The organism is Streptomyces sp. NPDC002809, from assembly GCF_040295435.1.
Classification (GTDB): Bacteria; Actinomycetota; Actinomycetes; order Streptomycetales; family Streptomycetaceae; genus Streptomyces.
The window spans coordinates 1-56,972 of record NZ_JBEOVJ010000052.1 but is presented as its reverse complement, the minus strand read 5'-3'; the positions used below and the strand labels follow the sequence as shown (position 1 = coordinate 56,972).

Here is a 56,972-nt window from a genome sequence, read left to right as displayed (position 1 = left end):
GCGGCTCCGCCGCCCGTTTCCGCCACCGTCGCCGCCGGCCGCCGCCCCTGCCCGCACGGGCCCGCGTCGCCTCGTCCTGCTCACTCGTGCGGCGAGTCACCATCCGGGCCCGCGCGGACGGTTCCTTCGGAGCACCGCCTGCACCGCCCTCCTCTAGGTCCCGCAGGAACCCGTCCCACTGCTCGTCGGGTATCGAGGACGTCCCGTCTCCGGGTCTCTCGTCAGGGGGCTCAGAAGGCGGGGCAGTGCTCACGGGCTCGCTCTCTCGGAAAGGCGGGACGGCACGGGGGCCGCGGTGGACGGGACGAAGGGACACACGAAGGCCGTGCAGGCCGGTCAGCTCGCTCGGCGGCCGTTCACCGCGTTCGACAGCTCACCGTCGTCACCGGCAGTCCGTCGCAACGTCGCGACGGTCCGGCGCAGGGCCGCACAAGATCCTTCGGTGCATTGTTCGCACCGCGCACACACGACGCACACAACCGCGTCGAAGCCGTGATCCAATCGGTGCGCGGTCGAGGCCACAGGCGGGTTCGCCCTTGGGGTCTCCGTGTGCACAGGAGGCTCGCGCCGCCGCCACGGCCCGCTCGGGTCCCGCGAAAACCGGTCGAGCGTTTCGAGTCCGGCCCCCTACAGTGACCGGCCGGGACGGCGACTCACCGGGGGCACAGAACATGCGTACGCACTATCCGCGGACCCCGCACCTGCCCTGGTCACCCGGGGCCACCTCGGACGACGTACGGATCGGCGACCTCTCCGCACTGACCGGCTCGCAGGTCGTCGTCACGGAGAAGCTGGACGGCGAGAACACCACGCTGTACGCGGACGGACTGCACGCCCGCTCCCTCGACTCGGCGCACCACCCCTCCCGTGGCTGGGTCAAGGCGCTCCAGGGCCGCGTCGGCCCCCGCATCCCGTCGGGGTGGCGGATCTGCGGCGAGAACGTGTTCGCCCGCCACTCGATCCCGTACGAGGACCTGGCGAGCCACTTCTACGGCTTCTCCGTCTGGGACGGGGAGGTCTGCCTGGGCTGGGACCGGACCGTGGACTTCCTGCGGGACCTGGGGATTCCGACGCCGGCTGTGCTGTGGCGCGGCGTGTTCGACGCCCGGGCCGAGAAGGCGCTGCGCGCGCTGAGACCGGACACGGAACGCCAGGAGGGGTACGTCGTCCGCCCCGCGGAGGGCTTTCCGGCCGCGGCGTTCGGGCGGCGGGTGGCGAAGTGGGTGCGGCCTGGCCATGTCACGACAAACACCCACTGGATGCACGCGGAGGTGGTGGAGAACCGGCTGGGCCCGGCCGCCGCGCTGTGGGCCGTGCGTTCGGGCGCCCCGGTGGACCCGGCGGCCCTGGCCGTCGCCGCGGGCACCGGCCCTGGCGACGCGGCCGCCGCTCTCGCGACGGGCGACGCCCTGGACGCCCTGGGCCGCACCGGCGACGACCGGCTGGTCGGGGTGCTCGCCGCCCTGCTGCACCGCACCCGCCGGGCCGCACTCGCACCGGCGCTCGCCGGACCGCTGGGGATGCCGCTCGCCCGGCGGACCGCGGACCTCGTCGGCCTGTACCCCGCGCTGCACCGCCCCTACCCGGACGAGGATCGCCACGGCGGCCTGGCCCGGATGTCGCTCGCCGCAGACCTGCCAGTCCTGCACGCGCTGGCCGGCGCACTGGCCGACGGGCCCGGGGCCCGCGAGCAGGTGGAGTGGTCGGCGCTGCACGCGGCGGACGTAGCAGAACCGGCCGGACTGTCCGAGGCCTTCGCCGGTCTGGAGCCGGAGGCCGCCGCCCGCTGTCTGGGACAGGCCCGCGAGGCGTACGCGCTGGGCCGCATCACCACCGCGGAGGAAGCGGCCGCCGCGACCTGGCGGTGGCGGTCCGGTGACTTCCCGCGCCTGGTCCACCTGGTCGGCCCCTCCTGCAGCGGGAAAAGCACCTTCGGCCGCGGTCTGCCGGGCATCGCCACGTACGTCTCGCTCGACGACCTGCGCGAGGCCCGCGGGTCGCGTGCCGACCAGAGCGGCAACGCGGACGTCCTGCGCGAGGGGCTGCGGCGCCTGGACGCCGCCCTCGTCCCCGGCGCCACCGTGGTCTGGGACGCCACCTCGATCGACCCGCACCGGCGCTCCCTGGTCCACGCGCTCGCCCACCGCAAGGACGCCCTGGTCACCCATGCCGTGGCGTGGATCGGCGAGGACGAGCTGACCGCGCGCAACGCCCGGCGCAGCCACCCGGTGCCCCGGGAGGTCCTGGCCTCCCAGCTGCGCCGCTTCGTGCCCCCGTATCCCGGCCGGGCCCACCGCACCTGGTACATCGGGACGAGCGGAACCGTGGAGGACCGGACCTGATGCGTACGAGCGAGGAGATCTACCACCGGGTCCGCTGGGACGCCCGGTTCGACCCGGCGCGGTTCGTCCTGGGCGTCGCCCAGCGCGGCCGGGACCCCAAGCGGGTGCCGCTGGAGCGGTTCACGCCCGGCGGTGACGTTCCCTGGCACCGGGTGCTGTTCTTCGAGGCGGACGGCGAGGTGGTGTGGGACCGGTCCACGGACACCGACCGGATCGACGCAACGGACGCGGGCCGGATCCGGACCCCACGCCGGCTGCCGTCCCCTTACTTCACGTCCCGCGCCCCGCACGCCTTCTCCCCGGCGACGGGCCGCTGGGAACCGGCTTCCCCGGGGTCATCGGGCCCGTCGGCCCCGCTGACGGTCCTCACCTGGAACACCCTCTGGGACCGGTACGACAGCGACCGCATCGACACCGCCCGGCGCCGCCCGCTGCTGCTCGACGCCCTGCGCGCGGCGGACGCGGACGTCATCGCGCTCCAGGAGGTGGAGCCTGCGCTGCTGGAGCTGCTGCTGGACTGCGACTGGGTACGGGACGGGTATGCCATCGTGATCGACCCGGCAGGCCGTGACGTGGCGGACAACGGCCTGCTGCTGCTCAGCCGGCTGCCGGTGAGTGAGGCGGGCCTGCACGCCCTCGGCCCGCACAAGGCGGTGGCCGCGGCCGTCGTGGAGACGGCCGAGGGCCCCGTCACGGTGGCCGTGACCCACCTCAGCAGCGACCACTCCCCCGAGGGCGCCACTCGTCGCGACACCGAACTGACCGACCTGGCAATGGGGTTGGCGGGAATCGAGGGCGAGCTGCTGCTCGTGGGCGACTTCAACGACGGCGGCGACCGCCCGCAGACCCGGCTGGGTATGACGGACGCCTGGACCGAGATCCACGGCCCCGCCGACCGCACCCCGACCTTCGACCCGTCCGTGAACCCCCTGGCAGCGGTCTCCTCACTGTCCGGCCGCGTCTCCCGGCTGGACAGGGTCCTGCTGCGTACGGACCGGCTGCACGCCCGGTCGGCGGCCCTGACCGGTGAGGTCCCCGGCCCGGAGGGGCTGTACGTCTCCGACCACTACGGGGTACGGGTGGAGCTGGGCCCGCCCCATGCTGCCGCTGAAGGGGTTACGGAGCGGGTCGCCGCCGCCCTTCCCGGCGCCCGGGTCCACGTCGTCGGCTCCCGGCGGATGGGCTGCGCGCTGCCCGGCTCGGACCTGGACCTGATCGCCGCACTGCCCGGCGCCCCCGATCCGGCGGAGGTGCGCTCGCGGCTGACGGCTGCCTTCCCGGAGGCCCGCGACCTTCGCGAGGTGTCCGGCGCCCGGGTTCCCGGCCTGCGCTGGCACCTCGACGGCCTCCGGGTCGACCTGGTCACCGTGGCGACCGGCACCCTCTCCCCCGCCGGGGCGGTCGCCCGCCGCACCGAACTGGGCGAGGCGGCGGCGGTCGCGCTCAGCGCGGTGAGCGACGCCGAAGCGGTGCTCGCGACGGCGGATCCGCACCGGGACGCCTTCGCCGTTCTCGCCCGGGACGTCAAGGCGTGGGCGGCGGCGAGGGGCCTCGACGCCGCGCCGTGCGGCGGACTGCCGGGCCTCGCCTGGGCCGTCCTCGCGGCCCGTACCGCACACGAGGCGGGCGACCTGCCGCCGCTCGCGCTGCTCCGGCACTTCTTCGCCACGTGGGCGGTGTGGGACTGGGACGAAGCGGTGGGCGGGACTGCGGCAACCGGTGACCCGGTCACGGTGCTGACGCCGACGGCCCCGGTGCGTTCCTGCACCGCGCAGGTGTCCGTCGCCGGCCGCGACCTCGTCGCTGCCGAGCTGTACCGCGCCTGGGAGATCGTGGAGGCCGCCGGGAGCGGGGACGACCCACGCCCCCTGCTGTGCGCACCGCCACCACTGAGCGAGCAGCACACCGCCTGGGCCCTCGCCTCCGTCCGCCCAGGCCCTGACCAGGACCGCCTGCGCGGCAGACTCCTCGCCCTGACGACCGCCCTCGCCGACGCGGGCGCCCCCGACTGCCGCGTCTGGCCGCACCCCCTCACGGTCGGCGGCCGCACGGGGTACGCGATCGGGCTCGGCGCGACGCCGCCGGGGGCGCACCGGCTGGCGGAGATCGGGGCGGAGGTGCTGCGGGGCGTCTCGGACGCGTCGTTGGCCCCGGTACGTATATAAGGAGTCAGTGCCCGGCGGCGTACGGGACGAAGCCCGCCCATGCGGTCTCACCGAAGGCGAGCTGCGGCCCTGGCAGGTTCTTAGAGTCGCGGACGTGCACCATGCCGGTGGCAGTCGCGCCCTCTACGCAATCACCTTCGTTGCCGTCGCTGCTGTAGCTGCTCTTGAACCACTCCAACCCTGAAGCGTCGCGGAAGGGGCCTGCTCATCGTCGAGGCGCTCGCCGACCGCTGGGGCGTCATCCCGGGCCCGGTCCCGCGCAAGACGGTGTGGGCGGAACTCGACCTCGTACGGTGACCGACTCCACCGGGTCGTGGGCACCCACGACCTACGCAGCCACGACCCGGTTGCCCACGACGCGGCCACCCACGACGTCCAAAGGCTTTGAAGAACCTGGGGAAACAACCCGACCGAACCCCACCCCACCCCCGTCCTGACCTGCGTCACTCGCACGGGTGACAAAGAACAACTGGGCTGGATTCGGGACGGGTTGGCTGGCATATGCTCGCCGCGACAACCCCAGAACATGAGACGGCCCCGGCCGGGACTGTAATCCCGGCCGAGGCCTGACCACGAGGAAGTAGACCCCTTCCCGATGGATACCCCGCAGGTTATCGCGCCCCCGTGCGCCCAGCCCGGCTCCCCCGGCGCTCCCGGCTCCCGGCCCGGCACCCCCGGCTCCCGGACCGACGTCACGCCGACATCCGGCGTCCTCCACGTCAACGTCCGCCACGTCTCCGGCTTCGTGGTCATCGGCAACCACCTCGCCCAGCACCACGAGCTCTCCCTCGTCGCGATCGGGCTCGCCGTCCACATCCAGTCGCTGCCCGCCGGGGCGAAAGTCGGCATCAAGGTCCTCACCGCCCGCTTCCCGGAGAGCGAGGCCCGCATCACCGCTGCCCTGCACGAACTGGAAGCGACGGGCTACCTGCACCGCAGCCGCGTACGCCTCCCCAGCGGCCGCGTCGTCACCCGCACGCTCTCGTACAACCAGCCAGGCGCCACCGCACCCCCGGTCGCCGTCGCGCCACGACGGCCGCCCCGACGGCAGGCACCCGCCGTGCCTGAGCCCGCACCCGTTCCGCCCCCTCCCCCGGTCGCGGAACACGCCGCATCCCCGCTGCCCGCACCCGTCCACGTACCGCCGGCCACCGCCCCAAGGACCCCGCCCCCGCCTCTTCCCCAACCCCACAGGCCCACCGCGGAACTGCTCCGGACCGCAGCCGCCGTGCTCGCCGACCTACGCCGCCACGCACCCCAGCTCACCCTCAAGGAAGGAGACATCCCCGACCTCATCCCCGGCGTAGCCGCCTGGCTGGAACGTGACACCCACCCCGACACCGTCCGCCACGCCCTCACCACCGGCCTCCCCCTCCCCGTCAAACACCCGGCGAAGTTCGTCCGCCACCGCATCACCACCCTCATCCCGCCCCCACTCCCCGGCGCTGCGGACCTGACACCCCCACCCGCCCGAGCCCTCGCCATCCCGCTCCAGAACTGCGACACCTGCGACCGCGCCTTCCGCGCCACCGACCCCGGCCACTGCCGCGACTGCCGAACCGACGCACACCCGGGCCCGCACACAGCCGACTGACGGCCACCCTCACCCCGAACGGACCCGCACGCGTGGTCAGCTCACCCCACGAGGCGATGCACCGCATCTTCCAGGAGTACCCGGGCCTCTTCTCCGCGTCTCCGAAGTGCTCGGCGTCGACATTCCGCCACCGACATCCGCCACCGTCCTGCCCACCGACCTCACCGAGAACAGCCCAGTCGAGCGCCGTGTCGACACCCTCCTGCGCATCGACACAGAACACGACGGCCCCTTCCTCCTCGCTGTCGAGGCCCAAGGCAAGAAGGACCCACGCAAGACCGCCAGTTGGCCCTACTACGTCAGTTACCTCCACAACCGGTACGGCGCCCTGCCGGTTCTCCTCCTGATCGTCTGCCAGGACCACGCCACCGCCCAATGGGCCGCCGCCCCCATCACCATCGGCCTCCGCCAATGGCCCACACTCACCCTCGACCCACTCGTCGCCGGACCCCACAACATGCCCGTCGTCACCAACGTCGCCGAAGCACGTAAGACCTCGCGCTCGCCACTCTCGCCGCCATCACACACGCCGACGATCCGGACGTCGGCGCCATCCTGAAAACGCTCTCCGCGGCACTGCGCGACACAAACCATCACCGACCCCATCGTCGAGCTCACCGCACAGGGCCTGGGCAACCGCCCGGCCGCACAACAACGGAGGAACCTGGTGGCAGTGGATACCTCTTTCCACACATCCTTCATGTCCGAGGAGACCCGAGACGAAGGCCGGGCCGAAGGGCAGGCAAGAGGCCAGGCAGGAAGCCTTCTGCTGATCCTCGAAGCACGCGGCATCGCCCTCTCCGACGAGTTTCGGCAGATGATCACCGCCTGCGCCGACTCCCACCTGCTGAACCAGTGGCTCCAACGCGCCGCCACGGCCTCCACCGCCGAGGAAGTCTTCGCCGACGCCCACTGATCAGCCACGTCTCGCGGGGAGCCCGGCTCCCCCGCTACCGTCCAAGGTCTCCGCGGGCCTCCGGATGGGCCGTGCGCCAAGCCGTCATCGAACGGTCCCACTCGTCCCCGGACAACGCGGTGAGCGAGGCCGGGAACAGGCCGTCCTCCTCCTTCGCGATGTGGTGGTACAGCTCGTCGACCGCCTCCCGCAACCGTGCGACGTCCTCCGTGCGGCTCAGATCCACCCGGTCGAGGAACGCGCCGAGTTCGCGGTGTTCCCGCACCAGTGCGTCGATGTATCCGGCGTACTCCGCATCGCCGCTCATCACCGCGAAGAGCCCCTGCTCCTCCCCCTGCCAATGGGCCCGCAACTCCCGCCCCATCCGGGCCACCAGTTCCGCCGCAAGGCCCCGGTCACCGGAGTCCAGGGCACGCAGGGCACCACCCGCCACGTCGGTGACGGACTCGTGCTCCGCGATGAACTCCTTGATCAGCGGGATCTCACGGCAGCCGCAGTAGTGACACATGCGCCCACTTTGCCAGAAATGCGGCTTGCGGTCGGCGTCGCGAGGAGACGTCGGCTGCGGCGCCGGCAGAGGTCGGCACCGGTGGACTCCAGGTATCGCGTCCTCATCGCGCCGCCGGATCGGCAAAGCTGACGGCAGAGGAGAAGTCCGGCAGGAAGACACAGGACGCCTTCAGCGTGGTGAGGACCCGCAGCACGTGGCACCTGGTCGTGTGCACCGACAGGCCGGTTCCGTCCGGCAAGCCGGCATCGTCGGCGGAGTAGCCCCACCCGCGGTGTCGCACCTCGGGTGGAGTAGCCCCACTCGCTGTGTCGCACATCCCGGGGAGCCCTGCCCCGGAAGGTGCGACACAGCGAGGGCCTCCCCTGCGTGCGATCAGCCGGCGCCGCGCCGGGCAAACCGGCCCCGGAGGACATCGGAGCCGTCCGCTCCCAGGTCGGCCGCGGGCCCGGCGTCCGCTCTCTGCGCACTCTGACAGACTCGCGCCATGCGTGTACGTACCACTCGGGGCTGGGCCCTGCGCCCCGCCACCCCCGGGGACCTCGAAGCCATGGTCGAGCTACGGGCCGTCGTGATGCGCCCGGATCTGGTCCGCCTCGGCCGGTTCGACGAACACCGGGTACGTCGCCGGCTGCGCGACTCCTACCTGCCCGAGCACACCTCGGTGATCACCGTCGAGGGCCGCTTCGCGGGCAGCGTCACCCTCCGGCCCCACGAGGACGGCCACTGCCTGGAGAACTTCCTCCTCGACGCAGAGTTCCAGGGACGCGGCATCGGCTCGGCCGTCCTGAGCACCCTGCTGGCCCGTGCGGATACCGAAGGGGTGCCGGTCCGCCTCGACGTGCTCCAGGGCAGCGCGGCCCGGCGGCTGTACGAGCGGCACGGGTTCGTCCTTGAGCGCGAGGACCCGGTCGACGTGTTCATGGTCCGCCTGCCGCCCGTACCACCGTCGCCGTAGGAAGAGGCCGGCCCCCTCGCCGTAAAGGAAAAGAAGAAGGGCCCCGTCCCACCGCTTGCGCGGCGGGACGGGGCCCTTCTCGGTGCTCTTGTGCGGAGCTACCAGGTCAGACGCTCAAGTAATTACTTGAGGATCTTGGTGACCTGGCCGGCGCCCACGGTCCGGCCACCCTCACGGATGGCGAACTTCAGGCCCTCTTCCATGGCGACCGGCTGGATCAGCGCGACGTTCATGAGGGTGTTGTCACCCGGCATGACCATCTCGGTGCCCTCGGGAAGGGTCACGACGCCCGTTACGTCCGTGGTACGGAAGTAGAACTGCGGGCGGTAGTTGTTGAAGAAGGGGGTGTGACGGCCACCCTCGTCCTTCGACAGGATGTAGGACTGCGCCTCGAACTCGGTGTGCGGCGTGACCGAACCCGGCTTGATGATGACCTGGCCGCGCTCGACGTCCTCGCGCTTGATGCCACGAAGAAGCAGACCGACGTTCTCACCGGCCTGGCCCTCGTCGAGCAGCTTGCGGAACATCTCGATGCCGGTAACCGTGGTGGTGGTCTTCTCGGTCTTGATACCGACGATGTCGACGGTCTCGTTGACCTTGAGGACACCACGCTCGATACGACCGGTGACGACCGTGCCACGACCGGTGATCGTGAAGACGTCCTCGATCGGCATCAGGAACGGCTTCTCGACGTCACGCTCGGGCTGCGGGATGGACTCGTCGACGGCCTTCATCAGGTCGAGAACGGTCTGGCCCCACTCGGCGTCGCCCTCAAGAGCCTTGAGCGCCGAGACCTTGACGACCGGAAGGTCGTCGCCCGGGAACTCGTACTCGGAGAGGAGCTCACGAACCTCGAGCTCGACGAGCTCCAGGATCTCCTCGTCGTCCACCATGTCGGCCTTGTTCAGGGCGACGACGATGTACGGAACGCCGACCTGGCGGGCCAGGAGCACGTGCTCCTTGGTCTGCGGCATCGGGCCGTCGGTCGCGGCGACGACGAGGATGGCGCCGTCCATCTGCGCCGCACCCGTGATCATGTTCTTGATGTAGTCGGCGTGCCCGGGGCAGTCGACGTGCGCGTAGTGACGCGACTCCGTCTGGTACTCGACGTGCGCGATCGAGATGGTGATACCGCGCTGGCGCTCCTCAGGAGCCTTGTCGATCTGGTCGAAGGCCGAGGCCTCGTTCAGGTCCGGGTACGCGTCGTGCAGCACCTTGGTAATGGCGGCCGTAAGGGTCGTCTTACCGTGGTCAATGTGACCGATGGTGCCGATGTTGACGTGCGGCTTAGTCCGCTCGAACTTTGCCTTCGCCACTGGGTCCTCCTGCGGAGTGGTTCTGTACGCCTTGCTTCATCGGCGCCAGGTGATCTTTGCTGGGATGCCGGGGCCGGGGGCATTCGACGCATTGCATACGCGCCGCGTCAAATGCCCCACCAGGCTCCGGTGATAAGCCTAAAGCGTCAACTCGGGGAGTTACTCGCCCTTGGCCTTCGCGATGATCTCCTCGGCGACGTTCCGCGGAACCTCGGCGTAGGAGTCGAACTGCATCGAGTAGCTTGCGCGACCCGAGGTCTTGCTGCGGAGGTCTCCGACATAGCCGAACATCTCCGAGAGGGGCACGAGGCCCTTCACGACGCGAGCGCCGCTGCGCTCCTCCATGGCCTGGATCTGGCCACGGCGGGAGTTGAGGTCGCCGATGACATCGCCCATGTAGTCCTCGGGCGTGGTGACCTCGACGGCCATCATCGGCTCAAGGAGCACGGGGGACGCCTTGCGGGCACCCTCCTTGAACGCCTGCGAACCGGCGATCTTGAAGGCGAGCTCCGAGGAGTCGACCTCGTGGTAACCACCGTCGAGAAGGGTGACGCGGACGCCGACCATCTCGTAGCCGGCCAGGATGCCGAACTGCATGGCTTCCTGGGCACCCGCGTCCACCGAGGGAATGTACTCACGGGGGATGCGGCCACCGGTGACCTTGTTGACGAACTCGTAGGACGCGTCGCCACCCTCGATGGGCTCGATGGCGATCTGCACCTTCGCGAACTGGCCGGTACCACCAGTCTGCTTCTTGTGCGTGTAGTCGATGCGCTCGACGGTCTTGCGGATCGTCTCGCGGTACGCGACCTGCGGCTTGCCGACGTTCGCCTCGACGCGGAACTCGCGCTTCATGCGGTCGACGAGCACCTCGAGGTGAAGCTCGCCCATACCACCGATGATGGTCTGGCCGGTCTCCTCGTCGGAGTGCACCTGGAAGGACGGGTCCTCCTCGGAGAGGCGCTGGATGGCAACACCCAGCTTCTCCTGGTCACCCTTGGACTTGGGCTCGATGGCGACCTGGATGACCGGTGCCGGGAAGTCCATGGACTCCAGGATCACCGGCTGCTTGTCGTCACACAGCGTCTCACCGGTGGTGGTCTGCTTCAGGCCCATGACGGCGACGATGTCACCGGCGCCCACCGAGGGGATCTCCTCACGCTTGTTCGCGTGCATACGGTAGATCTTCCCGATGCGCTCCTTCTTGCCCTTGACCGAGTTCAGCACCGCGGTGCCGGCCTCGAGGCGACCGGAGTAGATCCGGACGAAGGTGAGCTTGCCGAGGTGCGGGTCGCTCGCGATCTTGAACGCCAGGCCGGAGAACGGCTCGTCGTCCGAAGGCTTGCGCGAGATGACCTTCTCCGGGTCCTTGACGTCGTGGCCCTCAATGGCCTCGACGTCCAGGGGCGAAGGCAGGTAGCGCACGACCGCGTCGAGCAGGGGCTGGACGCCCTTGTTCTTGAACGCGGTGCCACAGAACACCGGGGTGACCGTGACGGAGTCGGCGGTGCCCTTCGACGCGAGGGTGATCCGGCGGATCGCCTCGTGCAGCTGCTCCTGGGTGGGCTCCTCGCCCTCCAGGTACAGCTCCATCATGGCGTCGTCGTTCTCCGAGACGGCCTCAAGGAGCTTGCCGCGCCATTCCTCGGCGGCCTCCTTCAGGTTGTCCGGGATCTCGATGACGTTGTACATCTCGCCCTTGGCGGCCTCTTCGGGGTACACGAAGGCCTTCATCGACACGAGGTCGACGACACCCGTGAAGTCGGCCTCGGCGCCGATGGGGAGCTGCATGACGATCGGGACGGCCCCGAGGCGCTCGACGATCATGTCGACGCAACGGAAGAAGTCGGCACCGGTGCGGTCGAGCTTGTTGACGAAGCAGATACGCGGCACGCCGTAGCGGTCCGCCTGACGCCACACGGTCTCGGACTGCGGCTCGACGCCGGCCACACCGTCGAACACGGTGACGGCACCGTCGAGGACGCGGAGCGAACGCTCCACCTCGACGGTGAAGTCGACGTGACCCGGGGTGTCGATGATGTTGATGGTGTGGTCAACATCATTGAGCGGCCAGTGACAGGTCGTCGCGGCGGACGTGATCGTGATGCCGCGCTCCTGCTCCTGCTCCATCCAGTCCATCGTGGCAGCGCCGTCGTGGACTTCACCGATCTTGTACGAGACGCCGGTGTAGAACAGGATCCGCTCTGTGGTGGTCGTCTTGCCCGCGTCGATGTGGGCCATGATCCCAATGTTGCGGACCTTGGCCAGGTCAAGCGAAGTGGTGGCCATAAGGCTCAATCTTCTCTCGGTCTCGATGGGGTAAGCGACTACCAGCGGTAGTGCGCGAAGGCCTTGTTGGACTCGGCCATCTTGTGGGTGTCCTCGCGCTTCTTGACGGCAGCGCCAAGACCGTTGGAGGCGTCGAGCAGCTCGTTCATGAGCCGCTCGGTCATCGTCTTCTCGCGACGGGCGCGGGAGTAACCGACGACCCAGCGCAGCGCGAGGGTGGCGGCGCGACCGGGCTTGACCTCGATCGGCACCTGGTAGGTGGCGCCACCGACACGGCGGGACTTGACCTCGAGCGAGGGCTTGACGTTCTCAAGCGCGCGCTTCAGCGTGATGACCGGGTCAGCGCCGGTCTTCTCGCGGAGGCCTTCCATGGCGCCGTACACGATCCGCTCGGCGGTGGAACGCTTGCCGTTGAGCAGGATCTTGTTGATCAGCGAGGTGACAAGAGGAGAACCATAGACCGGGTCAATGATGACCGGGCGCTTCGGGGCGGGGCCCTTACGAGGCATTCTTACTTCTCCTTCTTGGCGCCGTAGCGGCTGCGGGCCTGCTTGCGGTTCTTGACACCCTGGGTGTCAAGGGAGCCGCGGATGATCTTGTAACGAACACCCGGCAGGTCCTTCACACGGCCACCACGCACGAGCACGATGGAGTGCTCCTGCAGGTTGTGTCCCTCACCCGGGATGTAGGCCGTGACCTCGATGCCGGAGGTCAGACGCACACGTGCGACCTTCCGGAGCGCGGAGTTCGGCTTCTTCGGGGTGGTCGTGAACACACGCGTGCAGACGCCACGGCGCTGGGGCGAACCCTCGAGCGCGGGCGTCTTGTTCTTCTCGACCTTGTCCTGCCGGCCCTTCCGGACCAGCTGCTGAATCGTAGGCACTACTTCTCCGGTTTCTGTGTGCCGTCGGTGAAACTAACCTGGAACATCCCCGACCCACGCGGTCGGGTGTGTCGAATGCTGCGGGCCACTCCCCTGGAGCAGTGGAAGCACAGATCGCGGTGGCCAAAAACAGGCTCGCCGTGCGGTTGAGGACACGCACACGAGCCCAGGCACACCCCAGGCACAAGGTCTGAGCGTACCTACCTCATGGACTCCGGTCAAAACAAATGCTGTCCGCCAGGACACGCCGGGACGGATGCCCGGCTTGTCCTGACCCATGCGGGATGCCGCAGGGCCCCTCACGGGCCTCTCAGCGCCCTTCAGGGGCCGCGACCACCGTACGCCCCACTCCGACGGAGTGACGCATCGCACGCCGGAGGGCGGCCACCCCGTGCACACGGGATGACCGCCCTCCGGTCGAATCAAGCGACTCGCTTACTGGTTGTACGGACCGTAGTCGTAGTCCTCCAGCGGAACGGCCTGGCCGGAGCCCGTACCGAACGGCGAGTAGTCGATGTCGTCGTAGCCGACGGCCGAGTACATCGCGGCCTTGGCCTCTTCGGTCGGCTCGACCCGGATGTTGCGGTAGCGGGACAGACCCGTACCGGCCGGGATGAGCTTACCGATGATGACGTTCTCCTTGAGGCCGATCAGGGAGTCGGACTTGGCGTTGATCGCCGCGTCCGTCAGAACCCTGGTCGTCTCCTGGAAGGAAGCCGCGGACAGCCACGACTCCGTCGCCAGCGAGGCCTTGGTGATACCCATCAGCTGCGGACGACCGGAGGCGGGGTGACCGCTCTCCTGGACCACACGACGGTTCTCGGTCTCGAACTTCGAACGCTCGACGAGCTCGCCCGGCAGCAGTTCCGCGTCGCCGGACTCGATGATCGTCACGCGGCGGAGCATCTGCCGGATGATGATCTCGATGTGCTTGTCGTGGATCGACACGCCCTGCGAGTTGTAGACCTTCTGGACTTCGCCGACCAGGTGGACCTGGACCGCGCGCTGACCGAGGATCCGCAGCACGTCGTGCGGGTTGGTGGCACCCACGGTGAGCTTCTGGCCCACCTCGACGTGGTCGCCCTCGCCCACCAGCAGACGGGCGCGCTTGGAGATCGGGAAGGGGATCTCCTCGCTGCCGTCGTCCGGCGTGACCACGAGCTTCTTGGTCTTCTCGGTCTCCTCGATCCGGACCCGGCCTGCGGACTCCGAGATCGGGGCGACACCCTTCGGCGTACGGGCTTCGAAGAGCTCGACGACTCGGGGCAGACCCTGGGTGATGTCGTCACCGGCCACACCACCGGTGTGGAAGGTACGCATCGTCAGCTGGGTACCGGGCTCACCGATGGACTGGGCGGCGATGATGCCGACCGCCTCACCGATGTCGACCAGCTTGCCGGTGGCGAGCGAGCGTCCGTAGCAGAAGGCACAGGTGCCGACCGCGGACTCACAGGTCAGGACCGAGCGGGTCTTGACCTCCTCGACGCCGGCGCCCACCAGGGCGTCGATCAGGACGTCACCGAGGTCGACGTTGGCAGGCGCGATGACCTTGCCGTCGACGACGACGTCCTCGGCGAGCATGCGGGCGTACACCGAGGTCTCGACGTCGTCCGTCTTGCGGAGCACGCCGTCGGCACCCTTGACCGCGATCTTCAGCTTGAGGCCGCGGTCGGTGCCGCAGTCCTCCTCGCGAATGATCACGTCCTGCGAGACGTCCACCAGACGACGGGTCAGGTAACCCGAGTCGGCGGTACGCAGGGCGGTGTCCGCCAGCCCCTTACGGGCACCGTGCGTGGAGATGAAGTACTCCAGAACGGTGAGGCCCTCACGGAAGGACGCCTTGATGGGACGGGGAATCGTCTCGTTCTTGGCGTTGGACACCAGACCACGCATACCGGCGATCTGACGCATCTGCATCATGTTTCCTCGGGCACCCGAGTCAACCATCATGAAGATGGGGTTCGTCTTGGGGAAGTTCGCGTTCATCGCCTCGGCAACCTCGTTGGTCGCCTTGGTCCAGATCGCGATGAGCTCCTGCGTGCGCTCGTCCTTGGTGATCAGACCGCGCTCGTACTGCTTCTGGACCTTCTCGTCCTGGTCCTCGTAGCCCTTGACGATGGCCTTCTTGGCCTCGGGCACGACGATGTCGGAGACGGCCACGGTGACGCCGGAACGGGTCGCCCAGTGGAAGCCCGCCGCCTTCAGGTTGTCGAGCGTCGCCGCCACGATGACCTTCGGGTAGCGCTCGGCGAGGTCGTTGACGATCTCGGAGAGCTGCTTCTTGCCGACCGAGTAGTCGACGAACGGGTAGTCCTCGGGCAGCAGCTCGTTGAAGAGCGCGCGGCCCAGGCTCGTCCGCAGCCGGAAGGTGTCACCCGGCTGGTACTCGGGCTCGCCCTCCTCGGCGACCGGCGGCACCCAGCCACGCGGCGGGATGGTGCCCACCGGGAAGCGGATGTCGACGGACGACTGGAGCGCCAGCTCGCCGGCGTCGAACGCCATGATCGCCTCGGCCGTGGAGCCGAACGCGCGGCCCTCGCCCTTGGTGTCACGGAGCTCGCCGTCGGTGGTCAGGAAGAACAGACCCAGCACCATGTCCTGCGTAGGCATGGTGACGGGACGACCGTCGGCCGGCTTCAGGATGTTGTTCGAGGACAGCATCAGGATGCGGGCCTCGGCCTGCGCCTCCGCGGAGAGCGGCAGGTGCACGGCCATCTGGTCACCGTCGAAGTCCGCGTTGAACGCGGTGCAGACGAGCGGGTGGATCTGGATGGCCTTGCCCTCGACCAGCTGGGGCTCGAAGGCCTGGATGCCGAGGCGGTGCAGGGTCGGTGCACGGTTCAGCAGCACCGGGTGCTCGGCGATGACCTCTTCGAGGACGTCGTACACCACGGTGCGGCCGCGCTCGACCATGCGCTTGGCCGACTTGATGTTCTGCGCGTGGTTCAGGTCCACCAGGCGCTTCATCACGAACGGCTTGAAGAGCTCCAGCGCCATGGCCTTCGGCAGACCGCACTGGTGCAGCTTGAGCTGCGGGCCGACGACGATCACGGAACGCGCGGAGTAGTCCACACGCTTACCGAGAAGGTTCTGACGGAATCGACCCTGCTTGCCCTTCAGCATGTCGCTGAGGGACTTGAGCGGGCGGTTACCGGGACCGGTGACCGGGCGACCGCGGCGGCCGTTGTCGAACAGCGCGTCGACGGCCTCCTGCAGCATCCGCTTCTCGTTGTTCACGATGATCTCGGGGGCACCGAGGTCAAGGAGACGCTTGAGGCGGTTGTTGCGGTTGATCACACGGCGGTACAGGTCGTTCAGGTCGGAGGTCGCGAAGCGGCCACCGTCCAGCTGCACCATCGGACGCAGGTCCGGCGGGATGACCGGCACGCAGTCGAGCACCATGCCCTTGGGCTTGTTGCTGGTCTGCAGGAACGCGGAGACGACCTTGAGGCGCTTGAGCGCACGGGTCTTCTTCTGGCCCTTGCCGGTACGGATGATCTCGCGGAGGCGCTCGGCCTCCTCGTCGAGGTCGAACGACTCCAGGCGCTTCTGCAGGGCGGCAGCGCCCATGCAGCCGTCGAAGTACGTGCCGAAGCGGTCACGCAGCTCGCGGTAGAGCAGCTCGTCGCCCTCGAGGTCCTGGACCTTGAGGTTCTTGAAGCGGCTCCACACCTCGTCGAGGCGGTCGATCTCGCGCTGCGCACGGTCGCGCAGCTGCTTCATCTCACGCTCGGCACCTTCGCGCACCTTGCGGCGCACGTCGGCCTTGGCGCCCTCGGCCTCCAGCTCGCCGAGGTCGGTCTCGAGCTTCTTGGCACGGTTCTCGAGGTCCGAGTCGCGACGGTTCTCGACCTGCTGACGCTCGACGGAGACGTGAGCCTCCAGCGACGGGAGGTCGCGGGTGCGGCGCTCCTCGTCGACGAACGTGATCATGTACGCGGCGAAGTAGATGACCTTCTCGAGGTCCTTCGGCGCGAGGTCCAGCAGGTAGCCCAGGCGCGACGGGACGCCCTTGAAGTACCAGATGTGGGTGACGGGAGCGGCAAGCTCGATGTGGCCCATGCGCTCACGGCGCACCTTGGCGCGAGTGACCTCGACGCCACAGCGCTCACAGATGATGCCCTTGAAGCGGACACGCTTGTACTTGCCGCAGTAGCACTCCCAGTCCCGGGTCGGACCGAAGATCTTCTCGCAGAAGAGTCCGTCCTTTTCGGGCTTGAGCGTGCGGTAGTTGATGGTCTCCGGCTTCTTCACTTCGCCGTGGGACCAGGTCCGGATGTCGTCCGCGGTGGCAAGGCCGATCCGCAGCTCGTCGAAGAAGTTGACGTCGAGCACTTGTCGTCAATCCCTCTTTCGGGGGTTCGAGCCCCCTCGCTTCACGCGAGAAATCGGGGCACTTCAGCAATGGTCTGAACGGGTCCGGGGAGAGCCGGCCGGATCACTGGGATCCGGCCGGCCAACCCGTCAGACCTCTTCGACGCTGCTCGGCTCGCGCCGGGACAGGTCGATTCCGAGCTCCTCCGCCGCGCGGAAGACGTCCTCGTCCGTGTCGCGCATCTCGATGGACATGCCGTCCGAGGACAGCACCTCCACGTTGAGGCAGAGCGACTGCATTTCCTTGATGAGCACCTTGAAGGACTCGGGAATGCCGGGCTCGGGGATGTTCTCGCCCTTGACGATGGCCTCGTAGACCTTCACGCGGCCGGTCACGTCGTCGGACTTGATCGTCAGCAGCTCCTGGAGGGCGTAAGCGGCACCATAAGCTTCAAGGGCCCACACCTCCATTTCACCGAAGCGCTGTCCACCGAACTGAGCCTTACCACCCAGCGGCTGCTGGGTGATCATGGAGTACGGACCCGTCGAACGAGCGTGCAGCTTGTCGTCGACGAGGTGGTGGAGCTTGAGGATGTACATGTAGCCGACCGAGACCGGCTCCGGGAACGGCTCGCCGGAGCGGCCGTCGAACAGGTTGGCCTTGCCCGAGGGCTGGACCAGCCGGTCGCCGTCGCGGTTCGGGATCGTGGCCTGGAAGAGGCCGGTGATCTCGTCCTCGCGCGCACCGTCGAAGACGGGCGTGGCGACGTTGGTGCCGGGGGCGACCTGGTCGGCGCCGATGAGCTGCAGGCGCTTGGCCCACTCGTCACCGAGGCCGGAGACGTCCCAGCCGCGGCTGGCGAGCCAGCCGAGGTGGATCTCCAGGACCTGTCCCGGGTTCATTCGGGACGGGACACCCAGCGGGTTGAGGATGATGTCGACCGGGGTGCCGTCCTCCAGGAACGGCATGTCCTCGATCGGGAGGATCTTCGAGATGACGCCCTTGTTGCCGTGACGGCCGGCGAGCTTGTCACCATCGGTGATCTTGCGCTTCTGCGCGACGTAGACGCGGACCAGCTGGTTCACGCCCGGCGGCAGCTCGTCGCCCTCTTCGCGGTCGAAGACGCGGACGCCGATGATCTTGCCGATCTCGCCGTGCGGCACCTTCAGCGAGGTGTCGCGCACCTCGCGCGCCTTCTCACCGAAGATCGCGCGGAGCAGGCGCTCCTCGGGGGTCAGCTCGGTCTCGCCCTTGGGCGTGACCTTGCCGACGAGGATGTCACCGGCCGTGACCTCGGCACCGATCCGGATGATGCCGCGCTCGTCGAGGTCCGCGAGGACCTCTTCGGAGACGTTCGGGATGTCCCGGGTGATCTCCTCCGGACCGAGCTTGGTGTCACGGGCGTCGACCTCGTGCTCCTCGATGTGAATCGAGGAGAGGACGTCGTCCTGTACGAGGCGCTGCGACAGGATGATCGCGTCCTCGTAGTTGTGGCCTTCCCACGGCATGAACGCCACGAGCAGGTTCTTACCGAGGGCCATCTCACCGTTCTCGGTGGCCGGACCGTCGGCGAGTACCTGCTCGGCGACAACCCGGTCGCCTTCGGAGACGACGACCTTCTGGTTGACCGAGGTGCCCTGGTTGGAGCGCATGAACTTCGCGATGCGGTACGTGGTGTACGTGCCGTCATCGTTCGTCACGGTGATGTAGTCCGCGGAGACCTCCTGGACCACACCGTCCTTCTCGGCCTTCAGTACGTCACCGGCGTCGGTGGCGCAGCGGTACTCCATGCCGGTGCCGACGAGCGGCGCCTCCGACTTGATGAGCGGCACCGCCTGACGCATCATGTTCGCGCCCATGAGGGCACGGTTGGCGTCGTCGTGCTCCAGGAACGGGATCATCGCGGTGGCGACGGACACCATCTGGCGCGGCGAGACGTCCATGTAGTCGACTTCGGTGCCGGGCACGTAGTCGACCTCTCCGCCACGACGGCGGACCAGGACGCGGGGCTCGGTGAAGCGCAGCTCGTCGGAGAGCGTCGCGTTCGCCTGGGCGATGACGTAACGGTCTTCCTCGTCGGCCGTGACGTAGTCGACCTCGTCGGTGACCTGGCCGTCGACGACCTTGCGGTACGGCGTCTCGATGAAGCCGAACGCGTTGACGCGGCCGTACGAGGCGAGCGAACCGATCAGACCGATGTTCGGGCCTTCAGGGGTCTCGATCGGGCACATGCGTCCGTAGTGGGACGGGTGCACGTCACGGACCTCGAAGCCGGCCCGCTCACGGGACAGACCACCCGGGCCAAGAGCCGACAGGCGGCGCTTGTGGGTGAGACCCGACAGCGGGTTGTTCTGGTCCATGAACTGCGACAGCTGGCTGGTGCCGAAGAACTCCTTGATGGAGGCGACGACCGGCCGGATGTTGATCAGGGTCTGCGGCGTGATCGCCTCGACGTCCTGAGTCGTCATGCGCTCACGCACGACGCGCTCCATACGAGCCAGACCCGTGCGGACCTGGTTCTGGATGAGCTCGCCGACGTTACGCAGACGACGGTTGCCGAAGTGGTCGATGTCGTCGGTCTCGACGACGATCTCCCGGCCGGACTCGCCGGTCGTCTCGGTCTCACCGGCGTGCAGCTTCACCAGGTACTTGATGGTGGCGATGATGTCGTCGCTGGTGAGGACACCGGCGTCGAGCGGCTCATCCGCACCGAGCTTCTTGTTCACCTTGTAGCGGCCGACCTTCGCGAGGTCGTAGCGCTTCGGGTTGAAGTAGAGGTTCTCGAGCAGCGTCTGAGCGGCCTCGCGCGTCGGCGGCTCGCCCGGACGCAGCTTGCGGTAGATGTCGAGCAGCGCGTCGTCCTGGCCCTGGGTGTGGTCCTTCTCCAGGGTGGCGCGCATGGACTCGTACTCGCCGAACTCCTCGAGGATCTGCTCGGTGGTCCAACCGAGAGCCTTGAGGAGAACGGTCACGGACTGCTTGCGCTTGCGGTCGATGCGGACACCGACCATGTCGCGCTTGTCGATCTCCATCTCCAGCCAGGCACCCCGGGACGGGATGATCTTGGCGGAGAAGATGTCCTTGTCGGACGTCTTGTCGATCGACGAGTCGAAGTAGACACCCGGCGAGCGGACCAGCTGCGACACAACGACACGCTCGGTGCCGTTGATGACGAAGGTGCCCTTGTTGGTCATGAGCGGGAAATCGCCCATGAAGACCGTCTGGGACTTGATCTCGCCGGTCTCGTTGTTGGTGAACTCGGCCGTGACGAAGAGCGGGGCGGCGAACGTGAAGTCGCGCTCCTTGCACTCGTCGATCGAGTTCTTGGGGGGCTCGAAGCGGTGGTCGCGGAACGTAAGCGACATCGACCCGGAGAAGTCCTCGATCGGTGAGATCTCCTCGAAGATCTCCTCCAGGCCGGACTTGGTGGGGACGTCTTGTCCACTGTCCAGAGCAGCCTCGACGCGAGCCTTCCAGGCGGCATTACCGAGGAGCCAGTCAAAGCTCTCGGTCTGCAGCGCGAGGAGGTTCGGAACCTCGAGGGGCTCCTTGATCTTTGCAAAAGAGATGCGCAGCGGGGCGGTGCTGGCACCGTTGTTCGTATTCGCGGTCGAGGCGTTGCGCGAGGCGGCCAAGAGGGGGTCCTTCCGAGGGCTCGGACTCACTACGCGCGTACCGGTCCCAAACTGGACAGGTGGACAGATATCCCAGGTGAGGGAGGTTCGGTCCACGGTGCACAAGATGGGTATGCCCCTGGTGACGGGCAGGAGGCAGCTAACAGGCAGCGCAAAGGGTCAGTGTAGCCAAGCGGCACACTGATGTCCAGTCGGGGTTCTCAGAGACCCACGTTGCTCTCAACTGCTGTTCTCAACACCTATGTCTAGCCCTGCGCGGGGTGCGCTCTTCTTTACTGCCCTCTTCGCCATCGATCCATGCCTCGGATTCGGATCGATGTGACGACGCGCCTTGAGAATTGCGCGCCTCGTGCGGTTCGTCAAGGCCTCCCAGCCGGGACGGGGTCCGAGACCCGCGTCCGCCGTACCTTCGCGCCGCCCGTGCCCCCCACGAGAGGCGCACGGCGAAGATCACCATACTCGTCAACGCGGGAAGAGCAAGGCACCGACCGCGGGTACGCCGAAAGGCGATCACCCGTACGGGTGATCGCCTTTCGCGATGTGACGTCCGTGCCTTGCGGCACGGGGGTCCAGACGAGTCAGAAGACTCGCAGGGTCACTTGACCTCGACGGACGCGCCGGCGGCCTTGAGGGACTCGGCAGCCTTCTCGGCGGCCTCCTTGGCGACCTTCTCGACGACGGGCTTCGGGGCGCCGTCGACGAGGTCCTTGGCCTCCTTCAGGCCGAGGGAGGTCAGCTCACGCACGACCTTGATGACCTGGATCTTCTTGTCACCGGCGGCGGTGAGGATGACGTCGAACTCATCCTGCTCGGCCTCGGCCTCGGCAGCGGGGCCACCGGCGGCGGGGCCGGCAACGGCGACGGCCGCGGCGGCGGTGACGTCGAACTTCTCCTCGAACGCCTTGACGAACTCGGAGAGCTCGATGAGGGTGAGCTCCTCGAACTGGGCGAGCAGGTCTTCCTGGCTGAGCTTCGCCATGATGGGCGATCCTTCCACTAATTCGGCTGGTGCCGGGTGTATATGAAGGCGGGCGTACGTTCGGCCCGCTGCGACCGTCGCCCTAGCGGGCGGCGATCAATGCGCGAGCCGAATTACTCGGCACCGCCCTGCTCGGCCTTCTTGGCACGAAGCGCCTCCGCGGTGCGGACGAACTTCGACGGCAGAGCCTGGAAGAGCTGTGCAGCCTGAGTCTGCTTGCCCTTCATGGCGCCGGCCAGCTTGGCGAGCAGAACCTCGCGGGACTCGAGGTCCGCGAGCTTCTTGATCTCATCGGCGGACAGCGCCTTACCGTCAAGGACACCGCCCTTGATGATGAGGTTGGGGTTGTCCTTGGCGAAGTCACGAAGACCCTTCGCCGACTCCACCGGGTCACCGGTGACGAAGGCAACCGCCGTCGGACCTGCGAACAGGTCGTCCAGCGTGTCGATCCCGGCCTCGTTGGCCGCAATCTTGGTCAGCGTGTTCTTCACCACGGCGTACTGGGCGTTCTCACCGAGCGAACGGCGCAGCTGCTTGAGCTGTGCCACGGTGAGACCCCGGTACTCGGTCAGCACGGCGGCGTTCGAGCTGCGGAACTGGTCCGCGAGCTCGGCTACCGCTGCAGCCTTGTCGGGCCTTGCCATGAGCGTCGGCCTCCTTCCGGGTGATGAGGACCGCTCAAAAGGCCCCGGAAAGACGAAACGCCCCGGCGCAGGCGCCAGGGCGAAGCTCGACCGTACGAAGTCCGGGAGCTTTTCCACAGTCACCTGCGCAGGTCGTCCGTACTCAACGGATCCTTCGGTTGCCGTCCCCCTTGCGGGTTCGGAGCAACGACCAGCGGTCTTTGGCTTCTGCAGAAGAGTACGCGACCGAGGTCGCGCCGAGCAAATCCGTCCCGGTTCGGGTGGTCCGAGAGGTTTGGAGGGCCCTTCTAGGAGGCACCCCCGGCGGTCGCGCCCTGCTGCTGCTGGAGCAGCTCCTTGAACCCGATGGTCTCTCCGGCCGGCGGCTGCTCGACCGTGACCTCGGTCCCGTAGTCGCTGTAGAACACCGTCGAGTTGAGTTCGCCGGTCTTCATCTGCCCGCGCTCGGTCTTCTTCACCAGGAGGTCGTTCCCGTCGACCCAGATGTCGACCTTCTCCGTGGTGATCCCGGCGTCGTTGAGCTGCTTCTTGAGAGCGGTCAGCTGAGCGGCGTCCAGCTTCGAGGTCTTGGCGGTCAGCTCGGCGACATCGACCGTGCCGGAGTAGTGCGTGGTGGCGACACCGCGGACCTGCTCCTTGCCGACCTCCTTCACGTCGCCGGAGGCCAGCAGCGACTTCACTCCCTGGTCGGGAGTGGTGTTCTGCATCTGGTCCTTCATCGCCGCCCCGGAGGCGCCCCCGAGCTCGGCGAGGTCGTCGTAGGAGTAGCTGATCCAGCGCTTGCCACCGGTCTGCTGGGCCAGGGCAGCGCCCATGTCCGCCGCGTAGCCGTCCTTGAAGTAGCGGGCCTGCATCGTGCCGGTGCCGCCGGCCTTCTTCATGGTGTCGGCCATGGCGCCGCCGGTGTAGGTGATCTCCATGTTGCCGGTGACGCCGTCGCTCCAGTCGAGCGCACCGGACTGCTTCATGGACATGGCAGTGCCCATGACCGTGGTGCCCTCGACCTTCGCCGAGTGCGCCGCACCGGTCTTCTTCTGCACGTCGAGCAGGGCGGCGATCGCGTCGACCTTCACGACGCCGCCGCCCTTGCCCGCCTCCTTGCCCTCGGTCGTGCCGCCGTCGTCCGATCCGCCGCAGGCCGCGACCGACGTCAGCGCCGCTGCCACAGCCACGGCCAGGCCCACACGCCGTACGGTACTGGTCCTCATGTCCGCTTCCACCCCTCGTTCGGCTCTCAGTGCCCCGCACGCTAGCGCACGGCACCGACAAGCCACTGCTACGTACATACGAGGACGGGCCCCGCACCTCGAAAGGTTGCGGGGCCCGTCAATGTCACACGTGACACGGCGGTCGTACGAGCGCGGAGGCTCAGACGGAGGCCGGGTCCTCCTCGACGAGGAGGTTACGGGTGCGGTTGGAGTCCAGCGGGATGCCGGGGCCCATCGTGGTGGCCAGGGTGGCCTTCTTGATGTAGCGGCCCTTGGCGGCGGACGGCTTCAGACGGAGGATCTCGTCCAGCGCCGCTGCGTAGTTCTCCACCAGCTTGGTCTCGTCGAACGAGGTCTTGCCGATGATGAAGTGCAGGTTCGAGTGCTTGTCGACGCGGAACTCGATCTTGCCGCCCTTGATGTCGTTGACAGCCTTCACGACATCGGGGGTGACGGTGCCGGTCTTCGGGTTCGGCATCAGACCACGCGGACCGAGCACGCGGCCGAGGCGGCCGACCTTGCCCATGAGGTCCGGGGTCGCGACGACGGCGTCGAAGTCCAGACGGCCCTTCGCCACCTCGTCGATGAGCTCGTCGGCGCCGACGATGTCGGCGCCCGCGGCTTCCGCGGCCGCAGCACGGTCACCGGTCGCGAAGACCAGGACCCGGGCGGTCTTGCCGGTGCCGTGCGGGAGGTTCACGGTGCCACGGACCATCTGGTCGGCCTTGCGAGGGTCAACACCCAGGGCAAACGCGACCTCGACGGTGCTGTCGAACTTCGTGGAGGCGGTGTCCTTGGCGATACGGACGGCCTCGAGCGGGGCGTAGTTGCGCGCCCGGTCGATCTTGGCGTCCGCAGCGCGGAGGTTCTTGCTGCGCTTCACTTCTACTCCTGTGGTTTCAGAGTGTGGAGTCGTGGTGCGGACCAGCGCTTGGTCCTACCACTGAGGGGGTGGGGCTGAATCAGCCTTCGACCGTGATGCCCATGGAACGGGCGGTGCCGGCGATGATCTTCGACGCGGCGTCGAGGTCATTGGCGTTCAGGTCGGGGAGCTTCGTCGTGGCGATCTCGCGGACCTGGGCGGCCGTCAGCTTGGCAACCTTGGTCTTGTGCGGCTCGCCGGAGCCCTTGTCCACACCCGCGGCCTTGAGGATCAGCTTGGCGGCCGGCGGAGTCTTGGTGATGAAGGTGAAGGAGCGGTCGTCGTAGACCGTGATCTCCACCGGCACGACCATGCCACGCTGCGACTCGGTCGCGGCGTTGTAGGCCTTGCAGAACTCCATGATGTTGACGCCGTGCTGGCCCAGTGCGGGGCCGACCGGCGGTGCCGGGTTGGCCGCACCGGCGTTGATCTGGAGCTTGATAAGCCCCGTGACCTTCTTCTTCTTGGGAGGCATGTGCTCTCTCCGGGTCCTAGTGAGAGTTTTCGCCGTCATCCGGTCATCCGGATGCAGGCATACCGCACAACGATAACGGGTATAGCTGCGCGACCAAAAACCGAGCAGGTCAGACAGGCTTTGACAGCCGGTCTGACCTGCTCGGTAGGCATGTGTCCAGAAGCTGGCGGGAAGCGCTAGTTCTTCTGGATCTGGTCGAAGCTGAGCTCGACCGGGGTCTCGCGGCCGAAGATCTCGACGAGACCCTTGACCTTCTTCGAGTCGGCGTTGATCTCGTTGATCGTCGCCTGCAGGGTCGCGAACGGACCGTCGGTGACCGTGACCGAGTCGCCCACCTCGAAGTCCAGCACCTGGACCTCGACCTTGCGGGACGGAGCCGGCTTGCCCTCGGCCTCGGCTGCCTCGCGGGCCGCCTTCTCCTCGGCCTCGGGAGCGAGCATCTTGACGATCTCGTCCAGGGTCAGCGGGTACGGGTCGTAGGCGTTGCCCACGAAGCCGGTGACGCCGGGAGTGTTGCGGACGACGCCCCAGGACTCGTTCGTCAGGTCCATGCGCACCAGGACGTATCCCGGGAGCTTGTTCTGCCGGACGTTCTTGCGCTCGCCGTTCTTGATCTGGACGATTTCCTCCTCAGGCACCTCGGCCTGATAGACGAACTCCTCCACGTTCAGCGAGACGGCGCGCTGCTCCAGGTTGGCCTTCACACGCTTCTCGTAACCGGCGTACGTGTGAATGACGTACCACTCGCCCGGGAGGGTGCGGAGCTCCTCGCGCAGGGCGGTGACGGCGTCGACGGGCTCGGCCGGCTCGGCCTCTTCCTCGTCGGACTCGTCCGTGGCTTCGTCGGCGTCCTCGTCCGCGGCTTCCTCGTCGGAGGCCTCGTCCTCGTCGCTCTCGTCCTCGTCGTCAGCGGACTCGGCCTCGGCGGCCTCGTCGGCGGACTCGGTGTGCACTGCGGCCTGCTCGGCGGGCTCGCCCGCGGCGGCGTCGGCAGCTTCAGCCTGGTCCGGCTCCACAGCGTCCGCCGCCTCGACGATGTCGAGCTCGTCCTCGGCGGACTCGAAGGCGCCCGCCGTCGGCTCGACGGCGTCGTTCAGGTTCGGGTCAGACACGGTGGCTGCTTCTTCCTGGATACAAATGGGTGGAACATGCGAAAGGGGCGCCCATGAGGCGCCCTCCGCGGGATCAGCCGAAGACGTACTTGATGACCCGCTGGAAACCGAAGTCAATCACGGTAACAAGACCAATCATGACGACTACGAACACAATCACCACGGAGGTGTATGTCGTCAGCTGGTTGCGAGTCGGCCAGACAACCTTGCGGAGCTCGGCGACGATCTGGCGGTAGAAGAGCGCGAGACGGCCCAGAGGGCCCTTCTTGCCGCGCTTGCCGCCCTTCCGGGTCTTCTTCTTCGACTCGGGGACTTCATCCTCGGCATCAGGCATGTCGATGGAGCCCACGGCGTCCGTCACGCTTCTCACCTGATTCCGGGTCATGGCCGTGCCGCGCCCGGTGAAGCCGCACGGCAGTGCATTGAAGTACGTACATGCGCACACATCCCGGCGAAGGAGTGTGTAGCAGGGCCGGAGGGACTTGAACCCCCAACCGCTGGTTTTGGAGACCAGTGCTCTACCAATTGAGCTACGACCCTTTGTGGTTTCCACCAACCTACCGCATGTCCCCGGGTGCCCCAGGTACAGGAACGGTGCGGCTGGTGAAGGCCAACGACAGGTGAGTGTACGTGCTCAGCGGCCCGGCGTCGAACAGATAGCTCCCGACCGTTCCTGTCCGATGCTGTCCTGTTGTCTGTCCGCATGCTGTCCGACTGCTGTCCGGTCCCTGAAACCCCTGTGCCGACGGGGAATACGGTCTGGGAGCATGGGGGGCATGAGCGCTGCTACTTCTCCCTCCGAGCGCCGGGTCTCCGCCCGCATCGGTGCCATCTCCGAGTCCGCCACCCTCGCCGTCGACGCCAAGGCCAAGGCCCTCAAGGCCGCCGGCCGTCCGGTGATCGGCTTCGGTGCGGGCGAGCCCGACTTCCCGACCCCCGGCTACATCGTCGAGGCCGCGGTCGAGGCCTGCCGCAACCCGAAGTACCACCGCTACACCCCGGCAGGCGGGCTCCCCGAGCTCAAGGCCGCCATTGCAGAGAAGACGCTGCGCGACTCCGGCTACCAGGTCGACGTCTCCCAGATCCTGGTGACCAACGGCGGCAAGCAGGCCATCTACGAGGCCTTCGCCGCGATCCTCGACCCGGGCGACGAGGTCATCGTCCCGGCGCCCTACTGGACCACCTACCCCGAGTCGATCCGCCTCGCCGGCGGTGTCCCGGTGGAGGTCGTCGCCGACGAGACCACCGGTTACCGGGTCTCCGTCGAGCAGCTGGAGGCGGCGCGCACGGAGCGTACGAAGGTCGTCCTGTTCGTCTCCCCCTCGAACCCCACCGGTGCGGTCTACAGCGAGGCGGACGCGGAGGCGATCGGCAAGTGGGCCGTCGAGCACGGCCTGTGGGTGCTGACCGACGAGATCTACGAGCACCTGGTCTACGGCGACGCGAAGTTCACCTCGCTGCCGGCGATCGTGCCCGAGCTGCGCGACAAGTGCATCGTGGTCAACGGCGTCGCCAAGACGTACGCGATGACCGGCTGGCGCGTGGGGTGGATCGTGGGCCCCAAGGACGTGGTGAAGGCCGCGACCAACCTGCAGTCGCACGCCACCTCCAACGTCTCCAACGTCGCCCAGGTCGCCGCGCTGGCAGCCGTCTCCGGGAACCTGGACGCGGTCGCCGAGATGCGTACCGCCTTCGACCGGCGCCGGCAGACCATCGTGCGGATGCTCAACGAGATCGACGGCGTGCTGTGCCCGGTGCCCGAGGGCGCGTTCTACGCGTACCCCTCGGTGAAGGCGCTGCTCGGCAAGGAGATCCGCGGCAAGCGCCCGGCCACGTCGGTCGAGCTGGCGGCGCTGATCCTGGACGAGGCCGAGGTCGCGGTCGTTCCGGGCGAGGCCTTCGGTACGCCGGGTTACCTGCGGCTCTCGTACGCGCTGGGTGACGACGACCTCGTCGAGGGTGTCTCACGGCTCCAGAAGCTGCTGGGCGAGGCCAAGGACTAGTACCTCCCGGTTTCAGTGGCGACCCCCGGCTACGGCCGGGGGTCGCCTTCTTGTTCGCTTGTTCGTTCGAGCGACAACTCGATGGGGAAACCGGCTACCGCGACACCCCGTCCGTGCGGCAGGATCTTGGAATGGAGCGTGATGTACGGCTGTTGCCCAAGGCCCACCTGCACTTGCATTTCACCGGGTCGATGCGGCCCACGACACTGCTCGAACTCGCCGAGAAATACGGCGTACGGCTGCCCGAGGCCCTGACCGGCGGCGAGCCCCCCAGCCTGCGGGCGACGGACGAACGCGGCTGGTTCCGTTTCCAGCGGCTCTACGACATCGCCCGGTCCTGTCTGCGGTCGCCCGAGGACATTCAGCGGCTGGTGCGCGAGGCCGCCCAGGAGGATGTGGCGGACGGCTCCGGGTGGCTGGAGATCCAGGTCGACCCCACCTCGTACGCACCCCTGCTCGGCGGGCTCATTCCGGCGATCGAGATCATCCTGGACGCGGTGGACAGCGCGTCGCGCGAGACCGGGCTGCCGATCCGGGTGGTGATCGCGGCCAACCGGATGAAGCATCCGCTGGACGCCAGGACGCTGGCACGGCTCGCCGTGCGGTACGCGGACCGGGGCGTCGTCGGGTTCGGCCTCTCCAACGACGAGCGGCGCGGCATGGCCCGTGACTTCGACCGGGCCTTCGCCATCGCCAGGGAGGGCGGCCTGCTGGCGGCCCCGCACGGCGGTGAGCTGTCGGGCCCGTCCAGCGTCCGCGACTGCCTGGACGACCTCGACGCATCCCGGGTCGGGCACGGCGTGCGGGCCGCCGAGGACCCGCGACTGCTGCGCAGGCTGGCGGAGCGCGGTGTGACCTGCGAGGTGTGCCCGGCGTCGAACGTGGCGCTCGGCGTCTACGAGAAACCGTCCGACGTACCCCTGCGCACTCTGTTCGACGCGGGCGTGCCGATGGCGCTCGGCGCGGACGACCCGCTGCTCTTCGGCTCCCGGCTGGCCGCGCAGTACGACCTCGTGCGGCGCCATCACGCGTTCACCGACGAGGAGCTGGCGGAGCTGGCACGTCAGTCGGTACGGGGGTCGGCGGCGCCCGACGCGGTGCGGGCGGAACTCCTGGCAGGCGTCGACGACTGGCTGGCCAAGCCGGTGGGCTGATCCCCCCGGTGCGGCCCGAGAGCCGCCCGCCAGGAATTACGGAACAGCCCTCACCCCGTGAGCCCGTTCAGCAGTATCCGGGCGATCGAGGCGGCGAAGTCGTCGAGCGACTGGGGAGGCCCGCCGGTCTCCGTGGCGTCGTAGGCGAAGGCCCGCTGGGCGCAGGCCCCCAGCAGCAGAGAGGCGGCGGCGTACGTGTCGGCGTCGGCGCGTACCCGGCCTGCGGACTGTTCGGCGCGCAGATACGCGTCGACTCCGCGGATGGGCACGTGGGGGCCGGTTCCCAGTTCGCGCATCGCCGCGTTGTGGCGCTCCTTGAGCCGCGGCTCGGCATACAGGGACGCGGCGATCGGAAAGCTCTGCTCGTAGAAGAGGGCGGCCTCGCGGGCGATCTCGGTGAGGTTCTGCTCGACCGTCCGCTCCCCCTCCCCCGGGTCGGCGATCAACTGCTTCAGGATTCCGCCGACCCTGGGCAGCCGTTCCTTCAGCACCACCACGAAGAGCTCCTCCTTGCTCGGGAAGTGCTTGTAGAGCGCGGCCTCCGAGCAGCCGGCGGCCCTGGCGATCTCCTTGGTGGTGGCCCGGGCCAGTCCGATGGTGAGCATCAGCTGATGGGCGGCGTCGATGATGCGGGCGCGGGCCGGCTTCTGCTCCATGTGCACTCCGGTGAAGCTTGACGGGTGGGTGAGTATCCGCTCACTCTAGAGGTGAGTGAATACTCACCCACCCTGAGGAGGGTCCGCGATGAAGCTCACGGTGTTCGGCGCGACAGGCGGTATCGGACAGGAGATCGTCCGCCAGGCGGTGACGGCGGGGCACGAGGTGACGGCGGTGGTCCGCGATCCTGCGCGGCTGCCGGTGCCGCTCTCCGATGTCACGGTCCACACGGCGGCCCGCGTGGAGGACCCGGAGGCGCTGCGCGAGGCGGTCGCGGGGCGCGACGCGGTGCTCTCCGCCCTGGGCGCACGTGGCCGCAAGGCCGACGGGATCGCCGAACGGCTGACCCGCAGCGTCCTGACGGCCATGGAGGCGGAGGGGACACGGCGACTACTGGTGGTGAGCGCGGCCCCGGTCGCCCCGGAGCCCGCGGACGACCCGCTGCTCGACCGCCTGATGCTCGCGGCGATCGGCAAGATCCTCAAGGAGGTCTACGCGGACCTCACCGCCATGGAGGCCGCGCTGGCGTCCTCCGCCACGGACTGGACGTCGGTGCGTCCGCCGAAGCTCACGAACGGGCCTTTGACGGGCGTCTACCGGACGGTCGTCGGCAGCAATCCGCGCAGCGGCAGGTCCATCTCCCGGGCCGACGTGGCGCACGCGATGCTGGCGCTGACCGAAGACCCCGCGACGGTGAAGCAGGGGGTGGGCGTGGCGTACTGAGGAGCGGGCTCCGTCAAAGAGTCACGCCGACCGTCACCGGTTCGTTGACGAGGGTGACGCCGAAGGTCTCGTGGACCCCGGCGACGACCTCGCGCGCCAGGGCCAGCAGGTCCTCGGTGCTCGCCGTGCCCCGGTTGGTGAGGGCGAGGGTGTGCTTGGTGGAGATCCGGGCCGGGCCGGAGCCGTACCCCTTGGTGAAGCCGGCACGGTCGATGAGCCAGGCGGCCGAGGTCTTGGTGCGTCCCTCGCCCGCGGGGAAGGCGGGGGGCTTCACGTCCGGTCCCAGGCGCTGCGCCACGCGGGCGAGGAAGGCCTCGAACTGTGCCGGGTCCAGGATCGGGTTGGTGAAGAAGGATCCGGCCGACCACGTGTCGTGGTCCTCGGGGTCGAGCACCATGCCCTTGCCGGCGCGGAGCCTGAGCACGGTTTCGCGGGCGGCCGCGGCGGGAACGCGCTCCCCTTCCTCGACGCCCATGGCGCGAGCCGTTTCGGGGTACTTGAGGGGCGCGGACAGGCCACCCGCCTCTTCCAGCCCGAAGCGGACACGCAGCACCACGAACCGGTCGGGTTCGGCCTTGAAACGACTGTGCCGGTAGGCGAAGGCGCACTCGGAGTTCGGAATGGTGACGGTTTCCCGGGTGTGCCGGTCGTAGGCGACGACCTCCGTGATGGTGGACGACACCTCCTGCCCGTACGCCCCGACGTTCTGGATCGGCGTCGCCCCGGCCGAGCCGGGGATGCCGGCCAGACATTCGAGGCCGGCCAGTCCGGCCTCCACGCTGCGGGTGACGGAGTCCGTCCAGATCTCGCCCGCGGCCAGTTCGAGCGTCGCCCCGTCCAGCACGAAACCCTTGGTCGCGATGCGCAGGGCGGTGCCTTCGAAGCCCTTGTCGCCGATGACCAGATTGCTGCCGCCGCCGATGACCAGGAGCGGGGTGCCGCTGTCGTCGGCCTCGCGCACGGCCTCGACCACTTCGGCGTCGGTCGTCGCGGTGAGGAGGCGGGTGGCGGGGCCTCCGAGCCGGAAGGTGGTCAGGGGGGCGAGGGGCGCGTCGTGGAGTTCCTGCACGGGGACAAGAGTACGGTCCGCTCCCCCGCCGTCGGGGCGGGGCCGCGGACCGTACCGGCGTGACAACGCCTCAGGCGGGGACAGGGACCCGGTCCTCGGGCTGGTCGGGCGCCTGCACCGGGATACGGCGGTGGCGCGGGATCAGCAGGGCGGCCAGCGCGGCGAGCGCCACCACTCCGGCGCCGATCCAGACCGCGGGGACGGTCCCGTCGGTGAACGACTCCGCCGAGTCGTAGCCCCCCTGCGAGGAGAAGACCGTGGCGAGCACGGCGACCCCGAGGGCGCCGCCGACCTCGCGCAGCGCGTTGTTGGCGCCGGAGGCGATGCCCTGTTCGCCGGGGCGGACGCTGGACATCACCAGGCTGGCCGCGGGTGCGAAGTACAGGGCCATCCCGACGCCGCTGACGATCAGTGCGGGCAGTTGCGATGCGTAGGAGGCGTCGGGGGCGAGGGCCATGGCGAACAGGGCGAGTCCGACGGCCTGGAGGGCGAGCCCGGTCACGACCACCGGACGGCCGCCGAGGCGGTCGGCGAGTATCCCGGCGACGGGCGCCACCAGCATCGGCATCCCGGTCCAGGGCAGCATCCGCAGACCGGCCTCGGTGGGCGAGTAGCCCAGGACTCCCTGGAAGTACTGGCTGAGCAGGAAGATCGAACCGAACATGCCGAGGAACATCAGCAGGCTCGCCATGTTGATCCCGAAGAACGCCCGGTCCTTGAAGAGACGCATGGGCAGCATCGGGTTCTTCGCGCGGAAGCCGTGGTGGATGAACCCGCCGAGGAGCGCGGTACCGGCGATCAGGGCGGTCAGGACGGTGGGGCTGGTCCAGCCGTCGGCGTTGGCGTTCACCAGGCCGTAGACGATCCCGAAGAGCCCGCCGCTGACCAGGAGGGTGCCGGGGACGTCGAGCCGGGAGTCCGGGGCGTGGGACTCGGCCAGGCGCAGCCGGGCGAGCGGCAGCAGGAGCAGGCCGATCGGAACGTTCAGCCAGAAGATCCACTGCCAGGAGAGGTGTTCGGTGAGGCTGCCGCCGATCAGCGGGCCGCTGGCCACCGCGAGTCCGGTGACGGCCCCGAAAATGCCCAGCGCGGCGCCGCGGCGGGCAGCCGGCACGGCGGCCGTGAGCAGGGTGAGGGTCAGCGGCATCATGATCGCGGCGCCCACGCCCTGGACCGCGCGGAAGGCGATGAGCTCGTTGATTCCGGGCGAGAGGGCGGCTGCGGCGGAGGCGCCGGTGAAGACGGCGAGTCCGATGGTGAAGAGCCGCCGGCGGCCGAACCGGTCACCGAGGGAGGCACCGAACATCAGCAGCACGGCGAAGGTGAGGGTGTACGCGTTCACCGTCCACACGAGCTCCTCCGGTTCGCCGCCGAGGCTCTCGCGGATGGACGGCAGGGCGGTGGTGACGACGAGGTTGTCGAGGGCCGCCATGAAGCCGGCCACGCTGGTGATGACAAGGGCCCAGACCGCTCCCGAGCGGCCTTTCGTGTGCTGGTCCACTGCTCCCCCTGAGGGTTAGTTATTGATGACTAACTTTCATGGACAGAAAACCGGGCCGAACCCGGGGTGGCACTGTTCAGGCAAACGGCCCGTTCGGACAGACAGCCGGTTCGGATGGGCGGCCCGTCCGGACGGACAGAGTGTTCACGCAGGCGGCCTGGCCGAGTCGTAGAACCTGGACCAGATCCGGTGATCAGCCGGATAGCCGAGCGAGGTCAGGGTGTTGACGAGCATTCCGTAGGCGAGAAACGTGGTCGCCTGGTCGGGATCGGCTCCGAGCGCGAGGGCGATGTCGTCGAACATCTGCAACCAGCCGGCCCGCAGCGACTCGCCGAACTCGTGATCCCCGGCCGCCTCCGCCGCCGCGACGGCCGCGTACATCTGCATCTGCATCAGCAGCCGGTCGGGGTCGTGGACGATCAGACGCTGATAGGCCGCGGCCATGGCGTGCAGCGCCTCGGCACCATCGAGCCCCTCGGACGCCTCCGCGAAGACCTGGCGGGTGTCCATCAGGCACCGCTCGGCGGCGGCCAGGAACATGGCCTGCTTATTGGAGAAGAGACGGAAGAGATACGGCTGCGAGACGCCCACCCGCCTGGCGATCGACTCGGTGGACGTGGCGTTGTACCCGCCGCGGGCGAACTCGGTGATCGCCGCACGGATGACGCTCTCGCGCCGCTCGTCTGCACTCATCCTTGCCATGCGAGCTAAGTTAGTAGTCAATCACTAACTTAGTCAACCGGGGGGCGCCCGCCCCACAGGTAAGGGGCACGGCCCCATGGACCATGCCCCTTACGTCATCCAGCTCTTCGCGGCGTCAGCCGAGCTGCACCACGGCGCGGGACATGCCCAGCACCTTCTTGCCGTCGCTCATCGCCGTCAGGTCCACCCTGACCCGCTTGTCGTCCAGCAGCGCGGCCACCTTGCCGCTGACCTCGATCAGCGCACCCTTGTCGTCGTTGGGCACGACGACCGGCTTCGTGAAACGCACCCCGTACTCGACGACCGAACCCGGATCGCCCGCCCAGTCCGTGACCACGCGGATCGCCTCGGCCATGGTGAACATGCCGTGGGCGATCACGTCGTCCAGCCCGACCTCGCGGGCGAACTTCTCGTTCCAGTGGATCGGATTGAAGTCTCCCGAGGCGCCCGCGTACTGCACCAGTGCCGCCCGGGTGACCGGGAAGGACTGCGGCGGCAGCTCCGTACCGACCTCGACCGAGTCGTAACTCACCTTCGCCGTCATCACGCCTCCTCGGCGGCGCGCGCCACCAGCTTCGTCCACGCCGTCACGACGTGCTCACCGGACTCGTCGTGGACCTCGCCACGAATGTCCAGGATGTCGTTGCCCGCCATGGACTTGACCGCCTCGATGGTCGAGGTGACCGTCAGCCGGTCCCCCGCCCGCACCGGACGCACGTAGACGAACTTCTGGTCACCGTGCACCACCCGGCTGTAGTCCAGGCCCAGCTGAGGGTCCTGCACGACCTGACCGGCGGCCTTGAAGGTGATCGAGAACACGAACGTCGGCGGTGCGATCACATCGCTGTGACCGAGCGCCCTGGCCGCCTCGGGGTCGACGTACGCGGGATTGGCGTCGCCCACCGCCTCGGCGAACTCGCGGATCTTCTCCCGGCCGACCTCGTACGGCGGGGTGGGCGGATACGTCCGTCCCACGAAGGACTGGTCGAGCGCCATGAGCTCGCAACCTCCTGATGAAAGACGAAGGGGCCGGAAAACCGCCCCGTACAACGACACGAGGCCGCCCCCAATGGGGACGGCCTCGTGTACGAGCCTGATTCAGCGCGTTTCGCGGTGCGCAGTGTGCGAGTTGCAGCGCGGGCAATGCTTCTTCATCTCAAGACGGTCCGGGTTGTTACGCCGGTTCTTCTTGGTGATGTAGTTCCGCTCCTTGCACTCCACGCAGGCCAGCGTGATCTTCGGGCGGACGTCGGTGGCAGCCACGTGAGTGCTCCTTGGACGGACGGTGGACGGATGAACGCAAAAAAAAGAGTAGCCGATCGGAGGACCGACCCCACAATCGGCTACTGTTAGTAGCGGTGACCGGACTTGAACCGGTGACACAGCGATTATGAGCCGCTTGCTCTACCGACTGAGCTACACCGCTTTGATGACTGAGTCCCCCCGCCGAAGCGGGGTTTCCCCTTCACCAGAGCCCCAATGCGGAATCGAACCGCAGACCTTCTCCTTACCATGGAGACGCTCTACCGACTGAGCTATTGGGGCGAGCGATGAAGACATTACACGGTTGGTCGCCGATCGCCCAAATCCGTTTCGAAGCCCCATCCCGAGCCCTCGATCAGCACCCCTCCGAGCCCTTGATCAGCACCGCTCCAGGACCCTGATCGACACCCCTCCGAGTGCCTTGATCAGCCACTCGTCCACCACTGGCCCCGTCCGCAAGCGGAGCCCCCGTGCATCACAGGACCGCGCCGGTACGACTATTTCGCTCCTCCTCGAACCTGACCGGGCACCCCCCTAAGGGCTGTCCCGTAATCCCTGGCGGGCGCGCGACGACAGCTACGGCACCTCGCCGCGTTGTCGGAACGTCCGAATACATCCGGGATGCGGACGCTCCTCCGCCTTGCGATGCACCGCATCCGACGCCGCGCGCTGATCCACCACGGATTACGGGACAGCCCTTAGGCTCGACTCACTCTGTGTGATCTTGTCCCCCTTCCAGGAGCCGCGATGCCCGACAGTCAGCCGCGGCCGCCGGACGACCACGCGGCCGATGCCACCCGCAGCCGGGAGAGCTCCGCGCTGACACTCTGCGGCGCCCGTCTCACCGACGGCCGCATCGTGGACGTACGGCTCGACGGCAGCCGCATCGAGGCCGTCGGCACCGCCGGCAGCCTCGTCGCGCCCGGCGCGCGGGTGGACCTGCGCGGCCATCTGCTGCTCCCCGCCCCCGCCGAACCGCACGCCCACAGCGACACCGCGCTCACCGCCGACGGCGCCGGACCCGACGCTCCCGGACCACCCTCACAGCACCCCGACGACGTCCAGCGACGGGCCACCGAGGCCGCGTTGCTGCAGCTCGGCCACGGCGCGACCGCCCTGCGCTCGCACGTACGGATCGGCGACATACGGGGCCTCGGCGCCCTCGAAGCCGTTCTGCAGGCCCGCCGCTCGCTGCGCGGGCTCGCCGATCTGACCGCCGTCGCCGTCCCCCGGCTGCTCACCGGCGTCGCGGGCGCCGGCAATCTGGCGATGCTCCGCGACGCGCTCAAAATGGGGGCCGGAACAGTCGGCGGCTGCCCCGACCTGGATCCGGACCCGACGGGGTACGCGGAGGCCGTCCTGGAGGTCGCCGCCGAGCACGGCTGCCCCGTCGACCTGCACACGGACAGTGACGATCCCGCCAGGCTGGCCCGGTTCGCGGCGATGGCCGGCGGAATGCGGCAAGGGGTCTCCCTGGGGCCCTGCGCCGGCCTCTCCCGGCTTCCCGCGGAGGCCGCCGCCCGCGCCGCCGACCAGCTCGCCGCAGCCGGTGTGACGGTGATCTGCCTCCCCCAGGGCGGCTGCTCCGGGGCAGAGCGCCGGGGCACGGCTCCGGTACGGCTGCTGCGCGCGGCCGGGGTGCGGGTCGCAGCGGGCAGCGGAGCGCTGCGCGACCTCACCAACCCGGTGGGACGCGGCGACCCGCTGGAGGCCGCCTTCCTGCTGGCCTCGCAGAGCGGGCTCCGGGCCGAGCAGGCCTACGAGGCGGTCTCCGCGGAGGCCAGACGCGCCATGGGGCTGCCCGAGGTGAGGGTCGAGGCGGGCTTCCCCGCGGAGCTGCTCGCCGTGCGCGGGGAGCAGCTGGCCGGGGTGCTCTCGCTGGCGTACAGCCGGATCGTGGTGCACCGCGGCAGGGTGGTCGCCCGGACCAGTGCGGTGCGCGAGTACTGCGACCCGGATGCGGACGGCTCGTTCGGGCTGCCGCGCCAGGGCAGGCCGGATTCCGGGACCTGCGGCGGGCCTTGAGCGCGGCGGCGCTCACCGGCGTACCGTCGACTCCATGCGCATTGTCATCGCAGGTGGACATGGTCAGATCGCGCTGCGGCTGGAGCGGCTGCTCGCTGCGCGCGGGGATGAGGCGGTAGGCGTCATCCGCAACCCGCAGCAGAGTGAGGACCTACGGGCGGCGGGCGCCGAACCCGTGGTCCTGGACCTCGAATCGGCCACCGTGGAGCAGACCGCCGAGGTGCTGCGCGGCGCCGACGCGGTGGTCTTCGCGGCCGGTGCGGGCCCCGACAGCGGCACGAGCCGCAAGGACACCGTGGACCGCGGGGCCGCGGTGCTCTTCGCGGACGCGGCGCAGCAGGCGGGGGTGCGGCGCTACGTCGTGGTCTCGTCCATGGGCGCCGACCCGGACCACCCGGGCGACGAGGTGTTCGACGTCTATCTGCGGGCCAAGGGGGCGGCGGACGCGTATGTGCGCTCCAGCCCGGCCCTCGACTGGACGATCCTGCGCCCCGGGATGCTGACCAACGACGCGGGCACCGGGCAGGTCCTCCTCGCCGCGTCGACCGGGCGCGGCCCGGTACCGCGCGACGACGTGGCGGCGGCGCTCGTGGAGCTGCTTGACACCCCGGCCACGGCGGGGCTGACGCTGGAACTGATCTCGGGCAACGTGCCGGTGTCGGTCGCGGTGAAGGACATCGCGGGAAACTGACACCGGGCGGACAGTGCGCCGGTGACGGCCCGGGTGGGGAACTGACACCGGGCAGTGTGCCGGTGAAGGCCCGGGTGAGGAACTGACACCGGGCAGTGTGCCGGTGACGGCCGGCGCGGGGACGGTTTCCGTTCCGCGTCACCGTCCCGGCCGACCCGGTCAGTCGCCCGCCGCGGGACGGACCGTGATGCCGTGCCGCTCCAGCAGAGCGGCGGTGACCCCGTCGCCCTCGCGCAGCTCGCCGGCGAACGTACCGTCATAGACCGTCCCACGCCCGCACGAAGGGCTGCGGGCCATCAGCAGCGCCTCGGTGCAGCCCGCCCCGCGCGCCGCCTCCAGCGCCCGCCTGGCGCCGTCCACGAACGCCTCGGTGACATCGTGTCCGGTGTCGTCCACGACGCGCGCCCGGCCGTCCAGCACGTCGTGGCCGTCGCCGCCGATGATCTCGGCGGGGCGGCGGGGCGTGGGCAGTCCGGCGGCGACCTCGGGACAGAAGGCCACCGGCCGTCGCCCGCCGAGGGCCGCGGTCATCTCCGCGGAGGCCTTGCCCCGTCCGTCGAACCGGCAGGGCACACCCCGCAGACACGCGCTGACCAGTACGGATTCCATGTTCACGTCCTTGTCGCGGCACAACAGAGAAGGCCCCCGTCCAAAGGACGGGGGCCTTGCTATGTGGCGGCGCCAGGGTTCGAACCTGGGTAGGCTGAGCCGGCAGATTTACAGTCTGCTCCCTTTGGCCACTCGGGCACACCGCCAAGGGATGTTGCCGTGAGACCCGCCTTGCGGCGGCGCTCGGTGGCAACGACGTAAACGATACCTGATGCCCGGGGGTGCTACGCCACTGGATTGACCAGCGGCCTCGACGGGCACGGGTGGCTAGGCTTGGTCGGCGGCGTGGTGCCTGCGGGCTCTGCGACCGCCCCTGTAAGCACTTCCTTTCCAGCACCCCGATACAAGGAGCCACACGTCATGGCCGACTCCAGTTTCGACATCGTCTCGAAGGTCGAGCGGCAGGAGGTCGACAACGCCCTCAACCAGGCCGCCAAGGAGATCTCTCAGCGTTACGACTTCAAGGGCACCGGAGCGTCGATCTCCTGGTCCGGCGAGAAGATCCTGATGGAGGCGAGCGGCGAGGAGCGGGTCAAGGCGATCCTCGACATCTTCCAGTCCAAGCTGATCAAGCGCGGCATCTCGCTGAAGTCGCTGGACGCGGGCGAGCCGCAGCTGTCCGGCAAGGAGTACAAGCTGTTCTGCACGATCGAGGAAGGCATCTCCCAGGAGAACGCCAAGAAGGTCGCGAAGATCATTCGCGACGAGGGTCCCAAGGGCGTCAAGGCTCAGGTCCAGGGCGACGAGCTGCGGGTCAGCTCGAAGAGCCGGGACGACCTGCAGGCCGTGCAGGCGCTGGTGAAGGGCCAGGACTTCGACTTCGACGTCCAGTTCGCGAACTACCGGTAGGAAGCGGCAGTCCGGGCACGGGGCGGAATGCGTCGCTCCGTGCCCGGACTGCATGTCCGAATACCGCCGGTCGCGGCGGTTCGGGCGGCGCAGACTGGTCCGTGGCAGCCGGTGGTCCGGCGGGCCGACGGACGAGGAGAGGGACGAGTCATGACCATGTACGCGACGGTCGACAGCCCGCTGGGCGAGCTGCTGCTGGTCGGCGAGGAGGCCGCGGGGCCCGTCGGTTCCGCAGCGGGGACCGCTCTCGTCTCGCTCTCCCTGCCGGGCCAGAAGGGCGCGGCGGTGGTTCAGGACGGCTGGGTCCATGAGCCCGCGGCGTTCGGCGGGATCGCCACGCAGCTGCGGGAGTACTTCGAGGGGCGGCGGACCCGCTTCGACCTCCTGTACGCCGACGGCCGCGGCACGGACTTCCAGCGCCGCGTGTGGGCCGCCCTGGACGGTGTTCCGTACGGGGAGACGGTCTCGTACGGACAGATCGCCGAACGGGTGGGCTCCTCGGGGGCGGGGGTCCGGGCCGTGGGTACGGCGATCGGGCGCAATCCGCTGCTCGTCGTGCGGCCGTGCCACCGGGTGATCGGCGCGGACGGGGCGCTGCGGGGTTACGCCGGCGGCCTGGAGCGCAAGGAGCAGCTTCTGGGGCTCGAGGGTGCCCTGGCAGCACGCTGATGACCGGGCTCTTCCCCCGGCCGCGGGCCGTGATCGCACCGGGCGCCGTGCATGTGCCGGAGTGGCTATCCCCCGAGCAGCAGCGGGAGTTGGTGGCGGCGTGCCGTGAGTGGGCGCGTGGGCCCGTTCCGCTGCGGCACACGGCGTTGCCGGGCGGCGGGGTGATGTCCGTGCGGACCGTGTGCCTGGGGTGGCACTGGCAGCCGTACCGGTACACCCGCACGGCGGACGACGTGAACGGTGCGCCGGTCGCCGCGTTTCCCGAGTGGCTCGCGGAGTTGGGGCGGGCTGCGGTGGCGGAGGCGTACGGGCCGGAGTCCCCGGTCCGGACGTACGCGCCCGACGCGGCGCTGATCAACTTCTACGACGACGCGGCCCGGATGGGCATGCACCAGGACAAGGAGGAGCGGTCCGGTGCCCCCGTCGTGTCGCTCAGCATCGGCGACACCTGCGTCTTCCGCTTCGGCAACACGGAGAGCCGGGGGCAGCCCTGGACGGACGTGGAATTGGCCTCCGGGGACCTGTTCGTCTTCGGCGGGCCGTCGCGCACGGCGTTCCACGGAGTGCCGAGAATCCGTCCCGGAACAGCGGGTCCCGGGACGGGGATGCGCGGCGGCCGGCTCAATCTGACGCTGCGCGAGACGGGGCTCGGCACCCCGGAGGACCAGGGGCGTCAGCGGCGTTCGCGGGAGTTCCCGAACAGCAGCCGGTAGGCGATCAGCAGGACGAGAGAGCCGCCGATGGCCGAGACCCAGGTCGCCGGGTCGAGGATGTCCTCGTTGTCGATCGAGCGGTCCAGGAAACGCGTCGCTATCCAGCCACCGAGGAACGCGCCGACGATCCCGATGAGGGTCGTCCCCACGAGACCGCCGGGGTCGCGGCCCGGCAGCAGCACCTTGGCGATGACGCCGGCGACAAGCCCAAGAATGATCCAGAGAATAATGGTGGTCATGCGTGCGAACCTACCCGTCACTCGGTCTTGGAATCCAAGACGTTCGAGTCGGCCGGGCGGTTGCGGTGCACCGGGTGTGAACTGGCCGTACTCCGTGCACCGCCCGTTTCGCTACCAGCCGGCGAACTCGTCGTCGGTGGAGACGATCTCCTTGCCGAACGGCATCAGCGAGACCGGGATCAGCTTGAAGTTGGCGATGCCCAGCGGGATGCCGATGATCGTGATGCACAGGGCGATGCCGGTGGTGATGTGACCGAGCGCCAGCCACCAGCCGGCGAGGACCAGCCAGAGCACGTTGCCGACGCAGGAGGGCGCGCCCGCGTCCCGGCGGTCGACGACGCGGTGGCCGAAGGGCCACAGGGCGTAGAGACCGATGCGGAAGGCCGCCAGGCCGAACGGGATGCCGATGATCGTGATGCACAGCAGGAGTCCCGCGAGCAGGTAGCCGAGGAACATCCAGAAGCCGCACAGGACCAGCCAAATGACGTTCAGAATTGTCTTCACGGTCGATGACCTGCCATCTGCTCGAGTCGGGCGATGCGCTCGGCCATGGGCGGGTGGGTCGAGAACATCTTGGACATGCCCTGTCCGGGGCGGAACGGATTCGCGATCATCATGTGACTCGCGGTCTCGATCCGGGGCTCGGGGGGCAGCGGGAGCCGTTTGGTGCCGGCGTCCAGCTTCCGCAGAGCGCTGGCCAGGGCCAGCGGGTCGCCGGTCAGCTGGGCACCCGAGGCGTCCGCCTCGTACTCACGGGAGCGGCTCACGGCCAATTGGATCACGGATGCGGCGAGCGGGCCCAGGATCATGATCAGGAGCATTCCGAGGATGCCGGGGCCCTCGTCGTCGTTGGAGCGGCCGATCGGGATAAGCCAGGCGAAGTTGACCAGGAACATGACGACGGAGGCGAGTGCTCCGGCAACGGACGAGATCAGGATGTCGCGGTTGTAGACATGGCTGAGCTCATGGCCGAGGACGCCTCGCAGTTCCCGCTCGTCCAGGATCTGCAGGATGCCTTCGGTGCAGCAGACCGCGGCGTTGCGCGGGTTGCGGCCGGTCGCGAAGGCGTTGGGTGCCTGGGTCGGGGAGATGTAGAGCCGTGGCATGGGCTGGCGGGCCGCGGTGGAGAGCTCACGGACCATGCGGTAGAGCTGGGGCGCCTCGAACTCGCTCACCGGGCGGGCGCGCATGGCCCGCAGTGCCAGCTTGTCGCTGTTCCAGTAGGCGTAGGCGTTGGTGCCGAGGGCTACGAGGAGCGCGACGATCAGGCCCGTACGTCCGAAGAAGCTGCCGATGACGATGATGAGTGCGGAGAGACCACCGAGGAGTACGGCGGTTCTCAGCCCGTTGTGCCGGCGGTGCACGGTACGCCCTCCAAGTGGTGCAGCAGGGGAACCCTTGCTTGGTGGTGCTCCACTCCCCAGTGGAGCCTCCCGTACTGGTCAACGCCAGGCGGGGAAAGCTAGTTCCCTTGTGCTCACCGCCGCGGGGCCCGGCCCGCTCCGGGCGTTCGTACCGGAGCGGACCGTAGGCCGTACGGGTGGAGGCGTGCCCCCGGGTCAGCGCTGGACGGGCAGTTTCGCGAGCGCCAGGGCCTCGGGGTCGGGCTCGACCTCGCTGGTGCAGTGGGCGCAGCGGGAGGCGACGGCGGGGATCGCCGTGTAGCAGCGGGGGCAGTCGCGCAGGGCGGCCTTGATGTCGACCTGTTCCTGGTCCTTCTTCGCGGTGAAGCGGTCCTGGACCTTGGCCATGGGCATGACGACGCAGAAGTAGAGGACCGCGGCCGTGATGAGGAAGGCGATGGCGGCGCTGACGAAGAGACCGTAGGGGAAGGTCACACCGTCGAACTTGAAGTGGGCCTTGCTGAAGTCGCCCGTTCCGCGGGTGATGATGCCGATCAGCGGCACGATGAACGCGTTGCTGAACCCGGTGACGACCGCGGTGAACGCCGCTCCGACGGCGAGGCCGATCGCCATGGAGATCACGTTTCCGCGAAGGATGAAGTCCTTGAACCCGTTCAGCACCGCTTCTGGCTCCTCTGTTGTGATGTGAAGGTCGTATGCGCCGCGCGCGGGCATGACCTTGCCCTGTGCGGACCTCCGGGGGCAAACCGATCTTGGAGTCGTCGGAAACAGGACCTCAGAACAGGTTGACGCCGGCGAACCTGAGCACGGTCTGCGGGGCGCCCGACAGGGCGATGCCGGCGACGGCGGTGAGAACGATCGCGACGGTGAGCGGTGCCGGGGTGCGGTGGCGGGTGACGGGCTGCTCCGTACCGTCTTCGGCGGGGCTGCGGAACAGGGCCGCGGTCCACCGGAGGTAGTAGTAGAGCGCGATCACGACGTTCACGGCCATGACGACGGCGAGCCAGCCGAGTCCGGCGTCGACGGCTGCGGAGAAGACCGTGACCTTGGCGAAGAGTCCGATGATGCCCGGCGGGAGTCCGGCCAGGCAGAGCAGGAAGAAGCCCATCGCGAGGGCGGCGAGCGGGCGCGTGGCGTACAGACCGCGGTAGTCGGTGAGGCGGTTGCCGGGGTGGGTACGGGCGACGAGGGCGGCCACCGCGAACGCGCCGAGGTTCACGACGGCGTACATCAGGGCGTACGCGACGGTGGAGCCGATCTGGCGGTCCCCGGCGTACGCGGCCGCGGCGATCGGCACCAGGAGGTAGCCGGCCTGGGCGACGGACGACCAGGCGAGCAGGCGTACGGCACTGCGGGCGCGGGTGGCGCTCTGGCGCAGCGCCGCGACGTTGCCGACGGTCATGGTCAGTGCGGCGAGGACGGCGAGGGCGGGGCCCCAGACGTCCGAGTACGAGGGGAAGGCGACCACGGTGACGAGGATGAGGCCGGAGAAGCCGACCGCCTTGCCGACGACCGAGAGGTAGGCGGCGATCGGCAGAGGGGCACCGACGTAGGTGTCGGGGACCCAGAAGTGGAACGGTGCGGCGGCGGTCTTGAAGGCGAAGCCGACGAGGGTGAGGGCGACGCCCGCCTCGGCGAGGGTGGAGAGCTGTCCTGGCACGTCGTCGAGGCGGGTGGCGATCTCCGTGAGGTGGAGGGTGCCGGTCGCCGCGTACACGAAGCTGACGCCGAGGAGCATCACGGCGGTCGCGACGACGGAGGAGAGGAAGAACTTCAGTGCCGCCTCGGACGAGCGCCGGTCGCCGCGCTTGATGCCCACGAGGGCGAAGGCGGGCAGCGAGGCGACTTCGAGGGCGACGACGAGCGTGGCGAGGTCGCGGGCGGCGGGCAGGAGAGCGGCGCCCGCGGCGGAGGACAGCAGCAGGAACCAGAACTCGCCGGCCGGCAGCTTGCGGGTGTCGCCGATGGAGAGCAGGGCGGTGAGCAGGGCGCCGCCGAGTACGAGGGCCTGGATGACCAGGGTGAAGTGGTCGGCGGTGTAGCTGCAGGCGCGGGTGCCGGTGGTGAGGCAGAAGGTGGAGCGGTCGCCTTCGTGCAGCGGAATGACGAGCGCGAGCGCGGCGACGAGTCCGGCGACGGCGCCGTAGCCGAGGAGCGGTTTGCGTGCCGCGGGGACGAAGAGGTCGGCGACCAGTACGACGAGGGCGACGACCGCGACGGTGACCGGGGGCGCGATCGCGAGCCAGTCGACGGACTGGACGAGGCTGGTGACGCTGCTCCCGGCCGCCGACTGGACGAAGCCGGTGCTCCCGGCCGCCGACTGGACGAGGCCGGTGGTGCTCTCGGCCGCTGTGGTCACGACTTGCCTCCTGCGAGGAGCTTCTGCACGGCCGGGTCGGTGAGGCCGAGGAGGACGGCGGGCCACAGTCCTGCGAGGACGGTGAGGGCCGCGAGGGGGGTCCAGGCGGCGAATTCGTAGCTCTGGACGTCGGCGATCGGGTGCGGTTCCTCGCGCTTGGCGCCCATGCAGACGCGGCGTACGACGACGAGCAGATACGCGGCGGTGAGCAGGGTGCCGAACGCGGCGATGGACATGAAGGTCAGGAAGGCCGGGCGGCTCAGTCCCTCGGCGGGGTCGAATGCGCCGAACAGGGTGAGCATCTCGCCCCAGAATCCGGCGAGCCCGGGCAGGCCGAGGGACGCGATCGCGGCGAACGCCAGGAGGCCGCCGAGGCGGGGCGCGCGGCCGTAGAGGGCGGCCCCTGTGGCACCGGCGAGGGTGTCGAGGTCTGCGGTGCCGTACCGGTCCTTGACCGCGCCGACCAGGAAGAACAGCAGGCCGGTGATGAGTCCGTGGGCGATGTTGGCGAAGAGCGCGCCGTTGACGCCGGTGGGGGTCATGCTCGCGATGCCGAGCAGGACGAAGCCCATGTGGCCGACGGAGGAGTACGCGATCAGCCGCTTCAGGTCGCCCTTGGCGCCGGGCCTGGCGAGGGCCAGGCAGGCGAGCGATCCGTAGATGATGCCGACGACCGCGAACGCCGCGAGGTAGGGCGCGAAGGTGCGCATGCCGTCGGGAGCGATCGGGAGCAGGATCCGGACGAATCCGTACGTGCCCATCTTCAGCATGACGCCCGCGAGGAGGACTGACCCGACGGTCGGGGCGGCGGTGTGGGCGTCGGGGAGCCAGCTGTGCAGCGGCCACATCGGCGTCTTGACCGCGAGCCCGATGCCGATCGCGAGAACGGCGACGACCTGCACGGACGAGGTGAGGCCGCGGCCGTTGTCAGTGGCGAGTGCCACCATGTCGAAGGTGCCGCTCTCCAGTCCGACGAGGAGCAGGCCCAGCAGCATGACGACCGAGCCGAGCAGGGTGTAGAGGATGAACTTCCAGGCGGCTGCCTGCTTCTGTGCACCGCCCCAGCGGGCGATGAGGAAGTACATCGGGATGAGCACCATCTCGAACGCCAGGAAGAACAGCAGCAGATCGAGGACGGCGAAGGTCGCGAGGGTGCCCGACTCGAGGACGAGGATCAGCGCGACGAAGGCCTTCGGGGAGGGGCCCTCGGGCATTTTGAAGTAGCTGTAGAGCGCGCAGAGGAAGGTCAGCAGCGCGGTCAGTACGAGGAGGGGGAGCGAGATGCCGTCGATGCCGAGATGGATGCGGACGTCGAGCGCCGGGATCCAGCTGATGTCGGTGGTGGCCTGCATCTTCGACGGGTGGTCGTGGTCGAAGCCGGCGGCCAGCACGATCGCCGCGATCAGGATCACGCCGGTGACGGTCACACCGTGGCGGAGCACGGCCTGGTCCGGGTTCCTGCCCTTCAGCCCGGGCGGGGCCGGGAGCAGAGCGGCGACGGCTCCGAGGAGCGGGGCGACGACGATGAACGCCAGAAGGAACTGCATCACGGATGCGCTGATATCGATCACGGCTCACGACCCGGCGTTGACGTTGGCGAAGACGATGGCGGCGACCGCCAGGACCAGCGAACCGGCGAGCAGTGCGCTGAGGTAGGTCTGCACGTTGCCGGTCTGCGCGCGGCGGACGGCGGTGCCGAGCCAGCGTGCGCCGGTGGCGGAGCCGCGTACGTACGTCTCGACGACCTCGCGGTCCAGGAAGCGGACGAGGCTCGCCGCGGCCAGGACGGGGCGGACGAACAGGGCCGCGTACAGGGCGTCCAGGTGGAAGCCGGTGGCCGCGTGGCGGTGGAGCGGGCCGAGCAGCAGGCGGCCGGGGTCGGCCGGGTCGGGGGCGTCACCGGCGGTTCCGTAGGCGGCGGTGTGGCTCTCCATGGCTTCGACCTCGACGAGGGCGGGTTCCGCGTCGGGGTGGGCGACGACCGAGCCCATGGGGGTGCGGGCGGCGAGTGCCGTGGTGTGGCGCCAGGCTCCGTAGGTGACGAGACCGCCGACGAGACCGACGCCGGTGGACAGTACGGCGGTGGTCAGCGACGGGGTGAGGCTGTGGCCGTCGAACCAGTCGGTGATCACTCCGACGGTCAGGCCGAAGGCCATGGTGGGGACGGCCAGTACCCACAGGACCGAGGTCATGGCGACGGGCTGCCTGCCGTGGTCGGGGGCGTCGGCGCCGCGGCCGCGGAAGGCGAGGAGCCAGAGGCGGATGGCGTACGCGGCGGTGAGCACGGCGGCCAGGAGGCCGGCGACGAGAACGGTCCAGCCGGCCGCGGCCGGGGCGACGTGCCGTTCGCCCAGCGCGGTGTGCTCGGCGGCGACGAGGACGGCTTCCTTGGAGAAGAAGCCGGCGAACGGCGGGATGGCGGCGAGCGCGAGGAGGGCGACCGTCATCGTCCAGTAGGCGTCGGGGATGCGCTTGGCCAGGCCGCCCATGCGGGACATGGCGGCCAGTGAGTTGGTGCCAGCGGCGTGGATGACGACGCCCGCCGCGAGGAAGAGAACCGCTTTGAACGCACCGTGCGAGATGAGGTGGAAGACGGCGGCGCCGCGGTCCCCGACGGCCAGGGCGCCGGACATGTAGCCGAGCTGGCCGATGGTCGAGTACGCGAGGACGCGTTTGATGTCGTCCTGGGCGAGGGCTGCGAGTCCGGAGCCGATCATCGTGACGGCTGCCATCACGGCGAGGACGACGAGGGCGGCACCGGACTCGGCGAAGACGGGAAGGAGCCGGGCCACGAAGTAGATACCGGCGGCGACCATCGTCGCCGCGTGGATCAGCGCGGAGACGGGGGTGGGGCCGGCCATCGCGTCGGGCAGCCAGGTGTGAAGAGGGAACTGCGCGGACTTGCCGGCGACACCGGCGAGCAGGAGCAGGGCGATCAGGGTGGGGTGGTCGAGGCCGCCGTGGGCGACGGCACCCAGGATGCCGGTGATGCGGAAGGTACCGGTGTCGGCGGCGAGGGCGAACAGGCCGATGAGGAAGGGGACGTCGCCGAGCTTGGTGACCAGGAAGGCCTTGAGGGAGGCGGCGCGCGCCTCGGGCGTCTCCCAGTAGTGGCCGACCAGGAAGTACGAGCAGATACCCATGATCTCCCAGCCGACCAGGAGCACCATCAGGTCGCCGGAGTAGACGACGAGCAGCATCGCGGAGGTGAAGAGGGAGACGAGGGCCGCGTACGAGGGATAGCGGGGGTCGTCGCGCAGATAAGCGGTCGAGTAGATCTGCACGCAGCTCGCGACGAGGGTGACCAGGACGGCGACCAGGACGGCGAAGCCGTCGAGGTGCAGCGCGAGGTCGATCGGGACCGAGCCGGTGGGGGTGAGCTGGGTCGAGGCGTCGATGGCCGGTCCGCCGCCCTGGCGTGCGGCGACGACTGAGGCGACGACGAGGGAGGCGAGGGAGGGCAACACGGCGATCGGGCGGACGAAGCCCGGTGCGGTGCGGCCGAGGAGGAGGCCGGCCGCCGCGCCCAGGAACGGGAGAAGGGGGACGAGGGCGGCGAGGGTCGTGGTGGTCACGCGGTGGCCTCTGCCTTCTTTGCCTTCCCTGCCGGAGCAGTGGCCTGGTCTTCGGTGCCGTTGCCGGTGCCTGTGGGGTCGTCGCTGTCGCCGTCCGGGAGCGTCTCGGCGTCGTCGGTCTCGGCGGTGTCGCGGAGGCGGTCGATGTCGGAGCTGCCGCGGTTGCGGTACACGGCCAGGACGATCGCCAGGCCGATGCCGATCTCCGCCGCCGCGATGGCGATGGTGAAGAGGGTGAGGGCCTGGCCGGAGTGCAGGGCGTCGCGGAGCCAGACGTCGAAGGCGACGAGATTGAGGTTGACGGCGTTGAGCATCAGCTCGACGGACATCAGGACGAGGATCGCGTTGCGTCGGGCGAGCACCCCGTACAGCCCGGTGCAGAAGAGGAGGGCGGCGAGCACGGCGGGATAGGCGAGGTGCATCAGCTCTTGTCCTCTCGGCTCGTGTTCTCTCGGCTCATGTTCTTCCGGCCCGCGCTCTCCGGGCTCTCCTTCTTCCGGCCCGCGCTCTCCGGGCTCTCCTGCTCCCGGCCCTTGCGGGACAGGACGATCGCGCCGACGAGGGCGGCGAGCAGGAGAACGGAGAGCGCTTCGAAGGGGAGCACCCAGTGCCGGAAGAGGAAGGAACCGGTGGCCTCGGTGGAGCCCTGGGCCGGCCCGTCAAGCTCGATCCAGGTGGTCCGGAAGGCGTCCACGACGATCCAGACGAGGGTGCCGGCCGCGGCTGCGGCGACCGCGAGGGCGGCCCACCGGTTCTCGGAGTCGGCGTCCGGGGAGCGGCCGATGGGGGCCCGGGTGAGCATCAGGCCGAACAGGAGGAGGACGACCACGGAACCGACGTAGATCAGTACCTGCACCCAGGCGATGAACTCCGCGGTGAGCAGGAGGTACTCGACGGCGAGACCGCCGAGCGCCACGATCAGCCAGAGGGCGGCATGCACCAGCTGCCTGGTCGTGACCGTCACGAGGGCCGCGCCGAGGGTGGCGATGCCAACGAGGACGAAGGCGATCTCGATCCCGGTCGGGGAGAGGAAGCCGGGGTGGCTCGCGGTGGCGAGGACGGGACCGGAGGTGGCGCCGAGTACGGTGCCGGCGGCGGTGATCACGCCTGTCCTTCCTGGTCCGTCGGGGCGGGCGGGGCGGCCTCGGCCGCTGCTTCCTGTTCGCGCTGGGTACGGAGCTTGTCCGCCGCCTTGCGGGCGGCGGCGATCTCCTTCGGCTCCTCGGCAGCCGGGTCGAGGGCCGGCGGCTCGGGAACCGTCCACATCCAGTCGCGCAGTTTGTCGCGCTCATGGGTGAGTTCGAGGATGTCCGTCTCCGCGTACTCGAACTCCGGCGACCAGAACAGCGCGTCGAACGGGCACACCTCGATGCAGATACCGCAGTACATACAGAGGGAGAAGTCGATCGCGAAGCGGTCCAGCACGTTGCGGCTGCGCTCGCGGCCGCCCGGGACCGCTGCGGGCACGGTCTCCTTGTGGGAGTCGATGTAGATGCACCAGTCCGGGCACTCACGTGCGCAGAGCATGCAGACGGTGCAGTTCTCCTCGAACAACGCGATGACGCCGCGGGAGCGGGGCGGGAGTTCGGGCTGCACGTCCGGGTACTGGGCGGTGACGGTCTTCTTCGTCATCGTCCGCAGAGTGACGGCGAGGCCCTTGGCCAGGCCTGCGCCGGGGATGCGGGGCCGGGAGGGCGGGGGTGATGCGGTCACTGGTTGATCGCCACCTTCACGATGCCGGTGAGCGCGATCTGCGCGAGAGCGAGCGGGATGAGTGTGGTCCAGGCGAGCTTCTGGAGCTGGTCCTCGCGCAGCCGGGGATAGCTGACGCGCAGCCAGATGACGACGAAGGCGAGGATGCCGGTCTTCAGGAGAGTCCAGACCCAGCCGAGCCCGTCGGCGCCCAGCGGTCCGTGCCAGCCGCCCAGGAAGAGGACGGTGGTGAGTCCGCACAGCACGACGATGCCCGCGTACTCGGCGAGCAGGAAGAGCGCGAAGCGGAGGCCGGTGTACTCGGTGTACGCGCCGAAGATGATCTCCGAGTCGGCGACCGGCATGTCGAAGGGCGGGCGCTGGAGCTCGGCGAGTCCGGCCACGAAGAAGACCAGGGCACCGACGATCTGCCAGGGCAGCCACCACCACTCGAAGGCGTTGAGGATGCCGGGGAGGGAGACGGTGCCTGCCGCCATCGCCACGGAGGCGGCGGCGAGCAGCATCGGCAGCTCGTACGCGAGCAGTTGCGCGGCGGTACGGAGGCCGCCGAGCAGCGAGAACTTGTTGGCGGATGCCCAGCCCGCCATGAGGGAGCCGAGCACGCCGACGCCCATGACGGCGAGCACGAAGAAGATGCCCGCGTCGACGACCTGGCCGACCGCGCCCTCACTGGGCCCGATCGGGATCGCGACGAGAACGAGGAGGTACGGCAGCAGCGCGACGGCGGGCGCGATCTGGAAGACCCGGCGGTCGGCCTCGGCCGGGACGATGTCTTCCTTCTGCGCGAACTTCACGCCGTCCGCGACGAGCTGGGCCCAGCCGTGGAAACCACCGGCGTACATGGGGCCGAGGCGACCCTGCATGTGGGCCATCACCTTGTGCTCGGCCTGGCCCACGACGAGCGGGACGACCATGAACACGGCGAAGACGATGACGAGGCGAAGGGCGACGTCCAGTACGTCGTTCACTCGGAATCGCCTCCGGTCGGGGGCTCAGGGGGCTTGGGGGGCGTGGGAGGCGTGGAGGGCTTGAGGGGGCCGGGGGGCATGGGTGGCCGCTCGGTGGGTGGTTCAGGGGTCGGCGCGGGTGCCGGGTCGGGGGTCGCGTCACCGGCCGGGGCGTCGGTCGAGGCGTCGGGGCCCGCGTCGTCGGTCGGGGCGTCGGTCGAGGCGTCGGGGCCCGCGTCGTCGGTCGGGGCGTCGGGGGTGCCGCTGCGCGGGGCTTGTCCCCCACCCTCCCCTTCCCGAACCGAGGGTTCCGCCCCCGGGTCCCCGCTCCTCAAACGCCGGAGGGGCTGGGAGGAACCGGAAGCACCGGGTTCGCGGGGCGCGGCAGCTTCAACGGAACCACCGGACTCGCTGGAATCGCCCGAGCCACCCGAGCCATTGGACCCATCGGACCCATCGGCTTCACCGGCTTCACCGGACCCACGGGGTTCGCCGGACCCACGGGGTTCACCGGACCCACCGGCTTCACCGGCTTCACCGGCCTCACCGGACCCACCTCCCCCACCAGACCCACCAGACCCACCGGGCTCACCTGCCCCGCCGGACGGCTCGTCGAATGCCGGGCGGGCGTCGTGCCACGGCGCTTCCGGGGTCCTTGGTGCGGACGGGGCCGTGTCCTGAGGGTCCTTCGGCTCCTCGCCCGAGGGCGCCGAGGGCGCCGAGGGCGCCGGGGGCACCGGCGTCTGCTGGCTGGCCGAGCCCTGGGACGCGGTGCGGGTGCGGCGTGCGGGCGCCGTCCGGGGTGCCGGCTCGGTGTCCGTGGCCTCGGTCGGTGCCGCCGGAGGCTGCTGGGCCGCCGAGCCGTCGCTCGCGCTGCGGGTGCGGCGGGCCGGGCGGTCGCCCGCGGGCCTGGCCGCACGCGCCGGGCGGGCGGGGGCAGGCGGGAGCTGGCCCTTCAGGGGGCCCCATTCGTTCGGGTCGGGCACACCGGGCGGCAGCATCGTGCGGCGCTTCGGGCCGCCGTGCTCCGACTCGCCCGGCTCCTTCGCACCCGGCCAGGCCTTCGCCACGCGTGCCGCGAGGACGAAGTCCTTGCGCAGGGGGTGGCCCTCGAAGCCCTCGGGCAGCAGCAGCGGGACCAGGTGCGGGTGGCCCTCGAAAGCGATGCCGAACATCTCGTGGGTCTCGCGCTCGTGCCAGGCGGCCCCCGCGTACACGTCGATCGCGGTGGGCAGCACGGCCGCATCGTGCGGCACGGTCGTGCGGACCAGCAGCCGCCGGACGCTGCCGCCCGCGGCCGGCAGCGCGGCGACATGGGCGCAGACCCGGAACCCGGTGCCCGGTTCGTCCACGGCGCTCAGCCAGTCGAAGTAGGTGCAGCCGAGCTCGCCGCGCGCGGTCTCGAGGGCGGCGGTCCAGGAGGCGGGGGGCACGTCGACGGTCAGCAGTTCGTACGCCTGCTCCGCCGTGGCATGCTCACCGAACAGCTCGGTGACGGCGTCCGGCAGACGGTCGTACTTCTCGGCGGCGGTCACTTCCCCTCCTCCCCCGACGAACCCGGCGAACCCGGAGCGGCCGGGCCGGACGACGCGGACGAGCCGGGCGACGAACCCGGTGCGGGCGGCGCGGCGACGAGTCCGCTGCGCAGCGCGGCGGTGGAGGGGCGGCTGCCGCCGCCGGTCGCGTATCGCTCGCCCAGCGACTCGCGCGCGATCTTCTCCTGAAGTTTGAGGATGCCCTGGAGCAGGGCCTCCGGCCGGGGCGGGCAGCCGGGCACGTAGACGTCGACCGGGATGATCTGGTCGACGCCCTTCGTCACGGAGTACGAGTCCCAGTACGGGCCACCGCAGTTGGAGCAGGCGCCGAAGGAGATGACGTACTTGGGCTCGGGCATCTGCTCGTACAGCCGCTTCACCGCGGGCGCCATCTTGTCCGTCACCGTGCCGGAGACGATCATGAGGTCGGCCTGGCGGGGGCCCGGGGCGAAGGGGATCACGCCGAGCCGGATGAAGTCGTGGCGCGCCATGGAGGCTGCGATGAATTCGATGGCGCAGCAGGCGAGTCCGAAGTTGAAGACCCAGAGGCTGTAGCGGCGGCCCCAGTTGAGGACCACCTTCATCGGCTCCGGCGCCAGCCGGGACAGCACGCCAAGGCGCTTCGGCTCCGGGAGGAACGTGGGTACGGGTTCGGCGTCCACCTCCGGGCCGGGGTGCGGGTGGCCGGAGGACGACGGGCTCGTCACGTCCATTCGAGGACGCCCTTCTTCCATGCGTAGAGCAGTCCCACGGCCAGGAAACCGAGGAAGATGAACATTTCCACCAGCGTCGTCGCGCCGTATCCGGGCGCGGCGAAGACGGTCGCCCACGGGAACAGGAAGATCGAGTCGACGGCGAAGATCACGTACAGGAAGGCGTAGACGTAGTAGCGGACCTGGGTGTGTGCCCAGCCCTCTCCCACGGGGTCCACGCCGCATTCGTAGGTGAGGAGCTTCTCCGGCGTCGGCACCACGGGACGCAGCAGCCGGCTGGCTCCGAAGGCGACGGCGACGAACAGCACGCCGATCACCGCGAGCACTCCGACCACCGAGTAGCTCTGGAAGTAGTCCGACGCGAGAACGGTCGATCCCGGCAGGTCCGTCACGTCCGTCACGTCCGCCCCCTCGCTCCCTCGAAACCTGTCCGACGATCTGTACGCACGGGAGTCTAGGCCCTGTAAAGGGACGGTAAGCAGTTGCGTCGGGCAACTGGTAGGGATATCCCTACTTCGCCCCCACCCACGAGCCCCATGGCGTCGGGGGGCCGGGCCCGGCAGGCTGGACACATGACCATGAGCCCCCAGGTACCCGACCACGACGGGCCGCCTCCTGTCCGCTTCGCCTTCGACCGGTGGACGTGGAAGGAGATCGCCCATCTCCTCTCCAATCTCCCGATGGCGATCGCCGGATTCGTCTACACCGTGCTGATGGTCGCCATCGGTGTGGGGCTGGCGGTCACGGTGATCGGTCTGCCGCTGCTGGCGCTGGGGCTCCAGGGTGCCCGCCTGCTGGGGCGGGCCGAGCGGGGCCGGGCACGGGGGCTCCTCGGGCTTCGGATCGACGAGCCGAGTCCGATATCCCGGGTCACCCGGGAGGACGGGTTCTTCACGTGGCTGTGGTCGAGCCTCAAGGACCCGGTCGGCTGGCGTGCGGTGCTGTACTCCTTCATGCGGCTGCCGTGGGGGGTGGTCACGTTCGTGGTGACGCTGGTGAGCCTCTTCGTCCTGTGGCCCGTACTCCCCTATACGGCACGGTTCCTGACCAACGCCGATCGCGGCATGGTGCGAGGGCTGCTGTCCCCCTCCGACGAGCTGGAGCGCCGGATCGCCGAGCTGGAGTCGGACCGCGGTGTCGTCGTGGACACGGCCGCCGCTGACCTGCGCCGCATCGAGCGCGATCTGCACGACGGGGCGCAGGCCCGGCTCGTCGCCCTCGCCATGGGGCTCGGCCTGGCGAAGGAGAAGCTGACGGACGACCCGGAGGCCGCGGCCAGGATGGTCGACGAGGCGCACGGCGAGGTGAAGGTGGCCCTTCAGGAGCTGCGTGATCTCGCCCGTGGCATCCACCCGGCCGTCCTCACCGACCGCGGCCTCGACGCCGCCCTGTCAGCCATCGCCTCCCGCTGCACCGTCCCCGTCACCGTGGGGGTGGATCTGCCGGGGCGGCCGGCGCAGGCCATCGAGGGCATCGCCTACTTCACCGTCTCCGAGCTCCTGCAGAACGTCAGCAAGCACAGCGGGGCCCGCTCGGCATCCGTCGATGTATGGCGCGCGGCGGACCGGCTGCTGATCCGGGTCACCGACGACGGCCGGGGCGGAGCCTCGATGGACGGCGGTACGGGGATGGCGGGGCTCGCCGAGCGGCTGGGGGCTGTCGACGGGCTGTTCGTCCTCGACTCCCCGGCCGGCGGCCCGACGACCGTCACCGCGGAGCTGCCCTGGCGCGATCGGGAGAGCGAGAAGACCGTGGCCGGCGCCCCTGCGGCCTGACCCCGGCAGCCGGCCGGTCCGACCCCGGCAGCCGACGGGGCCGGGGTGGGGAAAACCCCCGGCCGAAGAGGGATACCGCCCTCATGGTGCGGGGGCGCGCCGCCCAGCACTCTTGAAGCAGGCACACGGCAGCAGCCCCGCCGACGCAGCCGTACACGCAGCCGAACACTCAGACGTACTGCGCCGACGCACCACACAGATGCGCCGTACACGCAGAGGCACCGCACAGAGGCACCGCACAGAAGCACCATGCGGACGTACACACGGGCGCACCGCACGGGTGCGCCACACAGACGCACCACGCAGAAGCAGACGCAGCAGAAGCAGACGTGGAAGAAACGGACGGAACCCATGGCCACGGCATACGGACCGGACACACGGGACCCCCAGCGGCAGGGCAGCGGTCCGGGGGACCACCTCGCGAAGAAGCACGTCCTGCCGGCCGTGCTGCGTGCCCCCTTCGAGGCTCGGGCCTGGCGCGAGTTCGTCTATCTGATGCTGAGCCTGCCGATCAGCATCGTGCTGTTCGTCTTCGCGGTCACCATGACCTCGGTGGGCGCCGGACTGCTCATCACCTTCCTGGGGATCCCGGTCCTGGCCGCGGGCCTGACCATGTGCCGCGGCTTCGGTGTGCTGGAGCGGGCCCGGGCGCGTGGTCTGCTGAAGCTCGACGTGGCCGACCCCGCGCCGGTACGGGGCAGGACCGGCGGTCCGATGTCCTGGATGGGGGCGGTCCTGAAGAGCGGGGTGTCCTGGCGGCACCTGCTCTACACGCTGCTGCACTTCCCGTGGGCGGTCTTCGCGTTCGGCGTCTCGCTGACGCTGTGGTCATGGGGCTGGGCGGCCTTCACGTACCCGTTGTGGCACTGGGTCTTCCCCGCCTACACGGGGGTCGACGGGGTTCAGCTGTACGGCGACGCCAACCACCGGGTCTACCTGGACTCGTCCGTCGAGCTTGCTCTGACCAGCGCCTTCGGTCTGGTCTTCGTCCTGGTCACGCCATGGATCATGCGCGGTCTGACCTCGGTGGACCGGCTGATGGTGGCCGGCCTGCTGGGCCCGTCGCGGCTGGCGACGCGTGTCACGGAGCTGGAGTCGGACCGCGGTGTGGTCGTCGACACGGCCGCCGCTGACCTGCGCCGCATCGAGCGCGACCTGCACGACGGGGCGCAGGCCCGGCTCGTTGCCCTCGCCATGGATCTGGGGCTGGCGAAGGAGAAGCTGACCGCCGATCCGGAGGCAGCGGCCAAGATGGTCGACGAGGCCCACGGCGAGGTGAAGGTCGCTCTCCAGGAGTTGCGCGACCTGGCCCGTGGCATCCACCCCGCCGTCCTCACCGACCGCGGCCTCGACGCCGCGCTCTCCGCCATCGCCTCCCGCTGCACCGTCCCCGTCACGGTCGAGGTCGATCTGTCGGCCCGTCCCGCACAGGCCATCGAGGGCATCGCCTACTTCACCGTCTCCGAACTCCTGCAGAACGTCAGCAAGCACGCCCGTGCCACCCGCGCGTCGGTCGACGTGTGGAGGTCGGCGGACCGGCTGATGCTCCAGGTCTGCGACAACGGGCGCGGTGGCGCCGACCTGACGTCGGGCAGCGGTCTGGCCGGTCTGACCGAGCGGCTTGACGCGGTGGACGGGATCCTCGTCGTCGAGTCCCCCGTGGGCGGCCCGACGAAGGTCACGGCCGAGCTCCCCTGGCGTGGCTGAACCTCCGGCTTCCCTTCCCGTACCCGGCCGCCGGGCGGACCCGCACACCGGGCCGCCCCGCGGCCGGGCGGTCCGTCCGGGGGCCGGACCGACCCGGCGCAACCCAGCGCACGAGCGCGGCGTCCCGGCCGGTACTGGGAGGCGGGGGATCGGAAG

Annotated in this window: 52 protein-coding genes, 4 tRNA genes and 2 pseudogenes; 16 read left to right on the top strand and 42 right to left on the bottom strand. The window is 69.3% G+C overall.

Annotated features, from left to right (window positions below; translation table 11 throughout):
- The first annotated feature begins 671 nt into the window (after positions 1-671).
- Complete coding sequence (locus tag ABT025_RS26480) at positions 672-2,342, top strand: RNA ligase family protein (RefSeq protein WP_350999342.1); 1,671 nt, start codon at positions 672-674, stop codon at positions 2,340-2,342.
- The gene (locus ABT025_RS26475) at positions 2,342-4,507 is read left to right on the top strand and encodes a poly(A) polymerase (protein ID WP_350999338.1); all 2,166 of its coding nucleotides are present in this window, start codon (positions 2,342-2,344) and stop codon (positions 4,505-4,507) included. Before ABT025_RS26480 ends, ABT025_RS26475 begins: the two co-directional genes overlap by 1 nt.
- Positions 4,508-4,511: 4 nt before the next feature.
- On the opposite strand, the gene ABT025_RS26470 is transcribed toward ABT025_RS26475, so the two are convergent.
- Positions 4,512-4,685 (bottom strand): DUF397 domain-containing protein, encoded by a 174-nt coding sequence (locus ABT025_RS26470; protein WP_350999335.1) that lies wholly within the window; start codon positions 4,683-4,685, stop codon positions 4,512-4,514.
- Positions 4,686-4,699: 14 nt separating this feature from the next.
- On the opposite strand from ABT025_RS26470, the pseudogene ABT025_RS26465 reads away from it, so the two are divergent.
- The 3 genes and pseudogenes from ABT025_RS26465 to ABT025_RS26455 all read left to right on the top strand — a co-directional run.
- A pseudogene (locus tag ABT025_RS26465) lies at positions 4,700-4,804 on the top strand (ATP-binding protein); the annotation flags it as partial.
- Positions 4,805-5,102: 298 nt separating this feature from the next.
- Positions 5,103-6,101, top strand: a complete 999-nt coding sequence (locus ABT025_RS26460) for a helix-turn-helix domain-containing protein (protein WP_350999333.1) — start codon at positions 5,103-5,105, stop codon at positions 6,099-6,101.
- Between the two features lie 32 nt (positions 6,102-6,133).
- A pseudogene (locus tag ABT025_RS26455) lies at positions 6,134-7,017 on the top strand (hypothetical protein).
- Between the two features lie 34 nt (positions 7,018-7,051).
- Here ABT025_RS26455 and ABT025_RS26450 read toward each other — a convergent pair.
- Together ABT025_RS26450 and ABT025_RS26445 are read right to left on the bottom strand one after the other, a co-directional pair.
- Positions 7,052-7,525 carry a hemerythrin domain-containing protein gene (locus ABT025_RS26450; protein WP_350999331.1) on the bottom strand — a complete coding sequence of 158 codons (474 nt, stop codon included), beginning with the start codon at positions 7,523-7,525 and terminating at the stop codon, positions 7,052-7,054.
- Positions 7,526-7,628: 103 nt separating this feature from the next.
- Complete coding sequence (locus tag ABT025_RS26445) at positions 7,629-7,766, bottom strand: hypothetical protein (RefSeq protein WP_350999328.1); 138 nt, start codon at positions 7,764-7,766, stop codon at positions 7,629-7,631.
- A 246-nt stretch (positions 7,767-8,012) separates the two neighbouring features.
- Between ABT025_RS26445 and ABT025_RS26440 the strand changes: the two genes are divergently transcribed.
- Positions 8,013-8,483, top strand: a complete 471-nt coding sequence (locus tag ABT025_RS26440; RefSeq protein WP_350999325.1) for a GNAT family N-acetyltransferase — start codon at positions 8,013-8,015, stop codon at positions 8,481-8,483.
- A gap of 122 nt (positions 8,484-8,605) precedes the next feature.
- On the opposite strand, the gene tuf is transcribed toward ABT025_RS26440, so the two are convergent.
- The 14 genes from tuf to ABT025_RS26370 form a co-directional block, all read right to left on the bottom strand.
- Positions 8,606-9,799 (bottom strand): elongation factor Tu, encoded by a 1,194-nt coding sequence (tuf, locus tag ABT025_RS26435; protein ID WP_350999323.1) that lies wholly within the window; start codon positions 9,797-9,799, stop codon positions 8,606-8,608.
- Between the two features lie 159 nt (positions 9,800-9,958).
- The gene (gene fusA / locus ABT025_RS26430; RefSeq protein WP_350999320.1) at positions 9,959-12,088 is read right to left on the bottom strand and encodes an elongation factor G; all 2,130 of its coding nucleotides are present in this window, start codon (positions 12,086-12,088) and stop codon (positions 9,959-9,961) included.
- A 38-nt stretch (positions 12,089-12,126) separates the two neighbouring features.
- Positions 12,127-12,597: a 30S ribosomal protein S7 gene (gene rpsG, locus ABT025_RS26425; RefSeq protein ID WP_014047773.1), complete on the bottom strand. Its 471-nt coding sequence runs from the start codon at positions 12,595-12,597 to the stop codon at positions 12,127-12,129.
- Between the two features lie 2 nt (positions 12,598-12,599).
- A complete protein-coding gene (gene rpsL, locus ABT025_RS26420) occupies positions 12,600-12,971 on the bottom strand; it encodes a 30S ribosomal protein S12 (RefSeq protein ID WP_003948652.1) in 372 nt (123 codons plus the stop codon).
- A gap of 435 nt (positions 12,972-13,406) precedes the next feature.
- Positions 13,407-17,306: a DNA-directed RNA polymerase subunit beta' gene (locus ABT025_RS26415; protein WP_326738095.1), complete on the bottom strand. Its 3,900-nt coding sequence runs from the start codon at positions 17,304-17,306 to the stop codon at positions 13,407-13,409.
- Between the two features lie 129 nt (positions 17,307-17,435).
- Positions 17,436-20,921, bottom strand: a complete 3,486-nt coding sequence (rpoB, locus tag ABT025_RS26410) for a DNA-directed RNA polymerase subunit beta (RefSeq protein WP_219567760.1) — start codon at positions 20,919-20,921, stop codon at positions 17,436-17,438.
- Between the two features lie 595 nt (positions 20,922-21,516).
- Positions 21,517-21,900 (bottom strand): 50S ribosomal protein L7/L12, encoded by a 384-nt coding sequence (gene rplL / locus ABT025_RS26405; protein WP_350999315.1) that lies wholly within the window; start codon positions 21,898-21,900, stop codon positions 21,517-21,519.
- Positions 21,901-22,013: 113 nt separating this feature from the next.
- On the bottom strand, positions 22,014-22,544 hold the full coding sequence (rplJ, locus tag ABT025_RS26400) for a 50S ribosomal protein L10 (protein WP_350999312.1): 531 nt from the start codon (positions 22,542-22,544) through the stop codon (positions 22,014-22,016).
- 287 nt (positions 22,545-22,831) lie between these two features.
- Entirely contained in the window at positions 22,832-23,752 is a 921-nt protein-coding gene (locus tag ABT025_RS26395) for an SCO4651 family lipoprotein (protein ID WP_350999310.1), read from the bottom strand.
- A gap of 160 nt (positions 23,753-23,912) precedes the next feature.
- Positions 23,913-24,635, bottom strand: a complete 723-nt coding sequence (rplA, locus tag ABT025_RS26390) for a 50S ribosomal protein L1 (RefSeq protein WP_123461041.1) — start codon at positions 24,633-24,635, stop codon at positions 23,913-23,915.
- A gap of 79 nt (positions 24,636-24,714) precedes the next feature.
- Positions 24,715-25,149, bottom strand: a complete 435-nt coding sequence (gene rplK / locus ABT025_RS26385; RefSeq protein ID WP_024494105.1) for a 50S ribosomal protein L11 — start codon at positions 25,147-25,149, stop codon at positions 24,715-24,717.
- Between the two features lie 176 nt (positions 25,150-25,325).
- Positions 25,326-26,261: a transcription termination/antitermination protein NusG gene (gene nusG, locus ABT025_RS26380; RefSeq protein ID WP_350999305.1), complete on the bottom strand. Its 936-nt coding sequence runs from the start codon at positions 26,259-26,261 to the stop codon at positions 25,326-25,328.
- A 73-nt stretch (positions 26,262-26,334) separates the two neighbouring features.
- Entirely contained in the window at positions 26,335-26,622 is a 288-nt protein-coding gene (gene secE, locus ABT025_RS26375; protein WP_073732696.1) for a preprotein translocase subunit SecE, read from the bottom strand.
- A 106-nt stretch (positions 26,623-26,728) separates the two neighbouring features.
- Positions 26,729-26,801, bottom strand: a tRNA-Trp gene (locus ABT025_RS26370).
- A gap of 236 nt (positions 26,802-27,037) precedes the next feature.
- On the opposite strand from ABT025_RS26370, the gene ABT025_RS26365 reads away from it, so the two are divergent.
- Both ABT025_RS26365 and ABT025_RS26360 read left to right on the top strand, forming a co-directional pair.
- Positions 27,038-28,264 carry a pyridoxal phosphate-dependent aminotransferase gene (locus ABT025_RS26365; protein ID WP_350999301.1) on the top strand — a complete coding sequence of 409 codons (1,227 nt, stop codon included), beginning with the start codon at positions 27,038-27,040 and terminating at the stop codon, positions 28,262-28,264.
- 131 nt (positions 28,265-28,395) lie between these two features.
- On the top strand, positions 28,396-29,418 hold the full coding sequence (locus ABT025_RS26360; RefSeq protein ID WP_350999299.1) for an adenosine deaminase: 1,023 nt from the start codon (positions 28,396-28,398) through the stop codon (positions 29,416-29,418).
- 50 nt (positions 29,419-29,468) lie between these two features.
- Here the strand turns inward: ABT025_RS26360 and ABT025_RS26355 are convergent, their stop codons facing one another.
- On the bottom strand, positions 29,469-30,074 hold the full coding sequence (locus ABT025_RS26355; RefSeq protein ID WP_350999296.1) for a TetR/AcrR family transcriptional regulator: 606 nt from the start codon (positions 30,072-30,074) through the stop codon (positions 29,469-29,471).
- An 88-nt stretch (positions 30,075-30,162) separates the two neighbouring features.
- Between ABT025_RS26355 and ABT025_RS26350 the strand changes: the two genes are divergently transcribed.
- Positions 30,163-30,798 (top strand): NAD(P)-dependent oxidoreductase, encoded by a 636-nt coding sequence (locus ABT025_RS26350; protein WP_350999293.1) that lies wholly within the window; start codon positions 30,163-30,165, stop codon positions 30,796-30,798.
- 13 nt (positions 30,799-30,811) lie between these two features.
- Here the strand turns inward: ABT025_RS26350 and ABT025_RS26345 are convergent, their stop codons facing one another.
- The 8 genes from ABT025_RS26345 to ABT025_RS26310 form a co-directional block, all read right to left on the bottom strand.
- Entirely contained in the window at positions 30,812-31,867 is a 1,056-nt protein-coding gene (locus ABT025_RS26345; protein WP_350999291.1) for a UDP-N-acetylmuramate dehydrogenase, read from the bottom strand.
- Positions 31,868-31,937: 70 nt separating this feature from the next.
- The gene (locus ABT025_RS26340; protein ID WP_350999289.1) at positions 31,938-33,368 is read right to left on the bottom strand and encodes an MFS transporter; all 1,431 of its coding nucleotides are present in this window, start codon (positions 33,366-33,368) and stop codon (positions 31,938-31,940) included.
- A gap of 144 nt (positions 33,369-33,512) precedes the next feature.
- Positions 33,513-34,061 (bottom strand): TetR/AcrR family transcriptional regulator, encoded by a 549-nt coding sequence (locus ABT025_RS26335; protein ID WP_350999281.1) that lies wholly within the window; start codon positions 34,059-34,061, stop codon positions 33,513-33,515.
- Between the two features lie 124 nt (positions 34,062-34,185).
- The gene (locus tag ABT025_RS26330) at positions 34,186-34,614 is read right to left on the bottom strand and encodes a MaoC family dehydratase (RefSeq protein WP_350999279.1); all 429 of its coding nucleotides are present in this window, start codon (positions 34,612-34,614) and stop codon (positions 34,186-34,188) included.
- Positions 34,614-35,066: an FAS1-like dehydratase domain-containing protein gene (locus ABT025_RS26325; RefSeq protein ID WP_350999276.1), complete on the bottom strand. Its 453-nt coding sequence runs from the start codon at positions 35,064-35,066 to the stop codon at positions 34,614-34,616. Before ABT025_RS26325 ends, ABT025_RS26330 begins: the two co-directional genes overlap by 1 nt.
- A 102-nt stretch (positions 35,067-35,168) precedes the next feature.
- Positions 35,169-35,333: a 50S ribosomal protein L33 gene (rpmG, locus tag ABT025_RS26320; protein WP_003956487.1), complete on the bottom strand. Its 165-nt coding sequence runs from the start codon at positions 35,331-35,333 to the stop codon at positions 35,169-35,171.
- Between the two features lie 90 nt (positions 35,334-35,423).
- Positions 35,424-35,496, bottom strand: a tRNA-Met gene (locus tag ABT025_RS26315).
- A 46-nt stretch (positions 35,497-35,542) separates the two neighbouring features.
- Positions 35,543-35,615: transfer RNA gene (locus ABT025_RS26310), tRNA-Thr, on the bottom strand.
- Positions 35,616-36,080: 465 nt separating this feature from the next.
- Here ABT025_RS26310 and ABT025_RS26305 point away from each other — a divergent pair.
- Both ABT025_RS26305 and ABT025_RS26300 read left to right on the top strand, forming a co-directional pair.
- Positions 36,081-37,358: an amidohydrolase family protein gene (locus ABT025_RS26305; RefSeq protein WP_350999274.1), complete on the top strand. Its 1,278-nt coding sequence runs from the start codon at positions 36,081-36,083 to the stop codon at positions 37,356-37,358.
- A 34-nt stretch (positions 37,359-37,392) separates the two neighbouring features.
- Positions 37,393-38,049 (top strand): SDR family oxidoreductase, encoded by a 657-nt coding sequence (locus ABT025_RS26300; protein ID WP_350999272.1) that lies wholly within the window; start codon positions 37,393-37,395, stop codon positions 38,047-38,049.
- Between the two features lie 159 nt (positions 38,050-38,208).
- Here the strand turns inward: ABT025_RS26300 and ABT025_RS26295 are convergent, their stop codons facing one another.
- Together ABT025_RS26295 and ABT025_RS26290 are read right to left on the bottom strand one after the other, a co-directional pair.
- Positions 38,209-38,658: a 2-thiouracil desulfurase family protein gene (locus tag ABT025_RS26295; protein WP_350999270.1), complete on the bottom strand. Its 450-nt coding sequence runs from the start codon at positions 38,656-38,658 to the stop codon at positions 38,209-38,211.
- Between the two features lie 64 nt (positions 38,659-38,722).
- Positions 38,723-38,804, bottom strand: a tRNA-Tyr gene (locus tag ABT025_RS26290).
- Positions 38,805-39,018: 214 nt separating this feature from the next.
- On the opposite strand from ABT025_RS26290, the gene ABT025_RS26285 reads away from it, so the two are divergent.
- The 3 genes from ABT025_RS26285 (at position 39,019) to ABT025_RS26275 (ending at position 40,889) form a co-directional block, all read left to right on the top strand.
- The gene (locus tag ABT025_RS26285; RefSeq protein ID WP_350999268.1) at positions 39,019-39,507 is read left to right on the top strand and encodes a YajQ family cyclic di-GMP-binding protein; all 489 of its coding nucleotides are present in this window, start codon (positions 39,019-39,021) and stop codon (positions 39,505-39,507) included.
- Between the two features lie 150 nt (positions 39,508-39,657).
- Positions 39,658-40,176: a methylated-DNA--[protein]-cysteine S-methyltransferase gene (locus tag ABT025_RS26280; RefSeq protein ID WP_350999265.1), complete on the top strand. Its 519-nt coding sequence runs from the start codon at positions 39,658-39,660 to the stop codon at positions 40,174-40,176.
- On the top strand, positions 40,176-40,889 hold the full coding sequence (locus ABT025_RS26275) for an alpha-ketoglutarate-dependent dioxygenase AlkB family protein (protein WP_350999262.1): 714 nt from the start codon (positions 40,176-40,178) through the stop codon (positions 40,887-40,889). The genes ABT025_RS26280 and ABT025_RS26275 overlap by 1 nt, the downstream gene beginning before the upstream one ends.
- Here ABT025_RS26275 and ABT025_RS26270 read toward each other — a convergent pair.
- From ABT025_RS26270 to ABT025_RS26205, 14 genes are all read right to left on the bottom strand, one after another.
- Entirely contained in the window at positions 40,850-41,128 is a 279-nt protein-coding gene (locus tag ABT025_RS26270) for a GlsB/YeaQ/YmgE family stress response membrane protein (RefSeq protein ID WP_350999259.1), read from the bottom strand. The genes ABT025_RS26275 and ABT025_RS26270 overlap by 40 nt on opposite strands.
- A 111-nt stretch (positions 41,129-41,239) precedes the next feature.
- Positions 41,240-41,632 carry a YccF domain-containing protein gene (locus tag ABT025_RS26265; protein ID WP_350999256.1) on the bottom strand — a complete coding sequence of 131 codons (393 nt, stop codon included), beginning with the start codon at positions 41,630-41,632 and terminating at the stop codon, positions 41,240-41,242.
- Positions 41,629-42,492 carry a zinc metalloprotease HtpX gene (htpX, locus tag ABT025_RS26260; protein ID WP_350999254.1) on the bottom strand — a complete coding sequence of 288 codons (864 nt, stop codon included), beginning with the start codon at positions 42,490-42,492 and terminating at the stop codon, positions 41,629-41,631. Before htpX ends, ABT025_RS26265 begins: the two co-directional genes overlap by 4 nt.
- Before the next feature lie 195 nt (positions 42,493-42,687).
- Complete coding sequence (mscL, locus tag ABT025_RS26255; protein WP_350999251.1) at positions 42,688-43,152, bottom strand: large conductance mechanosensitive channel protein MscL; 465 nt, start codon at positions 43,150-43,152, stop codon at positions 42,688-42,690.
- Between the two features lie 115 nt (positions 43,153-43,267).
- Entirely contained in the window at positions 43,268-44,851 is a 1,584-nt protein-coding gene (locus tag ABT025_RS26250) for an NADH-quinone oxidoreductase subunit N (RefSeq protein ID WP_502972031.1), read from the bottom strand.
- Positions 44,848-46,398, bottom strand: coding sequence for a complex I subunit 4 family protein (locus tag ABT025_RS26245; RefSeq protein WP_350999353.1), 1,551 nt, complete (start codon positions 46,396-46,398; stop codon positions 44,848-44,850). Before ABT025_RS26245 ends, ABT025_RS26250 begins: the two co-directional genes overlap by 4 nt.
- A gap of 27 nt (positions 46,399-46,425) precedes the next feature.
- Positions 46,426-48,426 (bottom strand): NADH-quinone oxidoreductase subunit 5 family protein, encoded by a 2,001-nt coding sequence (locus ABT025_RS26240; RefSeq protein WP_350999248.1) that lies wholly within the window; start codon positions 48,424-48,426, stop codon positions 46,426-46,428.
- Positions 48,423-48,848, bottom strand: a complete 426-nt coding sequence (gene nuoK / locus ABT025_RS26235) for an NADH-quinone oxidoreductase subunit NuoK (protein WP_350999246.1) — start codon at positions 48,846-48,848, stop codon at positions 48,423-48,425. The genes ABT025_RS26240 and nuoK overlap by 4 nt, the downstream gene beginning before the upstream one ends.
- Positions 48,848-49,531 carry an NADH-quinone oxidoreductase subunit J family protein gene (locus ABT025_RS26230; RefSeq protein ID WP_502972030.1) on the bottom strand — a complete coding sequence of 228 codons (684 nt, stop codon included), beginning with the start codon at positions 49,529-49,531 and terminating at the stop codon, positions 48,848-48,850. The genes nuoK and ABT025_RS26230 overlap by 1 nt, the downstream gene beginning before the upstream one ends.
- Positions 49,528-50,058, bottom strand: coding sequence for a 4Fe-4S binding protein (locus ABT025_RS26225; RefSeq protein WP_350999347.1), 531 nt, complete (start codon positions 50,056-50,058; stop codon positions 49,528-49,530). Before ABT025_RS26225 ends, ABT025_RS26230 begins: the two co-directional genes overlap by 4 nt.
- Before the next feature lie 77 nt (positions 50,059-50,135).
- A complete protein-coding gene (locus tag ABT025_RS26220; protein WP_350999245.1) occupies positions 50,136-51,107 on the bottom strand; it encodes a complex I subunit 1/NuoH family protein in 972 nt (323 codons plus the stop codon).
- Positions 51,104-52,621, bottom strand: a complete 1,518-nt coding sequence (locus ABT025_RS26215) for an NADH-quinone oxidoreductase subunit C (RefSeq protein WP_350999242.1) — start codon at positions 52,619-52,621, stop codon at positions 51,104-51,106. Before ABT025_RS26215 ends, ABT025_RS26220 begins: the two co-directional genes overlap by 4 nt.
- Positions 52,618-53,334, bottom strand: coding sequence for an NADH-quinone oxidoreductase subunit B (locus tag ABT025_RS26210; RefSeq protein WP_350999239.1), 717 nt, complete (start codon positions 53,332-53,334; stop codon positions 52,618-52,620). The genes ABT025_RS26215 and ABT025_RS26210 overlap by 4 nt, the downstream gene beginning before the upstream one ends.
- Positions 53,325-53,726: an NADH-quinone oxidoreductase subunit A gene (locus tag ABT025_RS26205; RefSeq protein WP_350999345.1), complete on the bottom strand. Its 402-nt coding sequence runs from the start codon at positions 53,724-53,726 to the stop codon at positions 53,325-53,327. Before ABT025_RS26205 ends, ABT025_RS26210 begins: the two co-directional genes overlap by 10 nt.
- Before the next feature lie 180 nt (positions 53,727-53,906).
- On the opposite strand from ABT025_RS26205, the gene ABT025_RS26200 reads away from it, so the two are divergent.
- Complete coding sequence (locus ABT025_RS26200; RefSeq protein WP_350999236.1) at positions 53,907-55,109, top strand: sensor histidine kinase; 1,203 nt, start codon at positions 53,907-53,909, stop codon at positions 55,107-55,109.
- Positions 55,110-55,460: 351 nt separating this feature from the next.
- Positions 55,461-56,816 (top strand): sensor histidine kinase, encoded by a 1,356-nt coding sequence (locus tag ABT025_RS26195; protein WP_350999234.1) that lies wholly within the window; start codon positions 55,461-55,463, stop codon positions 56,814-56,816.
- The last annotated feature ends 156 nt before the right edge of the window (positions 56,817-56,972 follow it).

What these genes read in the sequence shown, in the direction of transcription:
- ABT025_RS26480 (WP_350999342.1), top strand. Translation starts at nt 672, where the DNA reads ATGCGTACGCACTATCCGCGGACCCCGCACCTGCCCTGGTCACCCGGG.
- ABT025_RS26475 (WP_350999338.1), top strand. Translation starts at nt 2,342, where the DNA reads ATGCGTACGAGCGAGGAGATCTACCACCGGGTCCGCTGGGACGCCCGG.
- ABT025_RS26460 (WP_350999333.1), top strand. Translation starts at nt 5,103, where the DNA reads ATGGATACCCCGCAGGTTATCGCGCCCCCGTGCGCCCAGCCCGGCTCC.
- ABT025_RS26450 (WP_350999331.1), bottom strand. Translation starts at nt 7,525, where the DNA reads ATGTGTCACTACTGCGGCTGCCGTGAGATCCCGCTGATCAAGGAGTTC.
- ABT025_RS26440 (WP_350999325.1), top strand. Translation starts at nt 8,013, where the DNA reads ATGCGTGTACGTACCACTCGGGGCTGGGCCCTGCGCCCCGCCACCCCC.
- fusA (WP_350999320.1), bottom strand. Translation starts at nt 12,088, where the DNA reads ATGGCCACCACTTCGCTTGACCTGGCCAAGGTCCGCAACATTGGGATC.
- rpsG (WP_014047773.1), bottom strand. Translation starts at nt 12,597, where the DNA reads ATGCCTCGTAAGGGCCCCGCCCCGAAGCGCCCGGTCATCATTGACCCG.
- rplL (WP_350999315.1), bottom strand. Translation starts at nt 21,900, where the DNA reads ATGGCGAAGCTCAGCCAGGAAGACCTGCTCGCCCAGTTCGAGGAGCTC.
- rplJ (WP_350999312.1), bottom strand. Translation starts at nt 22,544, where the DNA reads ATGGCAAGGCCCGACAAGGCTGCAGCGGTAGCCGAGCTCGCGGACCAG.
- ABT025_RS26395 (WP_350999310.1), bottom strand. Translation starts at nt 23,752, where the DNA reads ATGAGGACCAGTACCGTACGGCGTGTGGGCCTGGCCGTGGCTGTGGCA.
- rplK (WP_024494105.1), bottom strand. Translation starts at nt 25,149, where the DNA reads ATGCCTCCCAAGAAGAAGAAGGTCACGGGGCTTATCAAGCTCCAGATC.
- ABT025_RS26365 (WP_350999301.1), top strand. Translation starts at nt 27,038, where the DNA reads ATGAGCGCTGCTACTTCTCCCTCCGAGCGCCGGGTCTCCGCCCGCATC.
- ABT025_RS26360 (WP_350999299.1), top strand. Translation starts at nt 28,396, where the DNA reads ATGGAGCGTGATGTACGGCTGTTGCCCAAGGCCCACCTGCACTTGCAT.
- ABT025_RS26355 (WP_350999296.1), bottom strand. Translation starts at nt 30,074, where the DNA reads ATGGAGCAGAAGCCGGCCCGCGCCCGCATCATCGACGCCGCCCATCAG.
- ABT025_RS26350 (WP_350999293.1), top strand. Translation starts at nt 30,163, where the DNA reads ATGAAGCTCACGGTGTTCGGCGCGACAGGCGGTATCGGACAGGAGATC.
- ABT025_RS26335 (WP_350999281.1), bottom strand. Translation starts at nt 34,061, where the DNA reads ATGAGTGCAGACGAGCGGCGCGAGAGCGTCATCCGTGCGGCGATCACC.
- ABT025_RS26330 (WP_350999279.1), bottom strand. Translation starts at nt 34,614, where the DNA reads ATGACGGCGAAGGTGAGTTACGACTCGGTCGAGGTCGGTACGGAGCTG.
- ABT025_RS26325 (WP_350999276.1), bottom strand. Translation starts at nt 35,066, where the DNA reads ATGGCGCTCGACCAGTCCTTCGTGGGACGGACGTATCCGCCCACCCCG.
- ABT025_RS26305 (WP_350999274.1), top strand. Translation starts at nt 36,081, where the DNA reads ATGCCCGACAGTCAGCCGCGGCCGCCGGACGACCACGCGGCCGATGCC.
- ABT025_RS26300 (WP_350999272.1), top strand. Translation starts at nt 37,393, where the DNA reads ATGCGCATTGTCATCGCAGGTGGACATGGTCAGATCGCGCTGCGGCTG.
- ABT025_RS26295 (WP_350999270.1), bottom strand. Translation starts at nt 38,658, where the DNA reads ATGGAATCCGTACTGGTCAGCGCGTGTCTGCGGGGTGTGCCCTGCCGG.
- ABT025_RS26285 (WP_350999268.1), top strand. Translation starts at nt 39,019, where the DNA reads ATGGCCGACTCCAGTTTCGACATCGTCTCGAAGGTCGAGCGGCAGGAG.
- ABT025_RS26280 (WP_350999265.1), top strand. Translation starts at nt 39,658, where the DNA reads ATGACCATGTACGCGACGGTCGACAGCCCGCTGGGCGAGCTGCTGCTG.
- ABT025_RS26275 (WP_350999262.1), top strand. Translation starts at nt 40,176, where the DNA reads ATGACCGGGCTCTTCCCCCGGCCGCGGGCCGTGATCGCACCGGGCGCC.
- ABT025_RS26270 (WP_350999259.1), bottom strand. Translation starts at nt 41,128, where the DNA reads ATGACCACCATTATTCTCTGGATCATTCTTGGGCTTGTCGCCGGCGTC.
- ABT025_RS26245 (WP_350999353.1), bottom strand. Translation starts at nt 46,398, where the DNA reads ATGCAGTTCCTTCTGGCGTTCATCGTCGTCGCCCCGCTCCTCGGAGCC.
- nuoK (WP_350999246.1), bottom strand. Translation starts at nt 48,848, where the DNA reads ATGCACCTCGCCTATCCCGCCGTGCTCGCCGCCCTCCTCTTCTGCACC.
- ABT025_RS26225 (WP_350999347.1), bottom strand. Translation starts at nt 50,058, where the DNA reads ATGACGAAGAAGACCGTCACCGCCCAGTACCCGGACGTGCAGCCCGAA.
- ABT025_RS26210 (WP_350999239.1), bottom strand. Translation starts at nt 53,334, where the DNA reads ATGGACGTGACGAGCCCGTCGTCCTCCGGCCACCCGCACCCCGGCCCG.
- ABT025_RS26200 (WP_350999236.1), top strand. Translation starts at nt 53,907, where the DNA reads ATGACCATGAGCCCCCAGGTACCCGACCACGACGGGCCGCCTCCTGTC.
- ABT025_RS26195 (WP_350999234.1), top strand. Translation starts at nt 55,461, where the DNA reads ATGGCCACGGCATACGGACCGGACACACGGGACCCCCAGCGGCAGGGC.